The sequence below is a fragment of the Bordetella bronchiseptica genome (assembly GCF_900636925.1).
In the GTDB taxonomy this organism is placed as follows: Bacteria; Pseudomonadota; Gammaproteobacteria; order Burkholderiales; family Burkholderiaceae_B; genus Bordetella; species Bordetella pertussis.
In genome coordinates this window covers 4,859,424-4,914,444 of record NZ_LR134326.1, presented here as the reverse complement: position 1 = coordinate 4,914,444, position 55,021 = coordinate 4,859,424, and the positions used below count along the sequence as shown (strand labels likewise).

At 68.6% G+C, this 55,021-nt stretch carries 54 protein-coding genes (2 of these 54 only partly in view); 36 read left to right on the top strand and 18 right to left on the bottom strand.

What is annotated here, in order from left to right:
* A protein-coding gene (locus EL288_RS22940) for a hypothetical protein (RefSeq protein WP_003807307.1) crosses the window boundary here: on the bottom strand, positions 1-460 show its 5' portion. Its footprint begins 143 nt before the window's first position; 460 of the gene's 603 nt are visible here — the first part of the coding sequence; the start codon lies at positions 458-460; the stop codon falls past the left edge of the window.
* A gap of 6 nt (positions 461-466) precedes the next feature.
* The gene (locus tag EL288_RS22935) at positions 467-1,054 is read right to left on the bottom strand and encodes an LOG family protein (protein ID WP_010929870.1); all 588 of its coding nucleotides are present in this window, start codon (positions 1,052-1,054) and stop codon (positions 467-469) included.
* A gap of 180 nt (positions 1,055-1,234) precedes the next feature.
* Here EL288_RS22935 and EL288_RS22930 point away from each other — a divergent pair, with 180 nt between their 5' ends.
* Positions 1,235-1,804 (top strand): ferritin-like domain-containing protein, encoded by a 570-nt coding sequence (locus EL288_RS22930; RefSeq protein WP_003807311.1) that lies wholly within the window; start codon positions 1,235-1,237, stop codon positions 1,802-1,804.
* Positions 1,805-1,874: 70 nt separating this feature from the next.
* On the opposite strand, the gene rimO is transcribed toward EL288_RS22930, so the two are convergent.
* Together rimO and EL288_RS22920 are read right to left on the bottom strand one after the other, a co-directional pair.
* Complete coding sequence (gene rimO, locus EL288_RS22925; protein WP_003807313.1) at positions 1,875-3,194, bottom strand: 30S ribosomal protein S12 methylthiotransferase RimO; 1,320 nt, start codon at positions 3,192-3,194, stop codon at positions 1,875-1,877.
* 106 nt (positions 3,195-3,300) lie between these two features.
* Positions 3,301-3,492 (bottom strand): 4-oxalocrotonate tautomerase, encoded by a 192-nt coding sequence (locus tag EL288_RS22920; RefSeq protein ID WP_003807315.1) that lies wholly within the window; start codon positions 3,490-3,492, stop codon positions 3,301-3,303.
* A gap of 320 nt (positions 3,493-3,812) precedes the next feature.
* Between EL288_RS22920 and EL288_RS22915 the strand changes: the two genes are divergently transcribed.
* The 3 genes from EL288_RS22915 (at position 3,813) to EL288_RS22905 (ending at position 6,942) form a co-directional block, all read left to right on the top strand.
* Positions 3,813-5,117 carry an NAD(P)/FAD-dependent oxidoreductase gene (locus EL288_RS22915; protein WP_456298094.1) on the top strand — a complete coding sequence of 435 codons (1,305 nt, stop codon included), beginning with the start codon at positions 3,813-3,815 and terminating at the stop codon, positions 5,115-5,117.
* Positions 5,118-5,187: 70 nt separating this feature from the next.
* Entirely contained in the window at positions 5,188-6,183 is a 996-nt protein-coding gene (locus EL288_RS22910) for a tripartite tricarboxylate transporter substrate binding protein (RefSeq protein WP_003807319.1), read from the top strand.
* Positions 6,184-6,267: 84 nt separating this feature from the next.
* The gene (locus tag EL288_RS22905; protein WP_003807322.1) at positions 6,268-6,942 is read left to right on the top strand and encodes a GntR family transcriptional regulator; all 675 of its coding nucleotides are present in this window, start codon (positions 6,268-6,270) and stop codon (positions 6,940-6,942) included.
* A 32-nt stretch (positions 6,943-6,974) separates the two neighbouring features.
* Here EL288_RS22905 and EL288_RS22900 read toward each other — a convergent pair whose 3' ends face one another.
* Positions 6,975-7,823 carry a VOC family protein gene (locus EL288_RS22900; RefSeq protein WP_003807324.1) on the bottom strand — a complete coding sequence of 283 codons (849 nt, stop codon included), beginning with the start codon at positions 7,821-7,823 and terminating at the stop codon, positions 6,975-6,977.
* Positions 7,824-7,956: 133 nt separating this feature from the next.
* On the opposite strand from EL288_RS22900, the gene EL288_RS22895 reads away from it, so the two are divergent.
* The gene (locus EL288_RS22895; protein ID WP_003807325.1) at positions 7,957-8,733 is read left to right on the top strand and encodes an aspartate dehydrogenase; all 777 of its coding nucleotides are present in this window, start codon (positions 7,957-7,959) and stop codon (positions 8,731-8,733) included.
* 45 nt (positions 8,734-8,778) lie between these two features.
* Here EL288_RS22895 and EL288_RS22890 read toward each other — a convergent pair whose 3' ends face one another.
* The gene (locus EL288_RS22890) at positions 8,779-9,408 is read right to left on the bottom strand and encodes a LysE family translocator (protein ID WP_003807327.1); all 630 of its coding nucleotides are present in this window, start codon (positions 9,406-9,408) and stop codon (positions 8,779-8,781) included.
* 107 nt (positions 9,409-9,515) lie between these two features.
* On the opposite strand from EL288_RS22890, the gene rsmB reads away from it, so the two are divergent.
* From rsmB to EL288_RS22855, 7 genes are all read left to right on the top strand, one after another.
* Positions 9,516-10,850: a 16S rRNA (cytosine(967)-C(5))-methyltransferase RsmB gene (gene rsmB, locus EL288_RS22885; RefSeq protein ID WP_033450629.1), complete on the top strand. Its 1,335-nt coding sequence runs from the start codon at positions 9,516-9,518 to the stop codon at positions 10,848-10,850.
* Positions 10,851-10,868: 18 nt separating this feature from the next.
* Positions 10,869-11,480: a DUF4390 domain-containing protein gene (locus EL288_RS22880; protein WP_003807331.1), complete on the top strand. Its 612-nt coding sequence runs from the start codon at positions 10,869-10,871 to the stop codon at positions 11,478-11,480.
* Positions 11,477-13,786: a two-component system sensor histidine kinase PlrS gene (plrS, locus tag EL288_RS22875; RefSeq protein ID WP_003807333.1), complete on the top strand. Its 2,310-nt coding sequence runs from the start codon at positions 11,477-11,479 to the stop codon at positions 13,784-13,786. Before EL288_RS22880 ends, plrS begins: the two co-directional genes overlap by 4 nt.
* Positions 13,787-13,796: 10 nt before the next feature.
* The gene (plrR, locus tag EL288_RS22870; RefSeq protein WP_003807335.1) at positions 13,797-14,486 is read left to right on the top strand and encodes a two-component system response regulator PlrR; all 690 of its coding nucleotides are present in this window, start codon (positions 13,797-13,799) and stop codon (positions 14,484-14,486) included.
* Positions 14,483-15,862: a Trk system potassium transporter TrkA gene (gene trkA, locus EL288_RS22865; protein ID WP_003807336.1), complete on the top strand. Its 1,380-nt coding sequence runs from the start codon at positions 14,483-14,485 to the stop codon at positions 15,860-15,862. The genes plrR and trkA overlap by 4 nt, the downstream gene beginning before the upstream one ends.
* Before the next feature lie 48 nt (positions 15,863-15,910).
* Complete coding sequence (locus EL288_RS22860) at positions 15,911-17,380, top strand: TrkH family potassium uptake protein (RefSeq protein WP_003818499.1); 1,470 nt, start codon at positions 15,911-15,913, stop codon at positions 17,378-17,380.
* Between the two features lie 145 nt (positions 17,381-17,525).
* Entirely contained in the window at positions 17,526-17,993 is a 468-nt protein-coding gene (locus EL288_RS22855) for a MarR family winged helix-turn-helix transcriptional regulator (protein ID WP_370448380.1), read from the top strand.
* 7 nt (positions 17,994-18,000) lie between these two features.
* Here the strand turns inward: EL288_RS22855 and EL288_RS22850 are convergent, their stop codons facing one another.
* Positions 18,001-18,996, bottom strand: a complete 996-nt coding sequence (locus EL288_RS22850; RefSeq protein ID WP_033451536.1) for an XdhC family protein — start codon at positions 18,994-18,996, stop codon at positions 18,001-18,003.
* Between the two features lie 82 nt (positions 18,997-19,078).
* On the opposite strand from EL288_RS22850, the gene EL288_RS22845 reads away from it, so the two are divergent.
* The 6 genes from EL288_RS22845 to EL288_RS22820 all read left to right on the top strand — a co-directional run bounded on the left by EL288_RS22845 (position 19,079) and on the right by EL288_RS22820 (position 24,326).
* Complete coding sequence (locus EL288_RS22845) at positions 19,079-19,729, top strand: nucleotidyltransferase family protein (protein WP_050486128.1); 651 nt, start codon at positions 19,079-19,081, stop codon at positions 19,727-19,729.
* A 323-nt stretch (positions 19,730-20,052) separates the two neighbouring features.
* Positions 20,053-21,015, top strand: a complete 963-nt coding sequence (locus EL288_RS22840) for an amidohydrolase family protein (RefSeq protein WP_003807348.1) — start codon at positions 20,053-20,055, stop codon at positions 21,013-21,015.
* A 25-nt stretch (positions 21,016-21,040) separates the two neighbouring features.
* Positions 21,041-21,793: a maleate cis-trans isomerase family protein gene (locus tag EL288_RS22835; RefSeq protein WP_003807356.1), complete on the top strand. Its 753-nt coding sequence runs from the start codon at positions 21,041-21,043 to the stop codon at positions 21,791-21,793.
* A 19-nt stretch (positions 21,794-21,812) separates the two neighbouring features.
* Positions 21,813-22,634 carry an alpha/beta fold hydrolase gene (locus EL288_RS22830; protein WP_003807374.1) on the top strand — a complete coding sequence of 274 codons (822 nt, stop codon included), beginning with the start codon at positions 21,813-21,815 and terminating at the stop codon, positions 22,632-22,634.
* Between the two features lie 27 nt (positions 22,635-22,661).
* On the top strand, positions 22,662-23,693 hold the full coding sequence (locus tag EL288_RS22825) for a M29 family metallopeptidase (protein ID WP_033459516.1): 1,032 nt from the start codon (positions 22,662-22,664) through the stop codon (positions 23,691-23,693).
* A 15-nt stretch (positions 23,694-23,708) separates the two neighbouring features.
* On the top strand, positions 23,709-24,326 hold the full coding sequence (locus tag EL288_RS22820) for an isochorismatase family protein (protein ID WP_003807378.1): 618 nt from the start codon (positions 23,709-23,711) through the stop codon (positions 24,324-24,326).
* Between the two features lie 120 nt (positions 24,327-24,446).
* On the opposite strand, the gene EL288_RS22815 is transcribed toward EL288_RS22820, so the two are convergent.
* The 4 genes from EL288_RS22815 to EL288_RS22800 are packed head-to-tail and all read right to left on the bottom strand — an operon-like array spanning position 24,447 to position 27,878.
* Positions 24,447-24,962, bottom strand: a complete 516-nt coding sequence (locus EL288_RS22815) for an aromatic-ring-hydroxylating dioxygenase subunit beta (protein ID WP_003807379.1) — start codon at positions 24,960-24,962, stop codon at positions 24,447-24,449.
* 14 nt (positions 24,963-24,976) lie between these two features.
* The gene (locus EL288_RS22810) at positions 24,977-26,266 is read right to left on the bottom strand and encodes an aromatic ring-hydroxylating dioxygenase subunit alpha (RefSeq protein ID WP_003807385.1); all 1,290 of its coding nucleotides are present in this window, start codon (positions 26,264-26,266) and stop codon (positions 24,977-24,979) included.
* A 35-nt stretch (positions 26,267-26,301) separates the two neighbouring features.
* The gene (locus tag EL288_RS22805; RefSeq protein ID WP_010925751.1) at positions 26,302-27,564 is read right to left on the bottom strand and encodes an NAD(P)/FAD-dependent oxidoreductase; all 1,263 of its coding nucleotides are present in this window, start codon (positions 27,562-27,564) and stop codon (positions 26,302-26,304) included.
* Between the two features lie 2 nt (positions 27,565-27,566).
* Complete coding sequence (locus tag EL288_RS22800; RefSeq protein ID WP_003807389.1) at positions 27,567-27,878, bottom strand: non-heme iron oxygenase ferredoxin subunit; 312 nt, start codon at positions 27,876-27,878, stop codon at positions 27,567-27,569.
* Between the two features lie 469 nt (positions 27,879-28,347).
* On the opposite strand from EL288_RS22800, the gene EL288_RS22795 reads away from it, so the two are divergent.
* The 10 genes from EL288_RS22795 (at position 28,348) to EL288_RS22750 (ending at position 40,414) form a co-directional block, all read left to right on the top strand.
* A complete protein-coding gene (locus EL288_RS22795; RefSeq protein ID WP_003807390.1) occupies positions 28,348-29,451 on the top strand; it encodes a TRAP transporter substrate-binding protein in 1,104 nt (367 codons plus the stop codon).
* Between the two features lie 29 nt (positions 29,452-29,480).
* Positions 29,481-31,859, top strand: coding sequence for a xanthine dehydrogenase family protein molybdopterin-binding subunit (locus tag EL288_RS22790; protein WP_015064687.1), 2,379 nt, complete (start codon positions 29,481-29,483; stop codon positions 31,857-31,859).
* Entirely contained in the window at positions 31,856-32,692 is an 837-nt protein-coding gene (locus EL288_RS22785; protein WP_010925753.1) for an FAD binding domain-containing protein, read from the top strand. Before EL288_RS22790 ends, EL288_RS22785 begins: the two co-directional genes overlap by 4 nt.
* Positions 32,689-33,876 (top strand): xanthine dehydrogenase family Fe-S subunit, encoded by a 1,188-nt coding sequence (locus EL288_RS22780; RefSeq protein WP_003807395.1) that lies wholly within the window; start codon positions 32,689-32,691, stop codon positions 33,874-33,876. Before EL288_RS22785 ends, EL288_RS22780 begins: the two co-directional genes overlap by 4 nt.
* A gap of 34 nt (positions 33,877-33,910) precedes the next feature.
* A complete protein-coding gene (locus tag EL288_RS22775) occupies positions 33,911-34,939 on the top strand; it encodes an ABC transporter substrate-binding protein (RefSeq protein ID WP_033459513.1) in 1,029 nt (342 codons plus the stop codon).
* Positions 34,936-35,724, top strand: a complete 789-nt coding sequence (locus EL288_RS22770) for an ABC transporter ATP-binding protein (RefSeq protein ID WP_003807399.1) — start codon at positions 34,936-34,938, stop codon at positions 35,722-35,724. The genes EL288_RS22775 and EL288_RS22770 overlap by 4 nt, the downstream gene beginning before the upstream one ends.
* Positions 35,721-36,494, top strand: a complete 774-nt coding sequence (locus EL288_RS22765; protein ID WP_003807400.1) for an ABC transporter permease — start codon at positions 35,721-35,723, stop codon at positions 36,492-36,494. Before EL288_RS22770 ends, EL288_RS22765 begins: the two co-directional genes overlap by 4 nt.
* Positions 36,495-36,533: 39 nt before the next feature.
* Positions 36,534-37,163, top strand: coding sequence for a TRAP transporter small permease subunit (locus EL288_RS22760; RefSeq protein ID WP_033458136.1), 630 nt, complete (start codon positions 36,534-36,536; stop codon positions 37,161-37,163).
* Positions 37,164-37,165: 2 nt separating this feature from the next.
* Positions 37,166-38,824, top strand: a complete 1,659-nt coding sequence (locus EL288_RS22755) for a TRAP transporter large permease (RefSeq protein WP_003807404.1) — start codon at positions 37,166-37,168, stop codon at positions 38,822-38,824.
* A gap of 348 nt (positions 38,825-39,172) precedes the next feature.
* Positions 39,173-40,414, top strand: a complete 1,242-nt coding sequence (locus EL288_RS22750) for a YbdK family carboxylate-amine ligase (RefSeq protein ID WP_003807407.1) — start codon at positions 39,173-39,175, stop codon at positions 40,412-40,414.
* A 15-nt stretch (positions 40,415-40,429) separates the two neighbouring features.
* Here the strand turns inward: EL288_RS22750 and EL288_RS22745 are convergent, their stop codons facing one another.
* The gene (locus EL288_RS22745) at positions 40,430-41,407 is read right to left on the bottom strand and encodes a methyltransferase domain-containing protein (protein WP_049788683.1); all 978 of its coding nucleotides are present in this window, start codon (positions 41,405-41,407) and stop codon (positions 40,430-40,432) included.
* A 36-nt stretch (positions 41,408-41,443) separates the two neighbouring features.
* Between EL288_RS22745 and EL288_RS22740 the strand changes: the two genes are divergently transcribed.
* Both EL288_RS22740 and EL288_RS22735 read left to right on the top strand, forming a co-directional pair.
* Positions 41,444-42,175 (top strand): phosphoribosyltransferase family protein, encoded by a 732-nt coding sequence (locus EL288_RS22740; protein WP_362917185.1) that lies wholly within the window; start codon positions 41,444-41,446, stop codon positions 42,173-42,175.
* 74 nt (positions 42,176-42,249) lie between these two features.
* Complete coding sequence (locus tag EL288_RS22735) at positions 42,250-42,720, top strand: tRNA (cytidine(34)-2'-O)-methyltransferase (protein ID WP_033447644.1); 471 nt, start codon at positions 42,250-42,252, stop codon at positions 42,718-42,720.
* Between the two features lie 18 nt (positions 42,721-42,738).
* On the opposite strand, the gene EL288_RS22730 is transcribed toward EL288_RS22735, so the two are convergent.
* From EL288_RS22730 to EL288_RS22710, 5 genes are read right to left on the bottom strand one after another with little or no spacing between them, the layout of a single operon-like run.
* Positions 42,739-43,734 (bottom strand): Bug family tripartite tricarboxylate transporter substrate binding protein, encoded by a 996-nt coding sequence (locus tag EL288_RS22730; RefSeq protein WP_003807415.1) that lies wholly within the window; start codon positions 43,732-43,734, stop codon positions 42,739-42,741.
* Positions 43,735-43,788: 54 nt separating this feature from the next.
* Positions 43,789-44,844: an NAD(P)H-dependent glycerol-3-phosphate dehydrogenase gene (locus EL288_RS22725; RefSeq protein WP_003807417.1), complete on the bottom strand. Its 1,056-nt coding sequence runs from the start codon at positions 44,842-44,844 to the stop codon at positions 43,789-43,791.
* A gap of 15 nt (positions 44,845-44,859) precedes the next feature.
* A complete protein-coding gene (gene secB / locus EL288_RS22720) occupies positions 44,860-45,387 on the bottom strand; it encodes a protein-export chaperone SecB (protein WP_003807422.1) in 528 nt (175 codons plus the stop codon).
* A 53-nt stretch (positions 45,388-45,440) separates the two neighbouring features.
* Complete coding sequence (gene grxC / locus EL288_RS22715) at positions 45,441-45,701, bottom strand: glutaredoxin 3 (protein WP_010929908.1); 261 nt, start codon at positions 45,699-45,701, stop codon at positions 45,441-45,443.
* A gap of 33 nt (positions 45,702-45,734) precedes the next feature.
* Complete coding sequence (locus EL288_RS22710; protein WP_010929909.1) at positions 45,735-46,157, bottom strand: rhodanese-like domain-containing protein; 423 nt, start codon at positions 46,155-46,157, stop codon at positions 45,735-45,737.
* Positions 46,158-46,310: 153 nt separating this feature from the next.
* Here EL288_RS22710 and gpmA point away from each other — a divergent pair, with 153 nt between their 5' ends.
* The 6 genes from gpmA (at position 46,311) to EL288_RS22680 (ending at position 53,156) form a co-directional block, all read left to right on the top strand.
* Entirely contained in the window at positions 46,311-47,063 is a 753-nt protein-coding gene (gene gpmA, locus EL288_RS22705) for a 2,3-diphosphoglycerate-dependent phosphoglycerate mutase (RefSeq protein WP_003807430.1), read from the top strand.
* Between the two features lie 3 nt (positions 47,064-47,066).
* Positions 47,067-48,632, top strand: a complete 1,566-nt coding sequence (locus EL288_RS22700) for a murein hydrolase activator EnvC family protein (RefSeq protein WP_033460250.1) — start codon at positions 47,067-47,069, stop codon at positions 48,630-48,632.
* Between the two features lie 26 nt (positions 48,633-48,658).
* Positions 48,659-50,104 carry a protease CptA gene (gene cptA / locus EL288_RS22695; RefSeq protein WP_033446625.1) on the top strand — a complete coding sequence of 482 codons (1,446 nt, stop codon included), beginning with the start codon at positions 48,659-48,661 and terminating at the stop codon, positions 50,102-50,104.
* On the top strand, positions 50,101-50,895 hold the full coding sequence (locus tag EL288_RS22690; RefSeq protein ID WP_003807436.1) for a HesA/MoeB/ThiF family protein: 795 nt from the start codon (positions 50,101-50,103) through the stop codon (positions 50,893-50,895). The genes cptA and EL288_RS22690 overlap by 4 nt, the downstream gene beginning before the upstream one ends.
* A gap of 136 nt (positions 50,896-51,031) precedes the next feature.
* Positions 51,032-51,727 carry a FadR/GntR family transcriptional regulator gene (locus EL288_RS22685; protein WP_003818947.1) on the top strand — a complete coding sequence of 232 codons (696 nt, stop codon included), beginning with the start codon at positions 51,032-51,034 and terminating at the stop codon, positions 51,725-51,727.
* Between the two features lie 16 nt (positions 51,728-51,743).
* A complete protein-coding gene (locus EL288_RS22680) occupies positions 51,744-53,156 on the top strand; it encodes an FAD-binding oxidoreductase (RefSeq protein WP_003807440.1) in 1,413 nt (470 codons plus the stop codon).
* A gap of 66 nt (positions 53,157-53,222) precedes the next feature.
* Here the strand turns inward: EL288_RS22680 and thiC are convergent, their stop codons facing one another.
* Positions 53,223-55,021 carry the 3' portion of a phosphomethylpyrimidine synthase ThiC gene (gene thiC / locus EL288_RS22675; RefSeq protein ID WP_003807441.1) on the bottom strand. It continues 115 nt past the right edge of the window, so the window shows 1,799 of its 1,914 coding nt (coding positions 116-1,914); its start codon lies beyond the right edge, outside the window; it ends in the stop codon at positions 53,223-53,225.

Genomic DNA, 55,021 nt, shown 5'->3' with positions numbered 1-55,021 from the left:
CGAACACGGGGCCGGCCGTATCGGCGGGCAGCGTCAGCATCGATTCGATGGTGATGGTCAGCCGCTTGACCAGGTGCGGCTCGGCCTGGAACACCCAGTCATAGCTGCCGCACCCGACGCGGACCTCGCCGCTGGCCTTGTCCGTCATGCCCACCATCCAGTCGCACGAGAACTCGGGCAGCACGGCGTGCTCGCCCGGATGCGCCAGGTAGAAGGTGTAGACGTTGTCGTAGGTCTGGCCGAACTTGCGCGACAGCGTGTCGGCGATGGCCGCCAATCCGTGCGACTCGGGCGGAAAGGCGATGGCCTGTGTGCGCAGCGCCATTTTCAGCACGGCGTCGGGCGCGAAGGCGCGGGCCATGTACAACGGCCGGTTTTCGTCCTTGGCGCGGAAGTAGTCGCGCAGCAGGCAGGCCGTGGTGCGTGGAGCGGCGGGTTGGGTCGGCATGGCGTGGGTCATCGCGGGTCAGTGTTCGCCCGGCGCGATCCACTTGGAAACCGTGGGCGCGACGTAGCTGGCGAAGTGGTCCAACAGGGCTGCCGGGTCGTGGTCGATGGCGAGCATGGCGCGATGTTGCGGGCGCATGAAGGCTTCATCCACCGTGTGATTCAGGAACTGACCCAGCAGGTCGTAATAGCCGGCGATATTGAGCAGGCCGCATGGCTTCTGGTGCATGCCCAATTGCGCCCAGGTCCAGATTTCGAAGATCTCTTCCAGCGTGCCCGCGCCGCCGGGCAGGGCGACGAAACCGTCGGCCTTCTGCGCCATCAGCGTCTTGCGCTCGTGCATCGACTGCACCACATGCAGTTCGGTCAGGCCGCGGTGCGCCAGCTCCTTCTTCATCAGCGCCTCGGGAATGATGCCGATGACCCGGCCGCCTTCGGCCATCACGGTATCGGCCACCGCGCCCATGATGCCGACGCTGGCGCCGCCGTACACCAGTCCCAGGCCGCGCTTGACCAGCTCGCGTGCGAAGCCTTGCGCGTGCTCGATGTACTCGGGTTGGCGGCCGCTGTTCGAGCCGCAGTACACACAGATGTTCTGAATTTTCATAACTCGTTCAAGAGTCCATGCGCTCGTTACCAGTTGCATCGCGAGCGCGGGCCAGGCCCTAGTTTACGCAAACTGGGACGAGGTCTGCCGCGGACGGCCATGGGCAATGTCTTGACACAGCGCGGCGCGCCCAGGTCTGTACACTGGATCGAGAGGGGCGCTTGAACATACAGCGTCGTTTTGTCTTCTATTTTGGGAGTCAGCGATATGGAACAGTCAGCCACCCAGCCACACCGCGCGTTCGCCGTCGATGTGAAGGCCATCCGGGCCAAGGCCCGCCGCGACATCGAGTCCGGCGCCGTGACCGAGGGATACCGCGCCGACCGCGCGACCGTGCTGCGCCTGCTCAACGAAGCCCTGGCCACCGAAGTGGTCTGTTGGCTGCGCTACAAGCGCCACGCCTTCATGGCGCGCGGCTTGAGCGCCGAGCCGGTCGCCGCCGAATTCGCCGAGCATGCCGCCGAGGAACAGGGGCACGCCGACCGTCTGGCCGAACGCATCGTGCAGCTCGGCGGCGAGCCCGATCTCTCGCCGGTCGGCCTGCTCGAACGCAGCCACGCCGAATATGTGGAAGGCAAGGATCTCAAGGACATGATCAAGGAGAACCTCATCGCCGAACGCATCGCCATCGACAGCTATCGCCAGATGGTCGACTATGTCGGCGAGGCCGATCCGACCACGCGCCGGCTGCTGGAGGACATCCTCGCCATGGAAGAGGAGCACGCCGACGACCTGTCGGACCTTCTGTGATCCCGCCATGAAGGAGGCACCGTGTTGATTCGGTGCCTGTCCCGACAGGGACAGGCACCTGTGCTTTCGATCAGGCGATCCGCTCGCCCCAGAGGTCGTACTCGTCGGAGTCGGTGACGCGCACCCGCACCATGTCGCCGGCCTTCAGCGGCTGCTCGCTGTCGACGTAGACGCAGCCGTCGATCTCCGGCGCGTCGGCGCTGGAGCGGCCGACCGCGCCTTCTTCGTCCACGCTGTCGATCAGCACGTCGATCTCCCGGCCTACCCGCGTGCTCAGGCGCGCGGTGGAGATGGCTTGCTGGTGTTCCATGAAGCGCTCCCAGCGCTCCTGCTTGACCTCGTCCGGCACGGGATTGTCGAGCGTGTTGGCCGGCGCGCCTTCGACCGGCGAGTACTGGAAACAGCCGACGCGGTCGAGCTGGGCTTCGCTCATCCAGTCCAGCAGGTACTGGAAGTCTTCCTCGGTCTCGCCCGGAAAGCCCACGATGAAGGTCGAGCGCAGCGTCAGGTCGGGGCACTCTTCGCGCCAGCGCTTGATGCGCGCCAGCGTCTTGTCCTCGAACGCCGGGCGCTTCATGGCGCGCAGAATGCGCGGGCTGGCATGCTGGAACGGGATGTCCAGATAGGGCAGCACCTTGCCGTCGGCCATCAGGCCGATCACTTCGTCCACGTGCGGATACGGATAGACGTAATGCAGGCGGGTCCACACGCCGAGCTCGGACAGCGCGGCGCACAGCTCGGTCATGCGCGTCTTGACCGGCCGCCCATTCCAGAAGCCGCTGCGGTACTTGATGTCCACGCCATAGGCGCTGGTGTCCTGCGAGATGACCAGCAGTTCCTTGACGCCGGCCCGCACCAGCCGCTCGGCCTCGCTGAGCACGTCGCCCACCGGCCGGCTCACCAGGTCGCCGCGCATGGACGGAATGATGCAGAAGCTGCAGCGATGGTTGCAGCCTTCGGAAATCTTCAGGTAGGCATAATGGCGCGGCGTCAGCTTGACGCCTTGCGGCGGGACCAGGTCCAGGTATGGGTTGTGGTCCTGGCGGGGCGGCGCCACGCCGTGCACCGCGCGCACCACTTCCTCGTACTGCTGCGGTCCGGTCACGGCCAGCACGCTGGGGTGCACCTGCCGGATGACGGATTCTTCCACGCCCATGCAGCCGGTCACGATGACCTTGCCGTTCTCGGCGATGGCCTCGCCGATCGCTTCGAGCGATTCGGCCTTGGCGCTGTCGATGAAGCCACAGGTGTTGACCACCACGACATCGGCGTCGTTGTATTCGGGCGTGACCTCGTAGCCTTCGGTGCGAAGCTGGGTCAGGATGCGTTCGGAATCGACCAGGGCCTTGGGACAGCCGAGGCTGACGAAGCCGACTTTGGGGGAAGACATGGGAAAACCTCGATGGGCGCGTCTGCGCCACGGTCGAAAACCGTCGATTTTACCGTGGCGCGGCGCGGCCGCGGCCGCGGCATCCCGGGGCGGGCCGCGCCGATGCTCAAGCCGGGGGCTGGGCGTAGAACTTTCCGCCGTGGGCCCATTCGGTCGGCGGGATTTCGATGAAGATGACATCCACGCTTTCGACCGGGCACTTGAGGATCTCCACCGTCAGGCGCGTGACTTCCTGCATATAGCGGGTTTTCTGTTCGGCGCTGCGGCCGGGGGAGAGTTCGACGCGTACGGTGGGCATGTGCAGGATCCATGAAGGGCCGCCGGGCAAGGCCGCCCGGCCGCTATATTCGTATACGATTATATTAAATGATATACATATCATGATATCGTACCGGCCTAGGGATTTCACCAGCAGCGCCGATATTCGTATACGATATAAGATTCACGTATACGTATGTATAGAGATACGGATACAGGGCGCTGCGCGTTGCGTAAGGCGCTGCGCACGGACCACTCGGGCATCATGGCTGACAGCAAGACGAAATACGGATGGACCGCCCGGCGCACCGCGCCACGGCAAACCCGCCCTTGCGGCGCGGTGGCGGGGGCGCAGGCGCGATGAATCCCGACCGACTGCTGGGCGAACCCTTGCGGTTGCCCGATTCATTGTGGGCGGCTACCGCGCCGGCGGCGCCGGCGCTCCCGTCCCTGGACGGGCGCCATGTTGCCGACGTGCTGATCATCGGCGCCGGGTTCACCGGCCTGTCGGCCGCCATACGCCTGTGCCGCGAAGGCAGGCGGGTGATCGTGCTGGATGCGGCCGAGCCCGGCTGGGGGGCGTCCGGGCGCAACAACGGGCAGGTGATCGCCGGCCTGAAGCAGGACCCCGAGGTAATCGAGACGCTCTACCCGGGCGAGGCCGGCCGCCGGCTGGTGCGCTTCGGCAGCGAGGCGCCGGGCGTCGTATTCAGGCTGATCGACGAATTCGGCATCGATTGCGCCGCCGGCAACAAGGGCTGGATCCAGCCCGCGTTCACCGGCAGCGGCCTGCGCGCGGTCGAGCGCCGTTGCCAGGCCTGGGGCGAACGTGGCGTGGCCACGCGCCTGTTGCAGGCCGGCGAACTGGCGCGCCTGCTGGGCACGCCGCGCTATCGGCTGGGCTGGCTGGATCCGCGTGGCGGCCATGTGCAGCCCCTGGCCTACGCGCGTGGCCTGGCGCGCGTGGCCCTGTCGCTGGGCGCGACGATCTTCGGCGGCGCGCGTGCCGAGGCGTTGCGCCGCGAAGCCGGGCAATGGCTGGCGCGCTGCCAGGCCGGCGAGGCCAGGGCGCCCAGCGTGATCGTGGCCACCGGCGGCTATGCCGACCGGCTGGTGCCCGGCCTGCGCACGTCCATCGTGCCGGTACGCACGGCGCAGGTCGCCACGCGCGTGCTGCCCGAGGCGATGCGCCGCGAGATCCTGCCGCAGGGGCACGTATCCAGCGATACGCGCCAGCTGCTGACCTCCTTCCGGCTGTCTCCGGACGGCCGCCTGGTGATGGGGGGCGCTGGCGCGACCGCGGGCCTGGAGCACGCACGCATCGTGCCGTTCCTGCATCGCGCGGGCGCGGAGCTGTTCGCGCACCTGGGCAAGCTGGATTGGGAGTACCACTGGAGCGGCTACTTCGCGGTCACCACCGATCACCTGCCGCACGTGCACGAGCCCGCCGCGGGCATGCACGTTTCGCTGGGGTGCAACGGCCGCGGCATCGCCATTTCGACCGCGCTGGGCATCGAGCTGGCCGAGCGGGTACTGGGCGCGCCGGTCGAATCGCTGTCGGTGCCGGTGAGCGATCTGCGGTCGGTGCGCCTGCACGGGTTCCGTCATCTGGGGGTCGCCGCCGCGACCCGCTACAAGCGCCTGCAGGACAGGCTGGCGATGTAGTCGGGGCAGCCGCGCGCACGCGCGGCCCTGCGCATGACACTTCTTCAACGCAGTACCGGGGGTAATAAAAATGAAAGGATATGCAAGGGAAAACAGGCGCCGCACGCTGCTGGCGGCGGCGCTGGCCGGCTGCCTGCTGGCCGGCGGAACGGTGCATGCCGACGAATCCGGCGCGGACAAGCGGCCGATCCGGCTGATCGTGGGCTTTTCCGCGGGCGGCTACACCGACGTGATCGCGCGGATCCTGGCCGAGCAACTGGGACAGTCGCTCAATCGATCGGTCATCGTCGAGAACCGGGCCGGCGCCAACGGCGCGATCGGCGCCACCGCGGTGGCGCGCTCGGCCAAGGACGGCGCCACGGTGCTGCTGTCGCCGCCCGGCCTGATCACCAACACGCTGATCTCGCCCGAGCTCTCGTATTCCATCCAGGATTTCGCGCCGGTGGCGCGCGTGACCAGCCTGCCCAACGTGCTGGTGGTCTCGGCCAACAGCAAGTACCGTTCGCTGGCCGAGCTGCTCGACGGCGCGCGCAAGGCCGACGGCAAGCTGACCTATGGCTCGGGTGGCGTCGGATCGAGCAACCATCTGTCCATGGCGTTGCTGATGCGCCAGGCCCAGGTGCAGATGCTGCACGTGCCGTACAAGGGCAGCAGCCTGGCCGAAACCGATGTCATGGCCGGACACGTGGAGTCGATGTTCTCCGGCGCGGCGTCTGCCATTCCGCATGTCAACGGCGGCCGTTTCCATGCCCTGGCGGTGTCGGGCGACAAGCGTATCGGCGCCCTGCCGGACGTGCCTACGGTGGCGCAGGCCGGCGTGCCGGGCTATTCGCACGGCACCTGGCTGGGGTTGTTCGTCGCGGCGGGCACGCCCGCGCAGGCGGTGGCCGGGCTGAACCAGGCGGTCAACAAGGTGATGGCCGATGCGCGCGTCCAGGCCCGCATGACGGACCTGGGCGCCGATGCGTTCCAGGCCAATACGGTGGACGAGTTCACGGCTTTCGTGCAGTCCGACCTGGCTGCCCAGAAGACGTTGATCGGCAATGCCAGCCTGAGCGGGAATTGAGCGATCGACAGGGCGGCGGCGCCTGGTCGATGGCGGCCGGCGCCGCCGCCGGCCAGGCGGGCTGTTGTTAGAATCCCTTTCGTCATGAACCTGGTTGCCCCCATGCCCGAAACCGCTCAGAGAAAAGTCGCCGGTACAGCCACCGAGCGCGCGTATGGCGAGCTGCGCAAGCGCATTCTCGAAGGCAGCCTGGCCGAGGGCGCGCCGATCCGCCAGGACGAGGTGGCGGCCGATCTGGGCATCAGCAAGATTCCGGTCCGCGAAGCCCTGGTGCGCCTGCAGTCGGAGGGCCTGGTGGTCTTCACGCCCAACGCCGGGGCGACGGTGGCGGTACTGACCGCGGCCGATTATGTCGAGATGCTGGACCTGCGCCTGGCCATCGAATGCCGGGCGCTGGAGCTGGCGGTGCCCAACATGGCGCCGTCCGATCTGGCGCAGGCGCGCCGCCTGCTCGATGCCTACAGCAGGCACGAGAACGCGTCCGAATGGAGCGAGCTGAACGCGCAATTCCACGATTGCCTGTATGCGCCGGCCAACCGGCCGCGCCTGCTGGCCATGATCCGGTCGGTGCGCGACCACATGGGCAAGCTGATGCGGCTGCGCGTGACCGAGGCCGCGGGCCATGACCGCTCGCACCAGGAGCACCTGAAGATCCTCGCGGCCTGCGAGGAAGGCAATGCCGCGCGCGCCGTGGCGCTGCTGCGCAAGCACATCGAGCACACCCAGCGCGAAGTCCAGGCGTATTTCCGCAAGGCCTAGCGCCCGGCCTGGACCGGGCGCCGGATGCGGTTTCAGGCCTGCTTGAAATACAGGTGCGCGCCGCTGGCGTCGGCGGGGTCGACCTTCAGCTCGCCGCCGGGCTGGCGGGTAAAGCGCACGCCGCCGGCTTCGAACAGCGCGGCCGTGGCGGCCGCATCCTTGACCAGCAAGGTGGCCGAGGCCAGATAGGCGTCGCCGAGCTGGGGCTGGGCATCGCCGCGGCGTTGCGCCTCGGCCGGGCCGATCAGCTCGATGTCGGCGCCTGCGCCGAAGTCGAGCAGGATATGGTCGTCCCCGCGCGTGACGTTCTCGGCCCCGATCAGCCGGGTGTAGGCGGCCGCGGCCGCGTCGAAATCGGACACCACGCCCACCAGGCGCCCGAACGCCACCACGCCGTTGGGGTGATCGGTCCAGCCGGGCTGGCGCAGCGTGTCGGCCGTGAGGTGCTGGCACAGATTGGCGTGCGTCAGGCCGGGATACAGGTCGTGCCCCAGCATGACCGTCTCGAAGTGCAGGTCCAGCGTACGGTCTTCCAGCACCAGCTTGCGGTTCAGGTGGCGCGGCGGTTCGATCTCCAGGCCGGCCGCGAGACCGGCCTGGTAGCTTTCCTGGGCCGATGCCGCGTTGAACGCCACGCTGTAGAGGCCTTCGCCCTTGGCGAGGAATTTGTCCACGCCCGCCAGGAATCTGTTCGGGTCGCCGATGCCGCGGATTTCGAGGTAGTCGCCGGGGAACATGATGCACAGGTTCTCGGTGCCCCATTCCTGGTGCTTGCCGCTGGGCGGCACGACGAACCCCAGCTTCCTGTATTGCTGGCTGGTCCGGTCCAGGTCGTGCACGGCTACGACCGGATGATCAACTCTACCGACTCTGGCGGTCATTTCCACTCCTGTTCATGCGCGGGCGGCTGCCCGTCTGTGTGGCTAAGATTATACTATTGAATAGTATCGTATACTAATTTTGCGTATGGGCCGCGGCGCGGCGCCGGCGGCCATCCAGCGAGGGGAATCGACTATGAATACACCGTTGCGCGTGGGCATCGTGGGATGCGGCGTGCTGGCCAATGCGATGGCCGGCCATCTGGCCCGCCAGCCCCGGCCAGTGGAGATCGTGGGCTGCCTGGTGCGCGACCCGGGACGCGCACGCGGCGCGCTGCCCTGCCACGGCAGCTGGGAGGCGTTGCTGGCGCAACGGCCGGAGGTGGTGGTCGAATGCGCGGGCCAGGCCGCGCTGGCGCAATACGCCCAGGTCATCCTGGCCGCCGGGGTGGACCTGGTGCCGGCCTCGGTCGGCGCCCTGGCCGATGACGCGCTGCGCGGCGCGTTGCTCGAGGCCGCGGCCGCTGCCGGCGCGCGCATCCGCATCCCCAGCGGCGCCATGGTGGGCATCGACGGCCTGGCCGCCGCCCGGCACGTGGGCGTGGCGGAAGTCCTGTACCGGGGCACCATGCCGCCGGTGGCGCTGCAGCGCTATGTGAGCGGGCCCCTGCCCGAGCGCGGGCTGGCGTTTGCCGGCTCGGCGCGCGAGGCCGTGGCCCGGTTTCCCAAGAACGCCAACCTGACGGGCACGATCGCGCTGGCCGGCATCGGCTTTGACCGTACGCGGGTCGAGATGCTGATCGATCCCGATGCGACGGCCAACGTCCACGAATTGCTCGCGCGGGGCGAGTTCGGCGATTTCCACGCGCGCGTCAGCGGCCTGCGGATTTCCGAATCGTCGCCGTCGTCGCGCATCGTGGCCGGCAGCCTGGCCCAGGCGGCGCTGGGCTCGGGTTTTCTCGCCCTGTCCTGACGGGACGGGCGCGGCCCAAGCGCGCGCCGCGCCGGGCGTTGCGGCTCAGCCGGCGCGCCGGTACAGCGCCACCGTGCCCGCCAGCAGCACCAGCATGCCGCCGCACAGGCGGTTGATCCAGCGCAGGCCGCCGGTGCGCAATACCCTGACCAGGCGCGCGCCCAGCGCGGCATAGCCCAGCATGGCGGCCAGGTTCAGCACGGCCAGCACCAGCGCCAGCGCGCCGTACTGCGGCGCCAGCGCCGCGGCCGGGTCGATGAACTGCGGCAGGAAAGCCGACATGAACAGCAGCGCCTTGGGGTTGGTCAGGGCGACCAGGAAACTGCGCGAGAACAGCGCGCCGGCGCCGCTGTCGCCGCCGCCCGCCGCCAGCGCGGGAAGCACCAGGGCGGCGTCGCTGCGCAGCAGCCGCCAGCCCAGATAGGCCAGATAGCCGGCGCCGATCCATTTGAGGGCCTGGAAGGCCGGTTCGGACGCCGCCAGCAGCATGCCCAGGCCGCCGGCGACGGCGGCCACCAGCACCAGGTCGGCCAGCACCGCGCCGGCCATGCCCCAGCAGGCCCGCCGCACCCCGTGGCGCGAGCCGTTGCTGAGCGCCAGCAGCACGGTCGGGCCGGGCGTGACGATGATCAGGCCGGAGGCGAGGACAAACAGGGCGAGGGTGGCAAGCGTCATGGCGGACTCCGCGCGGCATGGCCGGGCAAGCGTGCAGTGTGACGCCGGCCGCCGGTCGCGTCCAGTGTCCGGCTACCATATCGGTCCTGCCGTCAGAAACGTTTCATATGCCTTCCCCTGTCGATTCCTCCGTCCTGGCCCCGCCCCTGTCGGCCGTGCTGCTGGGCGCCGCCGCCGCCGTGCAGGCGGTGCGCAAGGGACGCTCGCTGACCGATGCGCTGGCCGAGACGCCGCCGGCGCTGCGGCCGGCCGTGCAGGCGATCAGTTTCCACGCCATGCGGCAGCTGGGCTGGGCCGACGCCGTGGCCGAAACGCTGGTGCGGCGCTCGCCCGGACCCTTGTTCGACGCGCTCCTGCGGGTGGCGCTGAGCCTGCTGCGCGCCGCGCCCGGCGCCGCGGCGCAGCCCGGCGCGCCGCAGTATGCGCCGCATACGGTGGTCGACCAGGCGGTGACGGCGGCGGCCGGCCAGCGCAAGCTGGCCGCCTACAAGGGCCTGCTCAACGCCAGCCTGCGGCGCTTCCTGCGCGAGCGGGAAGCCTTGCAGGACAGCGTGGCCGAGCGTCCCGCGGCGCGCTGGAACCACCCGAGCTGGTGGGTGGAGCTGCTGGAGCGCGCCTATCCGGACCAATGGCGCGACATCCTGGCCGGGGCCAATGTGCCCGCGCCGCTGACCCTGCGGGTCAACCGCCGCCGCGCCACGGTGGAGCAGGCGCGCCAGGCGCTGGCGCAGGCCGGCGTGGCCGCCGCGCCGGTGGGCGATGCCGGCCTGGTGCTGGCCGAGCCGCGCCCGGTGCCGCAGTTGCCGGGCTATGACGCGGGCTGGTGGTCGGTACAGGATGCCGGCGCGCAACTGGCCGCGCCGCTGCTGGCGCCGGCCGACGGCATGCGGGTGCTGGACGCCTGCGCCGCGCCGGGCGGCAAGACCGCCCACCTGCTGGAACTGGCCGATATCGACCTGCTGGCCCTGGACGCGGACGCGCAACGCCTGGAGCGGGTGGACCAGAACCTGGAACGCCTGGGCCTGCGCACGCCGCGGGTGCGGCTGGCGGCCGCCGACGCCAGCGACCTGGACGCCTGGTGGGACGGCCGGCCCTTCGATGCGGTGCTGGCCGACGTGCCGTGCACTGCGTCGGGCATCGTGCGCCGCCACCCGGACATCCGCTGGCTGCGCCGCGCCGAGGACGTGCCGCGCACCGCCGCCCTGCAGGCGCGCATCGCCGACGCCCTGTGGCGCACGGTCGCCCCGGGCGGGCGCCTGCTTTACGTGACCTGCTCGGTGTTTCCAGCCGAAGGGCGCGAGCAGGCCGAGGCCTTCGCGCGCCGCCATGCCGACGCCGCGCCCCTGGACGCGCCCGGGCAACTGCTGCCTGTTGCCATCGATGCAACACCGCAGGCGCAACACGACGGTTTTTTCTATGCCTTGTTTGCCAAGCGGACCTGAATCGCCAAGAATAGGGTCATGCTGCTGCGCATTTGCCGTATGTCGATGATTCTTCGCCTATTTGTCGCGTTGTTGCTGGTATTTGGCTCGTTCTCGCCGATTACGAGCGGGCTTGCCCATGCCGCCGATCCGCACGTCCAGCGCATCGAGCCGCTGGTGCGCGACGGCAAGCTGGAGCTGAGCGCCGACATCCATTTCGAGCTCAACGACCAGCTGCGTGACGCGGCGCAGCGTGGCGTGCCGCTCTATTTCACCGCCGACCTGCAGATCACCCGGTCGCGCTGGTGGTGGTTCGATCACACGCTGGTCGACAAAAGCATTACCTGGCGCATTGCCTACAACGCGCTGACCCGCCAGTGGCGGGCCGGCGCGGGCGAACTCTCGCTGCCGGTCGCCTCGCTGGACGACGCCATGGACCTGGTGCGCCATATCCGCAACTGGGAAGTGGCCGATGCGTCCGAGTTCGACCCCGGCGTGCGTTATGGCGGCCAGCTGCGCGTGCGCCTGGATACCTCCCAACTGGCGCGGCCGTTCCAGGTCAACGCCCTCAACAGCAGCTCGTGGTCGCCGGCCACGCCGTGGGCGGAGTTCTCCTTCGCCCTGGCCGAGCCCGCGCGGGACCCCTCATGAGAATGTTTCTACGCCTTGCCCTGGTGGTCGGCGGCGTCAGCGGCCTGGCCCTGCTGGGCCTGCTGGCCTGGTCCACCGGCAATGCGTCACGCTTTGCGCGCTATTACGACACCCTGCTGATTCTCAACGGTATTTTCGCCTTCGCGCTGTTCGTCTGGGTGGTGGCGCTGACCGTGCGGCTGGCGCGCCAGATCCGCCGGCGCCAGTTCGGCGCCCGCCTGACGGCCCGTTTTGCGCTGGCCTTCGCCCTGATCGGGGTGGTGCCGGGCGCGCTGATCTACACCCTGTCGGTGCAGTTCATGTCGCGCTCGATCGAGTCGTGGTTCAACGTCCGCGTCGACAGCGCGCTGGAGTCGGGCCTGAATCTGGGCCGCGCCGCGCTCGACTCGCAGCTGGCCGACATGGATGTGCGCGCCCGCGCCATGGCGGCCGAGTTGAACAACATGTCCGATAACGACATTCCGCTGGCGCTGACGCGGCTGCGCGAGGCCAACGGGGCGCAGGAGGCCACCGTATTCACCGGTAGCGGGCGGATACTGGCCTTCTCCACCAATACCTATGGGCAGCTGCTGCCGCCCAGCCTGCCCGCCACCTTGCTGAACCAGCTGCGGCTGGCGCGCGGCTACTCGGCCGCCGAGGCCGACGACCCGGCGATTCCGGGCGCCGAGGGCGGCCTGCACCTGCGCGTGGTGATCCCGCTGTCGGCGCCGGCGCGCTTCGACGGCATCCTGGGCGGCTCGGCCGAGCCGCGCTGGCTGCAATTGATGCATGCCGTGCCAGACCAGATCGCCCATAACGCCAACCGGGTGCAGCAGGGCTTTCGCGACTACCAGGAGCTGGCGCTGTCGCGGCTGGGCCTGCGCAAGCTGTACGGCATCACCCTGACCCTGGCCCTGCTGCTGGCGGTGTTCGCCGCCATCGCGGTGGCGCTGTCGCTGTCCAAGCGGCTGGTGCGGCCCCTGCTGCGGCTGGCCGGCGGTACCCAGGCGGTGGGCGTGGGCGATTTCCGGCCGCTGCCCGAGCCGCCCGAACGCGACGAAGTCGGGCAACTGACCCGCTCGTTCAACGCCATGACGCGCCAGCTCGAGGAGGCGCGCCAGATGGTGGAAAGCAACCGGCGCCAGCTGGAGCGCTCCAACGTCTACCTGGAAAGCGTGCTGTCCAACCTGTCGTCCGGGGTGATCGCCTTCGACGAAGGGTTCCGCGTCACCACGGTCAACCAGGGCGCCCAGACCATTCTGCAGGCCGACCTGCGCTCGGTCATCGGCCGGCCGCTGGAAACCGTGGATGGCATGCTGGAGTTCGCCCAGGTGGTGCGCCAGGCCTTCGCGGCCCACGCGGCGGTGGGCTCGGAACGCCTGCACTGGCAGCAGCAGTTCGAGATCACCCCGGGGCTGGACGAAACCGGCGGGCAGCCGGTGACGCTGCTGGCGCGCGGCACCCACTTGCGCGTGGACGGCCGCGGCAACGGCTACCTGGTGGTGTTCGACGACATCACCGAGGTCATTTCGGCCAACCGTACCGTGGCCTGGGGCGAGGTGGCGCGCCGGCTGGCCCACGAAATCAAGAACCCGCTCACGCCGATCCAGCTGTCGGCCGAGCGCCTGGCCATGAAGCTGGCCGACCGGCTGCAGCCGGCCGACGCGCAGATGCTGATCCGCTCCACCAACACCATCGTCAACCAGGTGGGCTCGCTCAAGCAGATGGTCGACGACTTCCGCGAGTACGCCCGCACGCCGCCGGCTGTCATGCAGCGTATCGACCTCAATGCGCTGGTGGCCGACGTGCTGTCGCTGTATGGGTGGGATCCGGGCGACGGCGGCGGCCGCGGCGCGGCGCGCGTGCTCAACCTGGACGTCGAGCTGGCGCCTGGCCTGCCGGACATCGAGGGCGACCCGACCCAGCTGCGCCAGGTCATCCACAACCTGCTGTCCAACGCCCGCGACGCGGTCGCCGAGCAGGGCGGCGAGGGGCGCGTGAAGGTCACCACGCAGATCGTGCAAAGCGAGCAGCCCGACGGCGCGCAGCAGCGCGCGGTGCGTTTCACCGTGGCCGATACCGGGCCGGGCTTTCCGCCGCAGGTCATGCAGCGCGCCTTCGAGCCCTACGTGACGACCAAGGCGCACGGGACTGGGTTAGGATTAGCCATTGTGCGCAAGATCATTGAAGAACATGGCGGCCGCATCGATCTCGCCAATCGCAAGGAAGGGGGCGCGCGGATCTCCATATTGTTGACCCGCCTGGCTTTGCCGTCCGATACTATGGACGCGACCGCGCAAGAAAAGGATAATGCGGCTACGCAATAGGTGAGAGGTTATGGCCAGAATTCTGGTGGTCGACGACGAAGTTGGCATTCGCGAGCTGCTGTCCGAGATCCTATACGACGAGGGGCACACGGTCGAACTGGCCGAGAACGCGGCGCAGGCTCGCGCCGCGCGCTTGCGCATGCGCCCGGACCTGGTCCTGCTCGACATCTGGATGCCAGATACCGACGGCGTCAGTCTGCTCAAGGAGTGGGCGTCGCAGGGCTTGCTGGACATGCCGGTCATCATGATGAGCGGCCACGCCACCATCGACACGGCCGTCGAGGCGACCCGCATCGGCGCCATGGACTTTCTCGAAAAGCCCATTACGCTGCAGCGCCTGCTCAAGACCATCGAGGCCGGCCTGGCGCGCGGACGCGCGCCGCGCGCCGCGCCGCCGCTGGCGCATGCCGCCGCGACGCCGGTGGCCGTCGCGCTCGAGGACGAGCTCGACCCGCCGCAGCCATTCCAGGCTCCGGTCGAGGCGCCGGCCGCCTCCAACGGCCAGCTAGGCAGCATCTCGCTCGACCAGCCGCTGCGCGAGGCGCGCGACGAATTCGAGCGCATCTACTTCGAATACCACCTGGTGCGCGAGAATCACAGCATGACGCGCGTCTCCGAACGCACCGGCCTGGAGCGCACCCACCTGTACCGCAAGCTCAAGCAGTTGGGCATCGAATCCGCGCGCAAGCGAGGCACATGAAGATCCTCATCATGGGGGCGGGGCGCGTTGGCACCAGCGTGGCCGAAAACCTGGTGTCCGAGCAGAACGACATCACGGTCATCGACACCGACGTCGGCCAGTTGCGCTACCTGCAGGATCGCTTCGACCTGCGCGTGGTGCAGGGCGACGGCATCCAGGTATCGGTGCTGGAGTCGGCCGGCGCCGACGACACCGACCTGTTCATCGCCTGTGCGGCTTCCGACGCGGCCAACCTGGTGGCGTGCAAGATCGCGCGCGAAGTCTTCAACGTGCCGCGCCGCATCGCCCGCATCCGCATGCCCGAGTTCGCCGACCATCCCGAGCTGATGAGCGACGAGGGTTTCGCCATCGACGCGCTCATCAGCCCCGAGCGCAGCGTCACCACCTACCTGCACAGCCTGATCGAGTTTCCCGAGGCGCTGCAGGTGGTCGAATTCGCCGGCGGGCGCGTCAGCGTCATCACGGTCCGGGTGGGCCACGGCAGCCCCATGGCGCATCACCCGGTCGACGAACTGCGCGAGGTCTGGCCGGACGTCACGGCCCGCATCGTCGACGTGCTGCGCGACGGACGCCCGCTGCATGCCGGGACGGGCACGGTGGTGGCGCCGGGCGACGAGGTCGTGCTGGCCGTCGACACCCGGCACGCGCGGCGCGCCGTGCGCCAGCTGCGCGAGGCCGAGAAGACCGTGCACCGGGTCATGATCGCGGGCGGCGGCAACATCGGCCTGCGGCTGGCGCGCCAGCTGGCCGAGGAAGGCTACAGCGTGCGCATCATCGAGCACGATGCCAAGCGCTGCGAATACCTGGCCGCCGAACTGCCCGACAACGTACTGGTGCTGCATGGCAATGGCACCGACGAAGCGCTGCTCGAGCGCGAGAATATCGAGGACATGGACACCTGGCTGGCCCTGACCAGCGACGACGAGGACAACATCATGTCCTCGCTGCTGGCCAAGCGGCTGGGCGCGCGCAAGGTCATCGCCCTGATCAACCGGCAGGCGTATGGCGAACTCATGCAGGGCAGCCATATCGACGTGGCGGTTTCGCCGTCGCAGGCCACCATGAGCGAGCTGCTGCGGCATGTGCGGCGCGGCGACGTGGTGGCGGTGCACCGGCTGCGCCAGGGCGTGGCCGAGGCCCTGGAGGCTGTCGCCCATGGCGATCGGTCCACCTCGCGGGTGGTCGGCCGCGCGGTGGGCAAGATCGGGCTGCCCAAGGGCGCCAGCATCGGCGTGCTGGTGCGTGGCGACGAGATCATCGTTCCCGACGCCGACACCGAAATCCAGTCGGACGACCATGTCATCGTTTTCGTGCCCTCGCGCCGGCAGATGCCGCGCGTCGAGAAACTGTTCCAGGTGTCGGCCTCCTTTTTCTGAACCACGCGGCCGCGCTCGGGCGCCGGGCCATGACGTCGAGCGGTATTCATGAAGCGTTTGCTGGCGACCTTTTACGTGCTGGGCCTGACCATGGTGGTGTTCGCGCTCACCATGGTGATTCCGCTGGCGGTCGCCTACATCGGCCAGGACGCCGGCTTCACCGCCTTTCTCGAAGGTTTCCTGCTGGCGCTGGGCATCGGCGCGGGCACCTGGCTGGCGACCCGCCGCGGCCGCAGCGAACTGCACGCGCGCGACGGTTTCCTGCTGGTGTCCACCGTATGGGCCGCGCTGCCCGCGCTGGCGGCCATCCCGCTGCTGCTCTACTACGACGACGTGGGCATACCGCTGTCGTTCACCGATGCCTATTTCGAGGCCATGTCCGGCCTGACCACCACCGGCGCCACGGTGCTCAGCGGGCTCGACGCCCTGCCGGCCTCGATCAACCTGTGGCGCGCCACGCTGATCTGGATCGGCGGCATGGGCATCCTGGTGCTGGCGGTGGCCATCCTGCCCTTGCTGGGCGTGGGCGGACACCAGGTGGTGCGGGCCGAGACGCCCGGGCCCATGAAGGACGAGCGGCTCACGCCGCGCATCGCCAGCACCGCCAAGGCGCTGTACGCCGTGTATTTCGGTTTCTCCATGGTATGCCTGCTGGCCTATCGGGCCGTCGGCCTGTCGTGGTTCGACGCCTGGTGCCATATGGCCACGACCATGGGGCTGGGGGGGTTCTCGACTTATGACGATGGCTTCGCGCATTTCGACTCGCTGTCGGTCGAGCTGGTGGCCATCGTATTCATGACCATCTCGGGCATCAATTTCGCCACCCACTTCAACGCGCTGCGCCAGCGCAACTGGCGCGCCTACGTGGTGTGCCCGCAGACCATTCCGTACCTCACGGTCATGCTGGGCGCGGGCCTGGTGATCTCCGTATTCCTCTATATCAAGGGCGTATACGGAGACCCCTGGGAGGCGTTGCGCTATGGCATGTTCAACACCATTTCGGTGGCCACCACGACCGGCTACGCCAATGTGGACTACGCGTCCTGGCCGCTGTTCGCGCCGCTGACCATGCTGTTGCTGTCGGCGTTCGTGACCTCGGCCGGCTCGACCGGCGGCGGCATCAAGATGATCCGCATCATCCTGCTGGTCAAGCAGGCGCGCAACGAGCTGGTCACCATGCTGCATCCCCACGCGGTCAGCCCGGTGCGCATCGGCTCGCGCGTGGTGGACCAGCGCGTCATGGCGTCGGTGCTCGCCTTCATGCTGGTGTACGGCCTGTCGGTGGGCGTGCTGAGCAGCCTGTTGCTGCTGTCAGGGCTGGACCTGATCACGGCCTTTTCTGCCGTCATGGCCATGATTAACAATACCGGACCGGGGCTGGGGCCGCTGGGGCCGATGGGCAATTTCTCGGTACTGAATGATTTCCAGACCTGGGTATGCACGTTCGCGATGCTGATCGGGCGTCTCGAATTGCTGACGGTGCTGGTGCTGTTCACGCCGCTGTTCTGGCGCAAATAGCGGCGCGCGCGGCCGCTGCCGGCGCGGTGGTGTACTATTCAGTGTACTCACTAAATTTGGCGTAAGGCCTTTCTCTCCCATGCCAGAACCAGACAAGCAAGCAACGAGAAAGAAGCGCACAACGTCCTCCCTGACGGACAGTACCGTGTTCGATCCTGCCAAGCAGGTGCTGTGGTCGCGTCCCGGGTACCTCGTGCGGCGCCTGAACCAGATCCACTACGCGCTGTTCTACGAAGAGTGCAAGACGCAGAACGTCACGCCGGTGCAGTATGGCGTGCTGACGGCCCTGTCGCTGAGCCCCTGGCTGGACCAGACCGCGATCGGCATGGAGCTGGGGCTGGACCGCACCACCACCGCCGACGTCATCAAGCGGCTGCAGGAGCGCGGGCTGGTCGAGCGCCGCGTCAACCCCAACGACAAGCGTTCGCGCCAGGCCGTGATCACGCAGGAAGGCCTGCGCATCATGGGGCTGCTGCAAGGCGGCATGGCGCGCGCGCAGCAACGGCTGCTCGAGCCCCTGTCGCCGCGCAACCGCGAAATCTTCATGAAGCTGCTGTCGACGCTGGTCGACGCCAACAATCAGTACAGCCGCACGGCGCTCAAGGCCATGTAGCCGGGCTTCAGCGCGCCGGCGCCAACGCCGCCGGCAATGGCGCGCCGGACGGTTCGCGATCGCCCAGGGTATTGCGCACCCAGACCAGTTCGGCGGCCACCGCCACGGCGATCTCGGCCGGCGTACGGCTGGCGATGGGCAGCCCGACCGGCCCGCGCAGCCGGGTGATGTCCTCGTCGCCCAGGTCGAACAGGCGCAGCCTTTCCCGCCGCTTTTCCTGGTTGGCGCGTGATCCCAGCGCGCCCACATAGAACGCGCGCGACTTCAACGCCTCGAGCAGCACCATGTCGTCCAGCTTGGGATCGTGGGTCAGCGCCACGATGGCGGTGCGTTCGTCGGTGCCGATCTCCAGCACGGTGTCATCCGGCATGGTGGTGACCAGCGTGGCGTGCGGCGCATGCCACGCTGCATGGAATTCCTCGCGCGGGTCGCACACGATCACCTGGAAATCCAGGGTGGCGGCAATGTCGGCCAGCACCTGCGCGGTCTGGTTGGCGCCGATGATGAGCAGGCGCCAGTGCGGGCCGTACACGGCACGGAACATGCGGCCGTCGAAATCCGGCCCTTCGGCCGGCGCGGCGGCTTCCAGCGCGGCCGCGCCGGTGTGCAGGTCGATCGTGCGGCGCACCAGGCGGTGTTCGGCAATCGCCTGCAGCACTTCGTCCAGCCAGGCATCGCGCTGCGCCAGCGGCTCGGCCACCAGGCGCAGCGTGCCGCCGCAGGGCAGGCCGAAGCGGGTGGCTTCGTCGCGCGTGACGCCGTAGGTCAGGCGTTCGGCGCGCTCGGGCAGGGTGCCGGCGCGCGCCCGCGCGATCAGGTCGTCTTCGATGCAGCCGCCCGACACCGAACCCACGACCTGGCCGTCGTCGCGCACCGCCAGCATGGCGCCCGCCTGGCGCGGCGCCGACCCCCAGGTCTGCACGACGGTGACAAGGTGCACGCGCCGGCCGCTGGCAAGCCAGTCGCGGGCGTGCTGCAATACATCCAGATCCAGGGCGTTCATGGGGCTACTCTACTCGCGGACGGGCGGCGCGGCCAGCAACGCGCCGGCCTGCGCCTGGAATTTACTCACTATACTGAATACTATGCCACGCGTCGATCATGGTTCTCCCCAGGCTGGTCCGCCCGCGCCCTGCGTGGGCATTTTGCTCGCGGGCGGCCAGGGCCGACGGTTCGCCGCCGCCTCCGGAGGGCAGGACAAACTCCTGGCCAGGCTGGCCGATGGCACGGCCGTGGCGGTGCGCGCCGCGGCGGCCTTGCGCGAGGCGACCGACGCCGTGGTGGCGGTGGTCAGGCCGGAAAGCGCCGTCCTGGCCGCATTGCTGCGCGGGCAGGGCTGCCATGTGCTGGAGAGCGAGCAGGCCCGCGAGGGCATGGGCGCCAGCCTGGCGGCGGCGGCCCGCTTCCTGCTGGCCGGGCAGGTTCCGGATATGCCGGAGCGGGCCGATGTCTGCCTGGTGGCGCTGGCCGATATGCCATGGGTGCGGCGCGATACGCTGTCGGCCGTGCGCGCGGCGGCGTGTGTCGATGGCATAACGGTGCCGGTTCACCAGCGGCGGCGCGGCCATCCGGTGGCGTTCGGGCGGTCGCTGTGGGGCGAGCTGGCGGCGCTGCGCGGCGACGTCGGCGCGCGGGAGTTGCTGCGGCGCCACCGCGTCGCCGCGGTCGAGGTGGATGACCCGGGCGTGGCGGCGGACGTGGATACGCCAGGGGACCTGGCGGTCGATCGCGCCTGAGCGGCGCTGGCCCGGGTGTTGCGGGGCCGGCTCAGGGTTGCCCCTAGGAGGCGTAGATTTTTCTTTTAATTGTCAGTATGCTGACTATAAAATCAGTGTACTGATATAAGTGCCGCCGTGGGCGGCCGGATTGCCGCGGGCCGCTGGCCGGGCGCGTAAAGTCCCGCATGGCAAGGGTTTCGGCGCGTCCCGCGAGACGGCGCGCATGCCTCGATCGCAAAGCCTGGCGGTGCGGACTTGATTCCATATAGTCAGTATGCTGATTAAAAAGGACGGCCTGGAAACCGCGCCTTCACCCGACTCACCATCCAGGGAGCAGACGTATGACAAAAGTGCGCAAGATCGCCTTCGAGGAGCATTTCACGGCGGTCGGCTTTGGCGATTACTCCAAGGCATTCGTACAGCATCTCGATCCGGGCTTTGCCGCCGAACTGGGCGCGCGCCTGACCGACTTCGGCGCGGGGCGCCTGGCCGAAATGGACGCCGCCGGCATCGACTATGCGATCCTGTCGCAGACAGGCCCGGGCGTGCAGGGCGAGCCCGACGCCGCCGTGGCCTTGCGCCGCGCGCGCGAGAACAACGATTTCCTGGCCGAACGCATTGCCCGGCATCCGGACCGCTTCGGCGGATTCGCGGCCCTGCCCATGCACGATCCCAAGACCGCCGCCGCCGAACTGACGCGCGCGGTGCGCGAGCTGGGCTTCAAGGGCTCGCTGGTCAATGGCCACACCAACGGCGTGTATTACGACGACCCCGCCTACGATGCATTCTGGGAGCAGATGCAGGAGCTGGACGTGCCGCTGTACCTGCATCCGTTCGACGCCTACGTGCTGCCGCATGCCTACAAGGGCCATCCGGAACTGGCCGGCGCGACCTGGGGCTGGGGCGTGGAAACCGGCACGCACGCGCTGCGGCTGCTGTTCGGCGGCGTGTTCGACCGTTTCCCGAAGCTGAAGATCATCCTGGGACACATGGGCGAAGGCCTGCCGTTCCAGCGCTGGCGCTTCGACAGTCGTTTCGCCGCCTACCCGTATGGCGTCAAGCTGCAGCGCGCGCCGTCCGAGTACATCGGCTCCAATATCCTGATCACGACTTCGGGCGTCTGTTCCCACCCGACGCTGGTCGGCGCGATCGCCGAGATGGGCGCCGAGGCCGTGATGTTCTCGATCGATTATCCGTACGAGTCGACCGCGCTGGCGGTCGAGTTCATCGAATCCGCGCCGTTGGATGCGGCGACGCGCGAGCTGGTCTGCTACGGCAACGCCGCGCGCCTGTTCAAACTGTGACGCCCCTGTCTTGGAGAAACGAGTGATGCAGAAGACCTACCGCATTGGCCAGATCGTGCCGAGTTCGAATACGACGATGGAGACGGAGATTCCGGCGATGCTGCTGGCGCGCCAGCAGATTCGTGGTGAGCGTTTCACCTTTCATTCGAGCCGGATGCGGATGAAGAAGGTGGTCAAGGAGGAGCTGGCGGCGATGGACGCGGAGTCGGATCGGTGCGCGGTGGAGCTGAGCGATGCGCGGGTGGACGTGCTGGGCTATGCGTGCCTGGTGGCGATCATGGCGATGGGCCGGGGGTATCACCGCCAGTCGCAGGCGCGGCTGACGGCGCACACGGCGGCCAATGGGGGCGAGGCGCCGGTGATCACCAGCGCGGGGGCGCTGGTCGATGGGTTGAAGGTGATGGGGGCGAAGAAGATCGCGGTGGTGGCGCCGTACATGAAGCCGCTGACCGAGTTGGTGGTGGACTACATCGGGAACGAGGGCTACGAGGTGGTGGATTACCGGGCGCTGGAGATTGCGGACAACCTGGAGGTGGGGCGCCATGATGCGGGGCGGCTGCCGGAGATCGTGGCGGGGCTGGACTATCGCGAGGCGGATGTGATCGTGCTGTCGGCGTGCGTGCAGATGCCGTCGTTGGGGGCGATTGCGAAGGTGGAGGCGCAGACGGGCAAGCCGGTGGTGACGGCGGCGGTGGCCACGACGTACGCGATGCTCAAGGCGCTGGGTCTGGAGGCGGTGGTGCCCGGTGCGGGCGCGCTGCTGTCGGGCGCGTACTGAGCCGGGGGAGGAGCGAGCGATGAGCAATTTTCGGTATGGCGGCAACGTGCAGGCCAACGGGATCCGGCAGCACTACCTGCGCTATGGGGGCGAGCGGGCCGGTCGCGATCCGGTGATCATCGTGCCGGGGATCACCAGCCCGGCGGTGACCTGGGGGTTCGTGGGCGAGCGTTTTGGCGAGCAGTTCGACACCTACATCCTGGATGTGCGCGGGCGGGGGCTGTCGCAGTCGGGGCCGCAGCTGGACTATGGCCTGGATGCGCAGGCCGAGGATCTGCTGGCGTTTGCGCGCGCGCTGGGGCTGTCGCGCTACAGCGTGGTGGGCCATTCGATGGGCGCGCGCATCGGGATCCGTGCGGCGCGCACGGGTGAGGCGGGGCTGGCGCGGCTGGCGATGGTGGATCCGCCGGTGTCGGGGCCGGGCCGGCGGGCGTACCCGTCGAAGCTGCCGTGGTACGTGGACTCGATGGCGCAGGCGCGCCAGGGGATGACGGGCGAGCAGATGAAGGCGTACTGCCCGAGCTGGACGGCCGAGCAGCTGCAGCTGCGCGCCGAGTGGCTGCACACGTGCGAGGAGCGGGCGGTGATCGCCAGCTTCGAGGGGTTTCACGAGGACGACGTGCACGCGGACCTGCCGCGGGTGCGGGCGGCGCGGCTGCTGATGACGGCCGAGCGCGGCGAGGTGGTGCTCGATGCGGACGTGGCCGAGATCGAGGCGCTGGCGCCGGGCACGGCGCACGTGCGGGTGGCGGGCGCGGGGCACATGATTCCGTGGGACAACGAGGAAGGTTTTTACGCGGCGTTCGGGGATTTTCTGGGCGCGCGCCTGCGGGCGGGCTGAGGCCGCGATGACACAAGGAGAGTGGCGATGCCGGTGAGCGATTACGAGATGATCCGGGCCTGGACGCAGGTGCTGAGCCTGTCCAGGCTGCAGGCGGGGCAGACGGTGACGGTGCTGACCAGCGCGGCCACGCACCCGCAGACGCTGGGCACGGCGCTGGTGGCGGCGCAGTCGCTGGGGGCGGTGGTCAATCGGCTGGACCTGCCGCCGGTCAATGGGGAGAAGGCGCTCAGCCGCGACGCGCTGGCGTACCTGGGGACCACGCCGCTGACGGGCAACAAGGCGGCGATCGCGATGCTCAAGGCCAGCGACCTGGTGCTGGACCTGATGACGCTGCTGTTCTCGCCCGAGCAGCACGAGATCCTGCAGGGGGGCACGAAGATTTTGCTGGCGGTCGAGCCGCCGGAGGTGCTGGCGCGGCTGGTGCCCACCGAGGGGGACCGGCAGCGGGTCAAGGCGGCGGCGGCGCGGATCGCGGGGGCGCGCGAGATGACGGTGGAGTCGGAGGCGGGCACGCGGCTGCGCTGCGGGCTGGGGGAGTTTCCGGCGATCAGCGAGTACGGCTACGTGGACGAGCCGGGGCGGTGGGACCACTGGCCCAGCGGGTTTGCGCTGACCTGGCCCGACGAGGGCTCGGCCAACGGCACGATCGTGATCGACCGGGGCGACATTTTGCTGCCGCAGAAGTCGTACGTGAGCGAGCCGATCGTGCTGACGGTGGAAAACGGCTACGCGACGCGCATCGAAGGGGGGCTGGATGCGGAGATGCTGCGCGAGTACGTGGCCACGTTCAAGGACCCGCAGGCGTACGCGATCTCGCACATCGGCTGGGGCCTGCAGCCGCGGGCGAGCTGGACCACGCTGGGGTTGTACGACCGGGAGGCGACCATCGGCATGGATGCGCGGGCCTACGAGGGCAATTTCCTGTTCTCGCTGGGGCCGAACAACGAGGCGGGGGGCAGCCGCACGACGGCCTGCCATATCGACATTCCGCTGCGCCGCTGCACGGTGCGCCTGGACGGGCGCGAAGTGGTGCGCGAGGGCAAGGTACTGGACTGAGGAAGGGGCAGGGACATGGGCAATGATCTGGGCAGCTACGAGCGCCAGGGGTTCGGGGCGGCGCTGCCGTTGAAGGCGCCGTACGGGCTGCTGATCGTGGACTTCGTCAACGGGTTCGCGGACCCGGCGCAGTTTGGCGGGGGCAACATCGCGGCGGCGATCGAGACCACGCGCACGGTGCTGGCGGCCGCGCGCGAGCGGGGCTGGGCGGTGGCGCACAGCCGCATCGTGTATGCCGATGACGATGCCGACGGCAACATTTTCAGCATCAAGGTGCCGGGGATGCTCACGCTCAAGGAGCACGCGCCGGCCAGCGCGATCGTGCCGCAGCTCGCGCCGCAGGCCGGCGAGTACGTGGTGCGCAAGAGCACGCCGTCGGCGTTCTACGGGACGATGCTGGCGGCGTGGCTGGCGCAGCGCGGGGTGCAGACGCTGCTGGTGGCCGGGGCGACCACCAGCGGGTGCGTGCGCGCCAGCGTGGTCGACGCGATGTCGGCGGGTTTTCGGCCGCTGGTGCTGTCCGATTGCGTGGGCGATCGCGCGCTGGGCCCGCACGAGGCCAACCTGTTCGACATGCGCCAGAAATACGCCGCCGTGATGACGCATGACGAGGCGCTGGCAAAGACAAAGTGACACACACACACCCAGGTGCCTGTCCCCGCACGGGGGACAGGCACCTGCCGAATCCTGGGTGCCTGCCCTTCCCGTGGGGACAGGCACCTGCCAACGGGGAGGAGCCCTCCCCCCCGCCGCCTACACCGGATAAACCAGGTCGTTGGCCAGGATGGCGGTGTCGTAGATGACCTGGCGTTCCTGCAGCTTGAGGGCGCCGTTTTCGCGCACGAAGCGGTCGTGGTAGCTGCCGGCCAGGTGCAGGGTGGTGGGGCCCTCGACCAGGGTCTGCATCAGCAGGAAAGTGCTGGATGCGGCGATCTCGCCGTCTGGCGTTTCGCTGGTGACGCGGGTGTTGCTCACCATATGCAGCATATAGCGCGGCGCGAACATCTGCGTGCGCGAAATCGCCACGGCGCGGTCGTGCATCATGTCGCGGCCTTCGGCATAAACCAGGCCCACCGGCAGGTTCAGCTCGGCATTCTCGCGCGCCGTCACGCGGTACAGCGCGGTTTCGGTGAAGAAATCCGGCCATGATTCGACCTGGCCGCCATCCAGCGCGGCGCAGTAGTCGGCGTTGAACTCTTCGACCTCCAGCTTCAGCGCGATGGCGCGGGCGGGGTCGATCGTACGGGGAGGGAAGAACGTCTGGCTCATTGTGCTGTCCTGATTCAGAAGCCCATGACTTCGCGGTAGTAGCTGTACATCGAACGGATGGCCGCTTCGGAAATCAGCGTGTTCGAGGTGCCCTGCTTGCCCGACTCCAGCTTGATCACGTTGACGTCGGTGCTGGCGCGGCGCACGCCCTCCTGCACGAATTTCATGGCTTCGTTGTCCTCCAGGCCGAGGAAGCCCGCCGGGCCCATCAGGTTGCCCTGGCGCAGGCGGTGGCGCTGCATCTCCTCGGTGTCGTCCTCGTACCCGAACATGGTCCATTGCATGATCATGCTGTCGGGGCCGTTGGGGATGATGTGGCGCACGCCCAGGGTGTTCATTTCGCGCTGCACGATCAGGTTGGGCCAGATGGTCTGCATCGTCACCGACCAGGGCGAGTCGAATTCCTTGATGAATTCCAGGAAGCGGTCGTCGCGCAGGCGCAGGCCATCGTGGAACGACCGCATTTCCTTCTTGTTCTCTTCGCTGACGGTGGCGTACTTGTCCTCGCTCTTGGCCGAGGCCATGGTGCCGTGGCGCCCATGGACCGAGTCGACCAGCATGGCGGACTTGTTGCCGGCCACCAGCAGGCCGAACACCACCAGGAAGGAGTGCAGCAGCGTGGCGTGGTACGGGTCCTTCAGGTTCTCGTGGTACATCTTCCAGTTGCAGGGCAACTCGTTGCGGTAGTAGCCGAGGATCTTCAGCTTCTTGCCGGGGAAGACGGCGTCGAAATCGGCCAGGATCTCGGGCGTGAGGTATTCCGCGATCGGTTCGACTTCACTGCTGTAGGAGGCGAATACCACGCCGTTGCGCGTGGTCACGTGCAGGCGGCGCAGGCCGTGCTCGTCGTTCTTGAAATCCTTGGGCATGCCGCCTTCGCGGTTGACGCCACGCTTGAACGGGATGCCTTGCAGGTTGCCCTTCAGATCGTACGACCACTGGTGGTAGGGGCAGACGAATTCCTTGGCGTTGCCCTGGTTGTGGCGACAGAACTCGGCGCCACGGTGCGCGCAGCGGTTCTCGAACACGTTGATCGAGCCGTCCTCGGCGCGCGACACCACGACGGGCGTGGCGCCCACGTACGAGCGCTTGTAGTCGCCGGCATTGGGGAGCTCGGCTTCCAGGGCGACGAAATTCCACGTCTTGCCGCGGAAGATCTTTTCCAGCTCCTGCTCGTAGACCGCGTTGTTCGTGTAGACCCAGTCGGGGATGAAGTGCAGGGCGTCCTGCGGCCACGCGCATTCCGACAGCGGGGCGTCCTTGGCCGCCAGAGTACGGCCGATGACGGTTTGGGATTGGTACATGGAGACAGCTCCTGTGTGGGCGTTATCGAGTGCGGTCAGGCCACGGCGACGGCGGCCTGCCAGGCCTTGACCAGGGGTTTGAGCGCTTCGGCCGGATCGGCCAGGCGGTGCGGATCGACGGGGATGCCGCGTTCGAACAGCACCCGCAGCTGGCGCAGGTCGCCGCCCGCGTTGACGGCGATGCCATGGCAGGGCACGCCATCGCGCAAGCCGATCCACAGCACACGCGGCGCGGCCTGCGGGTCCGTTTGCGGGCGGCATACATAGCGCAGGCCGGGTTGCGGCAAGCCCAGGATCTGGATGTTGCAGCCGTACTGGTCGGTCCAGAACCACGGATAGGGTTCGGCGGCGGGCGCCAGGCCCAGCATGGCCGCGGCCGCCGCGCGCGCCTGTTCGTTGGCGTTCTGCCACGATTCGAAGCGCGCGGCCGTGCCCAGGCAGGCGCGCGGCTGGCTGGCGCAGTCTCCGGCCGCATAGACATGGGGGTCGGCCGTGCGCGCCTGCGCGTCGACGCAAATCCCGCCGTTGTCGTCCAGCGGCAGGCCGGCCTGCCGCGCCAGCGTGACCTCGGGCGCCAGGCCGATACTGACCACGATCAGGTCGGCGTTCACCTGCGTGCCGTCGGCCAGGGTGATGGCATAGGGCGGGCCGTCGCCGATGGCGGCGATCGCGCCGCCCAGGCGCAGGTCGACGCCGCTGGCGCGCACGCGTTCGGCCAGCCAGTCCGACACGATGGCCGGCAGGGCGCGCTCGAGCAGGCGGGACCCGTTTTCGATTACCGTGACCTCGGCGCCCAGCTCGCGGGCGGTGGAGGCCACTTCCAAGCCCAGAAAGCCACCGCCGATGACGGCCGCGCGCACGCCCGGGCGCAGCGCCGCGCGCAGGTCCAGGGCGTCATTCAGCGTGCGGATATAGTGCACGCCGGCGCGTCCGCGCGGCAGGGCCGGCAATTCGCGCGCATGGCCGCCGGTGGCCAGCAGGCAGCGGTCGTATGGCAGCGTGCGCCCGTCGGCCAGCCGCACCGTGCGCGCGATCGGATCGAGTGCGGCGACCGCCGTCTCGGTAAGCAGCGCGATGTCGTTCTCGGCATAGAAGCCGGCGGGGTGCACGGCGGCCTCGGCATGCGTGGCCGTGCCCTGCAAGACCGCCTTGGACAGCGGCGGGCGTTCGTAGGGCGGGTGGGCCTCCTGGCCGATCAGGGTCAGTCCGCCGCGATAGCCCAGCTGCCGCAGGCTGGCCGCGGCGACCGCGCCGGCCTGGCCCGCGCCCACGATCACGATGGATTGGATCTCGTCCATGATCAGGCTTGCAGATCGACGTAGATGTCGTCGTTCTCGATCTTGAGCGGATAGATGCGGATGTCGGCCGTCGCCGGCGCGCACATGGCCTTGCCGGTCTTGATGTCGAACCTGGCCTGGTGCAGCGGGCATTCGATGCAGCCATCCTCCAGATAGCCGTCGGACAGCAGGGCATAGGCGTGGGTACAGACATTGTCCGAAGCGAAGTATTCGCCTTCGCTGCGATACAGGGCCAATTTCGCCTCGCCGGCGGTAACAGGCATGACCTCGTCGTCCTCGAGTTGGTCGGTAGTCGCGATCTTGATCCAGTTCATGGCTAAATGTTCAGTGTGCTGAGTAAGTATGCGCAGTGTACTTCCTATAAAACGGAAATTTATCCTAGGGATTTCCCTGGTCGCGCCACCCGGCCGCGGGGCTGGCCGGCCCGCCCCGGCGGGCGCGCGCCGATCGCGCGCCAAGCCGCGCCATTGCTGGACTTGCCGCTCGGCGCACCGGCCCGCGAAAACGCGGACGCGAGCCTGGCAGGAACACCGGGGAAAACCTCGTTGACACTCAAAAACACTATCAGTATGCTGAATAAAACGTCAGCATACTTACTTTTTTTCGGTGCGTTTCAGGCGGCCGAAGCGGGCATGCGGGCAAGTCGTTCCAAACCGGGCTTCAGCTCCCGGATGCAGTTGGCGGTACCACCCGGCGCGCCGGCGGCCGGGATTCCCCGGACACGGCCGGCCGTGTCCAGACAAGCAGATATTCGCATTCGATTCGACAGCTCAGGAGCAAGTCATGCAACGACGCCGTTTTCTCGCACAAGCCGCCGGCGCTGCCGGCGCCGGCCTGGCCGCGGTGGGCATGCCCGCCATGGCGCAGGCCAACCCGACCGTCCGCTGGCGCATGTCGACCAGCTGGCCCAAGAGCCTGGACACGATCTACGGCTCGGCCGACGAGCTGTGCAAGCGCGTCGGCCAGCTGACCGACGGCAAGTTCGAGATCCGCGCATTTCCCGGCGGTGAACTGGTTCCTTCCGCGCAGAACATGGACGCGGTCAGCAACGGCACCGTGGAATGCAACCATGTGCTGAGCACGATGTACATCGGCAAGAACACGGCGCTGACGTTCGATACCGGCCTGTCGTTCGGCCTGAACGCGCGCCAGCACAACGCCTGGATCCACTACGGCGGGGGGTTGCAGCAGCTGCGCGAGCTGTATAAGAAATACAACATCGTCAACCACGTCTGTGGCAACGTGGGTGTGCAGATGGGCGGCTGGTATCGCAAGGAAATCAAGTCCACCGCCGATCTCAATGGCCTGAACATGCGTATCGGCGGCATCGGCGGCATGGTGCTGTCCAAGCTGGGCGTGGTGCCGCAACAGATTCCGCCGGGCGACATCTACCCCGCGCTGGAGAAGGGCACCATCGACGCGGCCGAGTGGATCGGGCCGTACGACGATGAAAAGCTGGGCTTCAACAAGGTGGCGCCCTACTACTACTCGCCGGGCTGGTTCGAAGGCAGCGCCTCGATCACCTCCATGGTCAACGACAAGGCCTGGGAAGCGCTGCCGCCGGCCTACCAGGCGGCGTTCGAGGCCGCCTGTGGCGAGCAGAGCATGAGAATGCTGGCGAACTACGACGCCCGCAATCCCCTGGCGCTGCGCAAGCTGATCGCCGGCGGCGCCAAGGTCAGTTTCTTCCCCAAGGAAGTCATGGACGCGGTATACAAGGCATCACAGCAACTGTGGACCGAGCTGTCGGAAAAGAATCCCGACTTCAAGGCCATTTATCCCGGCTGGAAGAAATTCCAGGAAGACGAGGCGGGCTGGTTCCGCGTCGCCGAGAACGCGTTGGACAACTACACCTTCGCGGCCGTGGCGCGGGCGCAGGCCAAGTAATCGACGTCATTCAGTTTCAAAGGGCAGTCATGACGACAGAACATACCGGCGCCGAGGTTGGCGCCGGTTCACGGCAAGGAGTCGGGGCGCGCGTTCCCCGCAAGGAGGACGCGCGCCATTTGCATGGCAAGGGCAACTTCGTGGCCGACATGGCCATGCCCGGGCTGTGCGAGGTGGCATTCCTGCGCAGTCCGCTGGCGCATGCGCGCATTACCGATGTACGGGTGCCCGAGAGCGTGCGCGACAAGGTCGTGCTGCGCTCGATGATGGGCGATGCGCGCGATATCGCGGCCGATTCGACCCTGCCGACCTACCAGCCCTCGGTTCAGCCGCCGCTGGCCAGCGGCAAGGTGCGCTTCGTCGGCGAGCCGGTGGCCATGACGTTTGCGCCGACGCGCGCCGAGGCGGAAGACCATGCCGAGCTGGTGGAAGTCGATTATGACGACCTGCCGGTCTATGCCGACGTGGCCAGCGCGCAGCAGGCCACGTCGGACCTGGTGCACGAGCACTGGCGCGACAACGTGTTCGTCACCTTGAACGCCGACCGCGACTTCGACGAACATGCCGCGCGCGCCGAGGTGGTGGTCAAGCGCAAGATCGACCTGGCGCGGCAATGCATGGTTCCCATGGAAGGCAAGGCGGTGCTGGCCTACTGGGACCACCAGGCCGACCAGCTGGTGGTGATCAGCGCCACGCAAGTGCCGCACATGATACGCAGCGTGCTGGCCCAGTGCCTGGACCTCGAACAGGGCCGTGTGCGGGTGGTGTCGCCCGACGTGGGCGGCGCGTTCGGCTACAAGTGCGTGCTGCAGCAGGAAGAGCTCTGTGTGGCCTGGCTGGCCAAGACCTACAAGCGCCCGTTTCGCTTCATCGAGGACCGTCGTGAACACCTGACGGCCGGCGCCAATTCGCGCGAACACCATTACGAAATGACCGCCTATGCGGACAAGCGCGGCAAGCTGCTGGCGCTGGACGCCCGGATCACGATAGACGGCGGCGCCTATTCGGTGTGGCCCTTCACCATCGGGCTCGAGCCTGGCCAGGCGGTCGGCAACCTGCCCGGGCCCTATGGCTTTCGCGGCTACCGCTGCGAGACGCGCTGCGTGGCCACCAACAAGCCCGGCTTCGTGCCATATCGCGGCGTGGCGCGTACCGGCGTGTGCTTCGCCATCGAGCTGACGATGGACGCCGTGGCGCGCGAAGTGGGCCGCGAGCCTTGGGAAGTGCGCCTGGAGAACCTGGTGCAACCCGAGCAGATGCCTTACGTCAATGTGACCAACAAGCACTTCGACAGCGGCGACTACCCGGCCAGCCTGCGCAAGGCGCTGGAGATGATAGACATCGACGGCGTGCGGACCCGCCAGGCCCGCGGCGAGGCCGACGGCCGGCGCATCGGCGTGGGCGTGGCCACCTATACCGAGCAGGCCGCGCACGGCACCTCGGTATTCGCCGCCTGGGGCACGCCCGTGATTCCGGGCTTCGACCAGGCGACGGTGCGCGTGACGCCCGATGGCGGGCTGGAAGTGCGCGTGGGCGTGCATTCGCACGGCCAGGGCATGGAAACCACCTTCGCCCAGATCGCCCATGAGATTCTCGGCATCGACGTGGCGCGCATCAAGGTGCTGCATGGCGATACCGGCCAGACGCCGTTCTCCACCGGCACCTACGCATCGCGCTCGCTGGTCATGTCCGGCGGCGCGGTGTCGCAGGCATGCAAGCGCCTGCTGCCGCGCATGCGGCACATCGCCGCGCACATGCTGGGCGTGGCCGACGACGCGGTGACGCTGCAGGACGGCATCTACCGGGCCGGCGAGAAATCGGTCGCCACCGGCGACGTTGCCGACGCCTGGTACCTGCGGCCGCAATTGCTGCCGCCCGACGTGGACCCGGCGGGCCTGGAAGTGAACGTGGGCTACAAGCCCAAGGTCGACACCGGCTGCTTCACCTACGCCAGCCACGCCGCCGTGGTGGCGGTGGACCCGGACACCGGCGCGGTCGAGATACTGGATTACGTGGTCGTCGAGGATTGCGGCACCATGATCAACCCCATGGTCGTGGAAGGCCAGACCATAGGCGGCATCGCGCAGGGCATCGGCACCGCGTTCTACGAAGAGACGCCCTACGACGCCAATGGCCAGCCGCTGGCCTCGACGCTGGCCGACTATATGCTGCCCGGCCCGACCGAGGTGCCCAACATGCGCCTGTACCATTTCGAGACGCCGTCGCCGCATACGGAATTCGGCGCCAAGGGCATGGGCGAGGGCGGTGCGATCGCGCCGCCCGCGGTGCTGTTCAACGCAGTCAACGATGCGCTGCGCGGCCTGGGCGCCGCCGAGCTGTCGCGCACCCCGCTGACGCCGATCCGCGTGCTGCAGGCCATTGCGCAAGGCGCCGGGGAGGCAGCATGAAAGCGGCGCAGTTCGAATATTTCCGCGCCGAGTCGACGCAGCAGGCGCTGCAGTGGCTGCTGCAGCACGACGGCCGCGCCAAGCTGATGGCCGGCGGACAGTCGCTGGGCCCGATGCTGAATCTGCGCCTGGCGCGTCCACCGGTGGTGATCGACATCTCGGGGGTGCCGGCGCTGCGCGAGGTTGGCGAGCGCGGCGGCCGGGTGCGCGTGGGGGCCGCGGTCACCCACGCCGAGATCGAGGACGGCGTGCATGCGGCGCTGCGCGGCTCGGCCTTGCAGCAGGTGGCGACGGGCATCGCCTATCGCGCCATCCGCAACCGCGGCACGGTCGGCGGCAGCCTGGCGCACGCCGATCCGGCGGCCGACTGGGTGCTGACCATGGTGGCGCTGGGCGCCGACATCGAGATCGCCGGCGTGGACGGCGAGCGCATGGTGCCGGCCGAATCCTTCATGCAGGGCGCCTACACCACGGTGGTGGGCGAGGGCGAATTGATCGCCGCGGTGCACGTACCGGCCATGACCGATGGCGCGCGCTGGGGCTACTACAAGTTCTGCCGCAAGACCGGCGAGTTCGCCGAGGCCAGTTGCGCGGCCTGGTTCGAGCCCGCGCGGCGGGTGGCACGCATCGCGGTGGGCGCGCTCGACGGCGCGCCCTGCCTGCTGCCGGGGCTGGCCGACGCCGTGGCGCGCCAGGGCGCGGCCGCGCTGCAGGCCGAGCGGATCGATGAAGCGGTGGCGCAGGCCATGCCCGGCAAGGATGCCCTGCATCGCAAATTGCATGCAACCGCCGTGGCGCGCTGCCTGAAGCAGGCGCTGGGCGTACAGGAATGACGATGGTTCAAGTAACGTTGGAAGTCAACGGCAGGCAGGTGGCCCACGAGGCGCCGCCGCGCATGCACCTGGGCGATTTTCTGCGCGACCAGGCGCGCCTGACGGGCACCCACCTGGGCTGCGAGCATGGCGTATGCGGCGCCTGTACCGTGCTGGTCGACGGCCAGCCGGTCCGTTCGTGCATCACCTATGCGGTGGCGTGCGAAGGCCGCCAGGTGACCACCATCGAAGGCTATGACGGCGATCCGGTCATGGCGCGCCTGCGCGCCGCCTTCACCAAGTACCATGCGCTGCAATGCGGCTATTGCACCCCGGGCATGCTGACGACGTCGCGCGACATCGTGTTGCGCCTGCCCGATGCCGACGAAGCGCGCGTGCGCGTGGAACTGTCGGGCAACCTGTGCCGCTGTACCGGCTACATGGGCATCGTGGGCGCCGTGATGTCGGTGCTGCGCGACCTGCGCGAGCAACCCGACGCGGCCGTGCAGGCCTTGCGCGCGGCCGCGGCCGACGGGCGCCTGCCGGCGCCGCGCGGCGAGCAGCCCATCGCTTTCCAGCCTTTCACGCCCAGCGCGCCGGCGGCGGCCCAGGCGGCGCCACGGCCGGCCGCGGCCGCCAGTCCGGCCAGCGGCAAGGGCAACCAGATCGTCGACGCGTTCACCGTGCCGTTTCCCGCGGCCGAGGTGTGGGCCTTCATGGTGGACCTGCCGGCCGTGGCGGCCTGCCTGCCGGGCGCGGTCATCGAGGAGACCGACGGCCAGCGCGTCAAGGGCAAGATCGCCATCAAGTTCGGCCCCATGGCTGCCGCGTTCAACGGCGCCGCTCGCCTGGAGCGCGACGAAGCGGCCATGCGCGCGGTTTTTCGCGGCGCCGGCCAGGATTCGCTGAGCCAGTCGCGCGCCACCGGCGATATTGCCTACCAGGTCGAGGCGGTGTCCGAGAATGAGACGCGCGTCAAGGTGGATCTGCAGTACGCCCTGCAGGGGCCGCTGGCGCAGTTCTCGCGCTCGGGCCTGGTGCAGGATTTCGTGCGGCGCATGATCGCCGATTTCGGCAAGAACGTGACGGCGCGCCTGCGCCAGCCTGGCGGCGAGGCGTTGCCGCAGGCGCAGTTCAACCCGGTGGCGATGTTCTTCAGCGTGTTGTGGATGCGGGTCAAGCGCTGGTTCGGCCGCGGCGGCTGAACGGCGCGCCGGCGTCGCGCGCGATTCCAGGGGGATGGAGATGCAGAAGGCAATCGGGAAGTGGTGGCGCCGGGCCATGGGCGGTATCGCCCTGCTGGCGGCGGCGGGCACGGCCGGCGCGCAGGCGCCGGAGCCGTTGCGGGTGCGGCTGGACTGGACGCCCTGGGGCGTGCAGGCGGCTTTCCACCTGGCGCAGCAGAAGGGCTGGTACAAGCAGGCGGGCCTGGACGTCACGCTGGAGGACGGCAACGGTTCGGTCACGACGGTGCAGATCGTGGGCGGCAGCGACCGCTTCGACCTGGGGCACGCCGCCCTGGCGTCCATGATGATCGCGCGCGACAAGGGCCTGCCGGTCAAGGCGGTGGCCGTGTTCGCGCGCCACAGCGACATCGGCCTGCTGGTGCCGGCCGATTCCGGCATCGCCGGGCCGGAGCAGCTCAAGGGACGCAAGGTGGCCTACACCGCAGGCTCGCTCGAAGCGCCGTTCATCGACGCGTTCCTGGCGCGCGGCAAGCTGAAGAAAAGCGATCTGGAGCTGATCAACGTCGATGCCGCCAGCAAGGCCTCCACCTATGCGGTGGGCCGTGCCGACGCGGCATTCTCGACCATTCCGTTCTTCCTGCCCGTGGTATCGCAGAACCGCCCGTCGCGGGCCGTGCGCTTTGCCGACTTCGGCCTGGACATGCCCAGCTTCGGGCTGTTCGCCAGCGAAGACAAGCTGCGCGAGCGCGGCGAGGCCATCGGGCGCTTTGCCAGCGTCAGCGCGCGCGCCTGGGAATACATCTACGCCGGCCACGAGGACGAGGCCGTGTCAGCCATCCTGGCGCAGCGGCCGCAGGCGCGTCTGGACCGCGCGGTGTTGCGCGGCCAGATCGATGCCTTGCGCGGCTACTTCGGCCTGGCGGCCGGCCAGCGCGTGGGCGCGCCGTTGCCGGCCGACTGGGAGCAGGCGGTCAGGACGCTGTCCTCGGTGGGCCTGGTGCGAGCCGACGCCAAGGCGGCCGATTTCTACGTGCCGGACCTGGTCCGGCCGCAACGCTACGACGCGCTGGTGAAACCGTGAGCGTGGCGGCTGTCAGCGCGGCCGGGGTGCGCAAGAAGTACCCCGGCGAACGCGGCGTGCAGGCGCTGGAAACCATTTCGGTCGATGTGCCGGCCGGCCGTTTCGTGAGCATTCTTGGCCCCAGCGGTTGCGGCAAAAGTACCTTCCTGCGCTGCGTGGCCGGCCTGGAGACGATCAGCGAGGGCGAACTGCGCGTGGCCGGCCAGCCCGTCAAGGGGCCGCCGGACGGCATAGGCATGGTGTTCCAGCGCGACGCCCTGCTTGAATGGCGCAACATTCGCCGCAACATCCTGCTGCCGGTGGAATTCGCCGGCAAGCCGGTGGCGCGCTACCGCGACAAGGTCGACGCGCTGCTGCGGCTGACGGGCCTGGCGGCGTTCGCCGACAACTATCCACGCGAGCTGTCCGGCGGCATGCGCCAGCGCGCCGCCATCTGCCGCGCGCTGGTCGACGACCCGGCGCTGCTGCTGATGGACGAGCCGTTCGGCGCGCTGGACGCCCTGACGCGCGACCAGATGAATGTGGAACTGCAGCGCATCTGGATGGAAACGCGCAACACCGTGATGTTCGTCACGCACGGCATCGCCGAGGCGGTGTTCCTGGGCGACGAAGTGATGGTGTTCTCGCCGCGTCCCGGACGGGTGCTCGAGACCATCCGCATCGACCTGCCGCGCCCGCGGCCGCTGGCGGTGCGCGAGACGGCCGAGTTCGGCCGCTATGTGCGCCATATACGCGGCCTGTTCGAGCAGATGGGCCTGATCGACGAGGGAGGGCGTGCGCCATGACAGCCACGGGTCGCAAATGCCTGCATGCGGCAGCGGGCGCCGTATCGCTGGCGGTGTTCCTGCTGTTGTGGGAAGGGCTGGGGCGGGCGCTGGAGGTGCGCCCCATCATGCTGCCGCTGCCTTCGCAGATAGCGCTGGAGCTGGCCGCGGAATGGCGCTGGTACGCCGACCAGGCCTGGTACACGCTGATGACCACCGTGGCCGGCTTCGCGGTCGCGGTGGTGGGCGGCGTGCTGATCGCCGTGATGCTGGTCAGTTCGCGCTGGTGCGAGAGCTTCCTGTATCCGCTGATCGTGGCGCTCAACAGCGTGCCCAAGGTGGCGATCGCGCCGCTCTTTGTCATCTGGCTGGGCACCGGCGCCGAGCCCAAGATCGCCATCGCCTTCCTGATCGCCGTGTTCGCCGTCATCGTCGACACCGTGCACGGCCTGAAGTCGGTGCCGCAGGACGTGCTGGACCTGGGCCGCGTGCTCAAGGGGTCGCGGCGCGATTTCTTCTTCAAGGTACGCCTGCCTGGCGCCCTGCCGTCCATCGTGACCGGCATGAAGGTCGCCGTGTCGCTGGCGCTGGTGGGCGCCATCGTCGGCGAGTTCGTTTCCTCGCAGCGCGGGCTGGGCTACGTGATCATGAGCGCGCAAGGCACCTTCGACACCGTGCGCGTGTTCGCGGCCCTGACGGTGCTGGCGGTCATGGGCATGGCCCTGTTCGCGCTGCTGGTGTGGTTCGAGCGCAAGGCCACGCCGTGGCGCACGCCCGTCGAAGGCCATTGAGCCGGCTTTCCATACCTACATATTCATATCGGGGAATACATGCGGGCATTACTCGCCTTATCGCGCGGCATAGACGCGCTGAACCTGCGGGTCGGCCGGGCCGTGACATGGATCACCTTGCTGGTGGTGCTGGTCAGCGCCGGCAACGCCGTGGTGCGCAAGGTGTTTCATAGCAGTTCGAACGCCTGGCTGGAACTGCAGTGGTACATGTTCGGCGCGATGTTCCTGCTGACCGCGGGCTACACGCTGCTGAAGAACGAGCACGTGCGGGTGGACATTCTGTCCTCGCGGCTGCCGCGCCACAAGCAGATCTGGATCGAGATCTTCGGGGTGGTGTTTTTTCTGCTGCCGGCGTGCATCCTGATCATGGTTCTGTCGTGGCCGGTGTTCATGGATTCGTACCTGAGCGGCGAGCAGTCGTCGAACTCTGGTGGGCTGATCCGCTGGCCGGTCAAGCTGTTGATTCCGGTGGGGTTTGCGCTGCTGGTGCTGGCGGGGCTGTCGCACCTGATCAAGTGCATCGGGTTCTTGCGCGGGCAGTGTCCGGACCCGACCGCGCGCGAGGGCAGCAAGAGCGCCGAGGAGCTGTTGGCCGAGGAGATTGCCCGCGAAGCGCTGGAGCGCGAGGCGAGCGTGCAAGAACAACGTAATAACCACGAAGGCCGCTGATCATGGAGTTTCTGATAGCCAATCTGGCGCCGATCATGTTCGCGACGCTGGTGCTGTTTTTGCTGCTGGGTTTTCCGGTGGCGTTCGCGCTGGCGGCCAACGGGATTCTGTATGGTCTGGTGGGCATCGAGCTGGACCTGCTCAGCCCGGCGCTGTTCCAGGCCCTGCCGCAGCGGGTGTTCGGCATTATTTCCAACGACACGCTGCTGGCGGTGCCGTTTTTTACCCTGATGGGGCTGGTGCTGGAGCGATCGGGCATGGCCGAGGACCTGCTCGAGACGATCGGCCAGGTGTTCGGTCCGTTGCGCGGGGGGCTGGCGATCGCGGTGGTGTTCGTGGGCGCGATGCTGGCGGCGACCACCGGGGTGGTGTCGGCCTCGGTGATTTCGATGGGGTTGATTTCGCTGCCGATCATGCTGCGCTACGGGTATGACAGGCGGCTGGCCAGCGGGGTGATCGCGGCCTCGGGCACGCTGTCGCAGATCATTCCGCCCTCGCTGGTGCTGATCATCCTGGCCGACCAGCTGGGGCGCTCGATCGGGGACATGTACCGTGCGGCGATGGTGCCGGGGTTCGTGCTGGCGGGGCTGTACATCGCCTATGTGGTGGTCGTCTCGCTGGTCAAGCCCTCGGCGGCGCCGGCGCTGCCCGAGGAGGCGCGCAGGTTTCGCGAGCCCAACGGCTCGCGCGGGGGGCGTTCGCTGCTGGTGCTGATGCTGATTTCCTCGCTGTCGGCCTATGTGCTGGGGCAGTGGCTGGAGAACGACACGGCGCCGGTCGACGAGCAGGTGGTGGTGAGCCTGCTGCTGTGGGGGCTGACGGCGTTCGTGATCGCGATCGCCAACAAGGTGTTTCGCCTGAAGATGCTCTCGGCGCTGGCCGAGCGGGTGACCTTCGTGATGATCCCGCCGCTGTTCCTGATTTTCCTGGTGCTGGGCACGATCTTCATCGGCGTGGCCACGCCCACCGAGGGCGGGGCGATGGGGGCGGTGGGGGCGATCATCATGGCGCTGATCCGCCGGCGCCTGACGCTGGAGCTGCTCAAGCAGGCGATGGACACGACCACCAAGCTGTCGTGCTTCGTGGTGTTCATCCTGGTGGGCTCGACGGTGTTCGGGCTGACCTTCCGCGGGGTCAACGGCGATCTGTGGGTCGAGCACCTGCTGATCGGGCTGCCGGGCGGGGAGTGGGGGTTCCTGATCGTGGTCAGCGTGCTGACCTTCGTGCTGGCGTTCTTCCTGGACTTCTTCGAGCTGGCGTTCATCATCGTGCCGCTGCTCGGCCCGGTGGCCGACAAGATGGGCATCGACCTGATCTGGTTCGGGATCATCCTGGCGGTGAACATGCAGACCTCGTTCATGCACCCGCCGTTCGGCTTCGCGCTGTTCTACCTGCGCTCGGTCGCGCCCAAGGACGCCTACAAGGACAAGATCACCGGCAAGGTCATCCAGCCGGTGACCACCGGCCAGATCTACTGGGGCTCGGTGCCGTTCATCGTGATCCAGCTGTTCATGGTGGCCGCCGTCATGCTGTTTCCCGGCATGGTCATGCACTACAAGGGCGGACAGTCCACCGTCGACCCGGCCAGCGTGAAGATCGAAGTGGAGGGGGGCTACGGCGGCAGCGTATACGGGGGAGGCGACGCCACGCCATTCAAATAGTGGTTACCTGCCGGGCGTTTGGTAACGCCCGTTTTATCTAAGGGAAAACCCTTGATCCGGGTTTCCCCTGACCCCCCGAGGGCCGCGCTACGCGGCCCTTTGCGTACCTCGCTGCCCGCTCATCCGCGCCAATACTTGAGTGTGAGTGGTTGCTCACATCATTGTCACAGGTAAAAAATCTCCGATTCATGATGTTGCGCATAAATGTCACGAATTTCAATCTTCTTGCCACAAAGTTGCGGCTATCATGCCTTCATAAGACGCCGTCGAGTGCTCCCCGGGCAGTTTCCGGGCTTCAAAGCCGAATGGCGCGTTCCCTCAATCGAAAGAACACGCAAGGAGTCGGAGATGGAACAGATCCCCTTCGTTTCGTCAGCCCCCAACACCTTGGGTATCGAGCTCGAATTGCAGTTGGTCGATCCCCGCAGCTTTGACTTGGCTGCCGCGTCTGACGAGTTGTTGGCCCAGTTGGCCAACCATCCCATCGCCGATCGGGTCAAACCCGAAATCACCCGATCGATGATCGAGCTGAATTCCTCGGTGCACGAGCACCCGGCCGGCTTGCTGGCCGAAATGCGCGAAATGCGCGATGTCCTTTGCGAAGCCGCCGACGCGGTCGGCGTTGGCGTCACGGGCGGTGGCGCCCACCCCTTCATGCGTTGGCAGGACCGCGCCATTTCCGATACGCCGCGCTTCCAGTACCTGGCCGAGATGTACGGCTACCTGGCGCGCCAGTTCACGGTGTTCGGCCAGCATATCCACCTGGGCGTGCCCTCCGGCGACGCGGCGGTGCGCATGGTGCGCGGGCTGTCGCCGTATGTTCCGCATTTCATCGCCCTGTCGGCCGCCTCGCCCTATTGCGAAGGCGTGGACACCCTGTTTTCGTGCTGCCGCCTCAATGCGGTCAACAGCTTCCCGCTGGCCGGCCACATGCCCGCCGACGTGACCGACTGGTACCGCTTCGAGGCCCACCTGGCCCAGCTGCGCGCCAGCGGCCTGGCCGAGAGCATCAAGGACCTGTACTGGGACATCCGGCCCAAGCCCGAGTACGGCACGGTCGAGATCCGGGTCTGCGACACCCCGCTGACCGTCGAGCGGGCCTGCCAGCTGGCTGCCTTCGCGCAGGCGCTGGCGGTGCAGGTGGCGCGCGACCCCGAACCCAGCCAGCAGGCCTGGCTGGCCTATCGCAGCAACCATTTCCAGGCCTGCCGTTTCGGCCTGCACGGCAGCTACGTCACGCCGGACGGGCAGCGCGTGCGGCTGGTGGACCACCTGCGCGCGCTGTTCGACCGCTTGGCGCCGGTGGCCGAAGAACTGGGCACCGGCGACATGCTGCAAACCCTGCGCGACGAGATCCTGCGCAATGGCAACGACGCGCGCTGGCTGCGCGGCCAATTCCTCAAGGTGCGCGAACTGCCCCTGGTGGTCGAGTCCATGGCGCAAAACTGGCGCGGCCAGGGCGTCCAGGACACCCCTCCGTCGGCGGTGCGGCGCCGCATCCGCGCGACCTCCGAGCCAGTGGGAGGCGTGTGCGCCCTGAGCACGCCGCAGGGCGATCCGCTGCCCGGCTGGGCCGAGCGCCTGCACTGACGCAGGCCGGCGGCGTCAGCCTGCCCGGCGTCCGCCGATGGCGCTGACCGAGAGATGGGTTTCGCCGGGCGCGGTGCGCCGCGCCGGCGCCCGCCAGGCGTGGCCGTATGCCACTTCGATGCTCAGGCTGATGCGACCTTGCGGGCCGCGCCGGGCCTCCAGCGCCGCATGCAGGCGATCCAGCCAGGCGCGCCCGGCCAGGCCGGCGCGCCGGCCGCGCGCCGGGTTGCCGCCCAGGGCGCGCACATCCTCCAGCAGGCGCTGGGGGGTCTCGTAGGTCAGTGTCAGGGTTTCCTGGTCCATTACCGGATCGGCAAAACCGTTCTCGACCAGCAGGTCGCCAAAATCGTGCATGTCCACGAAGGCCGGCGTGGCCGTGCGCAGGCCGGCATCGGCCAGCGCCTCGCGCAGCTCGCGTAGCGTTCCGGGACCCAGGCAGGAAAACATCGCCAGCCCGCCCACCTTGAGGATGCGGCGCCATTCGGCCAGGACCGCGTGCGGCTCGGGATGCCAGTGCAGGGCCAGGTTGGACCACACCAGGTCCAGCTGCTCGGGCGGCAGCCCGCTGGCGGCCAGGTCGGCGCGCACGAAAGAGACGGCGGGCTTGCCGCGCTGGGCCAGGCGTCCCAGCCAGGCGGCCACGCCGCCCGGCGTCCAGGCCTGGCGCGCGTGTGCCAGCAGCGGCTCGGCGGCGTCCAGCCCGGTATAGGCGGCGTTCGGAAAGCGGTCGCGCAGCAGCGGCAGGCTGGCGCCCGCGCCGCAGCCGGCGTCCAGCAGGGCCGCCGGTTGCAGCCTGATATAGCGCAGCCGGCCCATCATGCGCTGCGCGACTTCACCATACAGGAACTGGGCCTGCGCGAGATCGCCGCGGCGGGAGAACTGGCGCACCACGTCGGCGGCCACGATGGGAAGCGAAGGCAGGGAAGGAGGCAAGGACATTTGTATCGCGGTGCCGCCCACGGGCGCGGGCAGGCATGATGTGATCAGGGCCATCGGGCGCACGCCCGCATCGAGGGAGCCAGGCGGCCCATGACCCACATTATCGCGCATTCGCGGCGCTGGCTTGCCCGGTTGCCGTCGGACTGCCCGTTGTGCGGCCTGCGCGCCGCCGGCGGCCGCCTGTGCGAGCCCTGCGCCGCCGAGGCCATGGCGGCCCTGGGACCGGCCACGCCGCGCTGCCGCTGCTGCGCGGTGCGCCTGGCGCCGCGGGCGCGCCATTGCGCCGATTGCCTGCGCCTGCGGCCCGCCTACCAGCGCGTGGTGGCGGCGCTCGATTACGCCGGGCCCTACCGCGGGCTGATCTCCCGCTACAAGACCGCGTGCCGGCATGAGCTGGCCCTGGCGCTGGCCGACCTGATGCTGCGCGCCATCCGGCAGGCCGATCCGCCGCTGCGCGGCCCCTGCCTGCTGGTGCCGGTGCCGGCCAGCGCGGCGTCGCTGCGCCGGCGGGGCTTCAATCCGGCGGCGGAATTGGCGGCCGCGCTGGCCGCGCGCCTGGGCTGGCCGCTGGCGCGTACCCAGCTGCGCCCGGCCCGGGTGCCTGCCGGCCGCCAGACGCTGCGCGGCCGCCGCGACCGGCTCCGGGGCGCCACGGGCCGGTGGCGCGCCCTGCCGGTGCCGGCCGGCGCCACCGTGGCCCTGGTCGACGATGTGGTCACCACGGGCGCCACGGCGCATTGCGCCGCGCGCGCCCTGCTGGCCGCCGGCGCCGGCCGCGTCATCGTGCTGGCCGCGGCGCGCACGCCGGCCAGCCATGGCTGAAGTCCGCCCAGGCCAAGGCTGGCAAAATGGCGGTCTTTCCGTCATGCACGCGGCGCCCGCGCGCCCATCCCGCCATGTTCCACGTCGTCCTGGTCTCTCCGGAAATCCCGCCCAACACGGGCAATGCCATACGCCTGTGCGCCAATACCGGCGCGCAGCTGCATCTGGTGCGCCCGCTGGGGTTCGAGCTGGACGATGCGCGCCTGCGTCGCGCCGGGCTGGATTATCACGAGTGGCAGCCGGTGCAGGTGCACGACACGCTGCCGCAGGCGCTGGCGGCCACCGGCGCGGCTGCGGCGCGCGTCTTCGCGCTGACCACGCGCGCGCCCGCCAGCCTGGCCGACATGGCGTTCCAGGCGGGCGATGTGTTCGTGTTCGGGCGGGAAACCGCCGGGCTGTCCGAGGCGCACATGGCGCTGTTCGGACCAGCCCAGCAACTGCGGCTGCCCATGCGGCCGGGCCAGCGCAGCCTCAATCTGTCCAACGCGGTGGCGGTGACGGTGTTCGAGGCCTGGCGCCAGTCGGGGTACGCCGGCAGTATCTGAGGCGGGACAGGCGCCCGCTCAGTCCAGCGACAGGTTCAAACGGCCGATCACCTGGTCCCAGCGCGCTTTCTCCGCCTGGATGCGTTCGGTCAGCGCCTGCGGACTGGAGGGGGCGGGCGTGAAGTACTGCACGGCCAGTTGCTTGCGCACCGCGTCGCTGTCGATGATGGTGGCCAGTTCGCGGTTCAGGCGCTCGACGATGGGCGCGGGCGTGCCGGCCGGGGCCAGGATGGCGTTCCAGGAAATGGCCTCGAAGCCGGGATAGCCTTGCGAGGCCATGGTCGGGATGCCGGGCAGCGCGTCGCTGGGCTCCAGGCTGGTGACGGCCAGCGTCTTGACCTTGCCGTCGCGTGCGTGCGGCATGGCGATGGCGGGCACCATGAAACCGGCGTGCACGTCGCCGCCGATGATGGCGGTGATCACCTGCGGAAAGCCCGGATACGGGATCTGCGTGAGGTCGATGCCGGCTTCGTGCTTGAACATTTCCATGGCCAGGTGGGCCGAGCTGCCGGGGCCGACCGAGCCATAATTCAGCGCGCCGGCGCGCTCGCGCGCCAGCTTGACGAAATCCTGCACGTTGTCGACGGGCAGGCTGGCCGGCACCGTCAGCACATTGGGGCTGGTGGCCACCAGCGTGACCGGCGCGAGGTCCTTCAGCGGGTCGTAGCCCAGCGTGCGCTTGTACAGGGTCGGGGCGGTGACCAGCGGCCCGTTGATGGTGTAGAGCAGGGTGTAGCCGTCAGGCTTTGCCTGCGCCACCATGCGGGTGCCGATATTGCCGCCGGCGCCCGGCTTGTTGTCGATCACGATGGATTGCTGCAGCGCCTGCGACAGCGGCTCGGCGATGGTGCGCGCCAGCAGGTCGGGCGAGGAGCCCGGCGGGAACGGCACCACCAGATGGATGGGCCGTTCGGGCCAGGCGGCGTGGGCGGCGGCGGGCAGCAGGGCGGCGACGGCCAGCGGGGCGCACAGACGGCGCAGCAGGCGGCCAGCCCGGGCAAGGCGTTCAAGCATGAAGGGACTCCTTGGTTTTCAGGGCGATACGAGCGGTTTTCGGGAGTGCGGGCGTTATGGCGTCGGGCTTTCGGGGCGCGCCTCGCGTGCCAGCAGGGCCGATACCGCCGTCATGGGCGACAGTCCCTCGAACAGCACGGCGCAGACGGCCTCGGTGATCGGCAATTCGATGTTCAGTGCGCGGGCGCGGTCGCGCGCGGCCCGCGCGCAGCGTACGCCCTCGGCGGTCATGCCGCTGGCCAGGATGTCGGCCAGCTTGCGGCCGGCGCCGATCTCCAGCCCGACCCGCCGGTTGCGCGACAGTTCGCCGGTGGCGGTCAGCACCAGGTCGCCCAGGCCGGTAAGGCCGGCGAAGGTTTCCTGTTGCGCGCCCAGCGCGGCGCCAAAGCGCGCCATCTCCGCCAGGCCGCGGGTGATCAGCGCGGCGCGGGCGTTGGTGCCCAGCGCCAGGCCGTCGCAGATGCCGCAGGCCACGGCGATGACGTTCTTGAGCGCGCCGCCGACTTCGACGCCGACCACGTCGGTGCTGGCGTAGATGCGCACCGCCGCGCCGTGCAGGGCGGTCGTGACGGCGTCGCGCACGGCGGACGATTCGCTGGCGACGGTCAGGGCCACGGGCAGCCCCTGCGCGACCTCGCGCGCGAACGACGGGCCGGAAAGAACGCCGGCGGCCAGGCCGGGCATGGCGCCCAGCGCGGCCTGCACGGTTTCATGGGGCAGGCGGGCTGTCTGTTCCTCGAATCCCTTGCAGGTCCATACCAGCGGCACGGCCTGCAGGCCCAGGGCCGGCAGGCGGGCGGCCAGTTCGGTGCACAGCGGCGTCATGCCGGCGACCGGCACGCCCAGGATGATGAGGGCGTGGGCGGGATCGTGCGCCAGGTGCGTGAGCGCCTGCGCCAGGTCGGCGCTGACCTGCAGGGCGGGCGGCAGCGCCACGCCAGGCAGGTAGCGGGTGTTTTCGTGCCGGGCCGCCATGGCCTGCGCCTGGGCGCCGTCGCGCGCCCACAGAACAGTGGGGTGGCGCCGGCTGGCCGCGGCCGCCAGGGCGGTGCCCCAGCTGCCGGCGCCCAGCACGGCGACGCGCAGCGTGGCGGGGCGTGCTTGGCTCATGGCTTGGCCGCGGACTTACTGGCGCGTGGCGCCCGGGGGCAGGATGATGCCCGAGTCGTTGCCGTTGGCGGCGTCCGGTTGCTGCTGGGCCATTTCGGCCAGGCGTTGCTCGTACAGGGCCTGGAAGTTGACTTCGGCCAGGTGCAGGGCCGGCAGCGAGGTGCGCGTGATGGCGTCGGCCACGTTGGCGCGCAGGTACGGATACAGCATGGTGGGGCACACGATGCCCAGCAGGGGGTCCATCTGCTCGGCCGGGATGTTGGCCAGTTCGAAGATGCCGGCCTGGGTGCCTTCGACCAGGTACAGCACCTTGTCGTTGACGCGGGTGGTGACGGTCACGGTCACGGTCGACTCGAACACGGTCTCGGCCAGGCGCTGGCCGCCCACGTTGATGCTGACCTCGACTTGCGGCGCTTCCTGTTCCAGGAACACGTGCGGCGCATTGGGCATTTCCAGCGACAAGTCCTTCAGGTAGACGCGCTGCAGATTGAACGAGGGCGCGTCCGAGCCCGCTTGCTGGTTGGTTTGGTCCTGATCAGCCATGAGAATTTCCGGGTGAATGAAAAACGAGTGGAATGGCGGCGCGGCGAGCGCCTTCAGCCGCCGTTGAGCAGCGGGAGCAGGCCGCCTGAGCGGTCCAGCGCCTGCAGGTCGTCGCTCCCGCCGACATGGGTCTCGCCGATGAAAATCTGCGGGACCGTGCGCCGGCCGGTGCGCTCGATCATGATGTCGCGTTGCGACGGATCCTGGTCGATACGGATGATTTCGAGATCGGCGACGCCGCGCTGCTTGAGCAGCGCCTGGGCGCGCGCACAGTAGGGACAATAGTCCTTGCTGTACATCACTACTTTCTGCATGGTCGCTCCGGGTGGGGATGGGATGGCGGGCACTCAGCCTTTCTGGGTGACCGGCAGGCCGGCGGCAAACCAGGCGCGCATGCCGCCCTCGAGCACCGACACTTCGGCAAAGCCCTGCGAACGCAGGCGCGCGGCGATGCGCGCGGCGTCGCGGCCCTGCTCGCACACGACGATCAGGGGCTTGTTCTTGGGCAGCGCGCCGGCCTTCTTCTCGAGGTCGGCGGCGGGCAGGCTGCGGGCCTGCGCGATGTGGCCGGCCTGGAACTGCTCGGTCGGGCGCACGTCGACCCAGACGGCCTGGCGCTGGTTGACCATCTGGATGGCTTCGGACGTACCCACCGCGGCGCCGGCGCGGCCCTTGCGCAGGGCCGGCAGCATCAGCATGATGCCCGACACCACGGCCACGGCGACGATGAAGACGTTGTTTTTATCGATCAAGAATTGCAGTAAATCCACAGGGCATCCTAGGGGGGGCGGCGCGAGCCTGGAAACAACGGCCCGGCCGCGCCGCGAAACAGGGCGGGCCAGGGGGAAAAGCAGAGAAAAACCAGTCAATTATAAAATGACCGCATTGTTCAACTTTAACCCGCTCAGGTTGCGGCCTACACCATGTACAAACTTGTTCTGATGCGCCACGGCGAAAGCCAGTGGAACCTGGAAAACCGTTTCACGGGCTGGACCGATGTGGACCTGACCGAAACCGGCCGCGAGCAGGCCCGCAAGGCGGGCGAATTGCTCAAGCGCGAGGGCTACGCCTTCGACCTGGCCTATACCTCGGTGCTCAAGCGCGCTATCCGTACGCTCTGGATCGCCCTGGACGCCATGGACGCCATGTATACCCCGGTGGGCATCAACTGGCGCCTGAACGAGCGCCACTACGGCCAGCTGCAAGGCCTGAACAAGGCCGAGACCGCCGCCAAGTACGGCGACGAGCAGGTGCTGATCTGGCGCCGCGCCTACGCGATCGCCCCGGAGCCGCTGGACCTGGAAGATCCGCGCCACCCGCGTTTCGATGGCCGCTACGCCAAGATTCCGGCCGACCAGCTGCCGGCCACCGAATGCCTGAAGGATACGGTGGCGCGCGTGCTGCCGTTCTGGAACGAATCGATCGCCCCGGCCATCCGCGCCGGCCGCCGCGTCCTGGTGGCCGCGCATGGCAACAGCCTGCGCGCGCTGATCAAGCACCTCGACAATGTTTCCGATGATGACATCGTGGGCGTGAATATTCCGACCGGCCAGCCTCTGGTGTATGAATTGGATGAGGACCTGAAGCCGATTCGCCACTATTATCTGGGCGATGCCGCCGAGATCGAGGCGGCGATGGCTGCCGTGGCGGCGCAGGGCAAGGCGAAAAAGGACTGATTCATGCGGGTCGCGGCGGGTTTGCTGGTGTGGGCGGCGGTGGCGGTGGCGCCACCGGCGGCCTGGGCGGTTTCGGACCTGGCGGGCCGTCAGTCCGAAGCCGAACGACAGCAGGCCGCGCTGCGCGACCGCATCGACGCGCTGCAGAAAGAGATCGACACGCGCGAGGCCGCCCGCAAGGAGGCCGCCGACGCGTTGAAGGAATCCGAATCAGCCATTTCGCGCATCAATCTCCGGCTGCGTGAATTGGGCGAGACCAGCCGCAAGGCCGAAGCCGAACTCGCCGGCCTGGAAAAGCAGGTGGTGGCGCAGCAGGCGGTGCTGCAAAAGCGCCGCGCCGAGCTGGCCGACCAGCTGCGCACCCAGTACACCAGCGGCCTGTCGCCCTGGACGGCCCTGCTGTCGGGCGACGACCCGCAGCAGCTGGGCCGCAACCTGGGCTACCTGGACTATGTATCGCGCGCCCGCGCGCAGGCGGTGCATGCGTTGCGCGAGGATATCGCCCGGCTCGCGGCGCTGCAGGGGCAGGCCGATGCCCGCCGCGACGACATCCAGACGCTGGTGGCCGAGACGTCCAGCCAGAAGGCCGCGCTGGTCGAACAGCAGAAAACCCGCGCCACCCTGTTGGCGAAATTAGAGGGACAGATTGCGGCGCAACGCGCCGAGGCCGGCAAGCTGGGCCGTGACGACCAGCGGCTGTCGCACCTGATCGACGACCTGGGAAGCGCCATCGCGCGCCAGGCGGAGGAAGATGCCCGCCTGCGCGCCGCCGAGGAGGCCCGCCGCAAGGAAGAGGAAGCCCGCCAGGCGGAGGCCGCGCGCCGCGCCGAGGCGGCGCGCCAGCAGGAGGCGGCTCGTCAGGCCGCCGCGGCCCGCGAGGCCGACGCCCGGCGCCAGGCCGAGACGGCCCGCCAGGCGCAGCAGGCGCGCGATGCCGAGGCGCGCGACGCCGCCGCCGCGCGCGAGCAGGCCGAGGCGGCCGCCCGCCAGGGGCGCGGCCCGGTGGCGCTGGCCGACCCTGACGCCGCTGGCCTGCGCCAGGTCGAGGGCGGCCGGCTGGTCGATCCGCAGGCCGCGCCGCCGCGCGAAACCCGCCCGGCGGCTCGCGCCGAACCGGCCGAGCCGGCGCCGCGCGAGGCCGCGCCCGCCCGCACGGCGTCCGCCGCCCCGGTGGGCGGCGGCAATGGCCTGCGGCGCGGGCTGCCGATGCCGGTGCGCGGGACGATCCAGGGCCGCTTCGGCGTCGACCGTCCCGATGGCGGCGTGTGGCGCGGGCTGGTGCTGCGCACCGCCGAGGGCACGCCGGTCAAGGTGGTGGCCCCCGGCACCGTGGTCTACGCCGAATGGCTGAGGGGTTTTGGCAATCTCATCATTGTCGACCATGGACAGCAGTACCTGACGGTATACGCTTACAACCAGAGCCTGCTCAAACGGGTGGGCGACCGGGTGGCGGCAGGCGATACTATTGCTACGGTAGGCGCGACCGGCGGCCAAGTGGAATCGGGCCTATACTTTGAAATTCGCCATCGTGGCGCACCGGTGGACCCGGCCCAGTGGCTGGCCCAATAATCCGGCATCAATATCGGGAAGTGTGCATGAGCACTCGCAAGTTTCGTGGTTTCGGTCTGGTAGCCATCGGCGCGGTGGCGGGCATCCTGCTGAGCGTGGGCGTGTCCGCGGTCGCGCAGCGCGGCAGTCCCCTGCCGCTCGATGAACTGCGGCAGCTCAGCAATGTGTTCGCGGCCATCAAGAACAACTATGTCGAGGCGGTCGACGACAAGACGCTGATCGGCAACGCGATCTCCGGCATGGTGTCCAACCTGGACCCGCACTCGGCCTATCTGGATGCCGACGCTTTCCGGGAAATGCAGACGGCCACGCAGGGCGAGTTCGGCGGGCTGGGCATCGAGGTCGGCGCCGAAGACGGCTTCGTGAAAGTGATCTCGCCCATCGAGGACACGCCGGCCGCGCGCGCCGGCATCCAGGCGGGCGACCTGATCATCAAGATCGACGACACGCCCACCAAGGGCATGTCGCTCAACGACGCGGTCAAGCTGATGCGCGGCGCGCCCAAGTCGCCCATCACGCTGACGATCATGCGCGCCGACCGGCCGCAGCCCATCGTGGTCAAGATCGTGCGCGACATCATCAAGGTGCGCAGCGTGCGCAGCAAGATGCTGGACAACAACGTGGCCTACCTGCGCATCGCGCAGTTCCAGGAGAAGACCGGCCCCGATCTGGCGCGTCATCTGAAGGAACTCGGCGCCAAGGGTGCGCCCAAGAGCCTGGTGCTGGACCTGCGTAACGATCCGGGCGGCCTGCTGACCAGCGCCATCGGCGTGGCCGGCGCCTTCCTGCCGCCCGACGCCCTGGTGGTGTCGACCGACGGCCGCACGCCCGATTCGCGCCACAAGTACCGCGCCACGCCCAGCGAATACGCGCGCGGCGAAGGCAATTACCTCAACGACCTGCCAGGCTGGGTCAAGACCGTGCCGATGGTGGTGCTGGTCAACGTGGGTTCGGCTTCCGCCTCCGAGATCGTGGCGGGGGCGCTGCAAGACCACAAGCGCGCCAAGGTGCTGGGCAACCGCACGTTCGGCAAGGGCTCGGTGCAGGTCATCCTGCCGCTGAGCGAAAGCACGGCGGTCAAGCTGACCACGTCGCGCTACTTCACGCCCAGCGGCCGCTCGATCCAGGCCACCGGCATCGAACCCGACTATGTCGTGGCCGATACCGCCGACGGCGATCTGTTCCGTCTGCCGCGCGAAGCCGACCTGCAGCGCCACCTGTCGAACCAGCAAAGCCCCGACGCCGAGGTCAAGTCGAACAACGACGACAACACCGAAGTGGCCGGCAAGGCGTTCGAGTTCGGCGGCAAGGACGACTTCCAGCTGCAACAGGCGCTGAACCTGCTGGCCGGCAAGCCGGTACAGAAAGGTTCGGCCCGCGCGCAGGCCAAGGCCGACATCAAACCCAGCGAAGGCAAGACCCAGCGCATGACGATCACGCCGACTGGTGTGGAGCCCGCCAAGAGCAAATGAACGACCAGCAGCTGCTGCGCTACGCCCGCCATATCCTGCTCGACGAACTCGGCATCGAGGGGCAGGAGCGGTTCCTGGCGGCGCGTGTGCTGATCATCGGCGCAGGCGGCCTGGGCTGCCCGGCCGCGCTTTACCTGGCCACGGCCGGCGTGGGGCATATCACCCTGGTCGACGACGACGTGGTCGAACTCAGCAACCTGCAGCGCCAGATCCTGCACGCCAGCGACAGCGTGGGCCGCGCCAAGGCCGAGTCGGGCCGCGACATGCTGGCCCGCTTCAATCCGGAAACGCAGGTCGAGGCGCGCGTCGAGCGCCTGGCCGGCGCCGCCCTGGATGCCGCCGTGGCGCAGGCTGACGTGGTGCTGGACTGTTCGGACAACTTCGCCACCCGCCACGCCATCAACCGCGCCTGTGTACGGCACCGCAAGCCGCTGGTGTCGGGCGCGGCCATTCGCTTCGATGGCCAGGTCAGCGTGTATGACCTGCGCGATGCGCAGGCGCCGTGCTATCACTGCCTGTTCCCCGAGGCCGACGATGTCGAGGAACTCAACTGCGCCACCACCGGCGTGTTCGCGCCGCTGGTGGGCATCATCGGCAGCGTGCAGGCCGCCGAGGCCTTGAAGCTGCTGGCTGGCATCGGCCAGAGCCTGGCCGGGCGCCTGCTGCAGCTGGACGTGCGCAGCATGCAATGGCATAGCGTCAACGTGCCGCGCGATCCGGACTGCGCGGTGTGCGGGCAGGGCGGGCAGGCCGCCGAGCACGCGCGCGGCGACGCGGCGCATTGCGCCTAGGCGGGGCGCATCCGGCGGCCGGGGCCGCCACTTCCTGATTCAAATGGCGGGCATACCGGCGCGGCGGCGCGCCGATCCGCGCATACTGGTCGAAGAAGTTTTCATATAACCTGATAAATCAGCCTATAATCCCCGCATGCTCCAGCCCACCCCCACGCTTACCGACCAGGTCGCCGGACAACTGGCCCGCGCCATCGCCGATGGCGCCTACGCCGTGGGCGCCAAGCTGCCGACCGGCCGTGCGCTGGCGCAGCAATACGGCGTGAGCGCCGCGGTCATCCGCGAGGCGACCGAGCGCCTGCGCGCCCAGGGCCTGGTGCAAAGCCGGCAGGGCTCGGGCTGTACGGTGGTGGCCCGCACGCCGGCTGGCGGCTTCCAGGTGCCCGCGGGCGGCCTGGACCGCGCGCATCTGGCGCGGGTGTACGAGCTGCGCATGGAGCTCGAAGGCGGGGCGGCCGCACTGGCGGCGCGCCGTCGCGGCGCCGCCGACCTCGACCGCATGCGGCAGGCCCTGCAGGCGCTGCAGCGCGAGCCCATCGAACCCGAGCAGGGCGTGGTCCACGACGTGGGTTTCCACGTGGCCATCGCCACGGCGACCGCCAATCCCTATTACCTGCAGTTGCTGCAATACCTCAACCTGCAATTGCGCCAGGCGGTGGAGACCGCGCGCGCCAATACGCGGCGCCAGGGCGACCCCGTGCACGCGGTGCACGAAGAGCACCTGGCGATCTACCGCGCCATCGAACGCGGCGAGCCCGAGGCGGCGCGCGCGGCGGCGCAACACCATCTGCTGGGCGCGGCGGCGCGCCTGCAGCTCGACATGAACCTTTGACCGTGCGGCCCCGACCATGAGTGCATCCGAATTTCCGCAACGATTGACGCAGGCGCTGGGCGCCGATGTGGTGGCGACCAGCCCGGCCGATATCGAACCCTGGCTGAGCGACTGGCGCGGCATCTACCGAGGCCAGGCCCAGGCGGTGGTGCGGCCGCGCACGACCGACGAAGTGGCGCGCTGCCTGGCGCTGTGCCAGCAGGCGGGCGTGCCGGTGGTGCCGCGCGGCGGCAATACCGGCCTGTGCGGCGGCGCCACGCCGGACGCCGCGCAGGCCAACGTGGTGCTCAGCCTGGAGCGCATGAACGCGATCCGCGCGCTGGATACCGTGGCCAACACCATGGTGGCCGAGGCCGGCTGCATCCTGGGCAACCTGCGTCGCGCCGCCCAGGACGCCAACCGCCTGCTGCCGTTGTCGCTGGCGGCCGAGGATTCGAGCCAGATCGGCGGCAACGTCGCCACCAACGCCGGCGGTGTCAACGTGGTGCGCTACGGGATGGCGCGCGAACTGGTGCTGGGCCTGGAGGCGGTGCTGCCCAACGGCGAAGTCCTGCACGGCCTGCGCACGCTGCGCAAGGACAACACCGGCTACGACCTCAAGCAGCTGCTGATCGGCTCCGAAGGCACGCTGGGCGTGATCACCGCAGTGGCGCTGCGGCTGTTTCCGCGCGCCGACACGCGCACGGTGGTGCTGGCGGCGGTCGAGTCGCCGCGCCAGGCGCTGCAGCTGTACGAGCTGCTGTTCGAGCAATGCGGCGCGCGCCTGCAGGCCTTCGAGTATTTCAGCGGCGATTGCCTGGACCTGGTGCTCACGCATGTCGACGGCTTGCACGAGCCGTTCGCGCAGCGCTATCCCGCCTACGTGCTGGTCGAGCTGGCCGACACGATTGACGAGGCCGCGCTCAACGCCCTGGTCGAGGAGGTGATCGGTGCGGCGCTGGAGCGCGAGCTGTGCCTGGATGCGGCCGTGTCGGCTTCGCTGGCGCAATTGCAGACGCTGTGGCGCCTGCGCGAGGAAATCTCGGAGGCGCAGCGCGCCGACGGGCCGCATCTCAAGCACGACGTGTCGCTGCCGATCGAGCGCATTCCCGAATTCATGGAAACGGCCGAGGCGCGCGTGCGCGAACGCTATCCCGATATTCGGCCGTTCATCTTCGGCCATTTCGGCGACGGCAATCTCCACTACAACCTGTCGCGTCCGGCGGGCGCGCCGCGCGAGTGGGCGGCCGAGCAGGGCGATGCCGTGACCGACCTGGTGCTCGACGAGGTGCTGCGCTATGGCGGCAGCATCAGCGCCGAGCATGGCATCGGCCAGCTAAAGCGCGACCACTTCCTGCACAGCAAGGATCCGCTGGAATTGCGTCTGATGCGCGAGATCAAGCGGGTGCTGGATCCGGCCGGCATCATGAATCCGGGCAAGCTGCTGTAGCCTCGCGCGCGCCGCCCGAGCGCGGGCGGCGGCCGTCGATTTGCCGTGCCGGGCCATGCCCGGCGCTCAGGTCCGGTGATAGACCTCGGCGCCCTTCTTGACGAACTCCACCGCCTTTTCCTGCATGCCCTGCTGCAGCGCGTCCTTTTCGCTGACGCCCTGCGCCGCGGCATAGTCGCGCACATCCTGCGTGATCTTCATGCTGCAGAAATGCGGCCCGCACATCGAGCAGAAGTGCGCCACTTTCATCGAGTCCTTGGGCAGGGTCTCGTCGTGGAACTCCTTGGCGGTGTCCGGATCCAGGCCCAGGTTGAACTGGTCGTCCCAGCGGAACTCGAAGCGCGCCTTCGACAGCGCGTTGTCGCGGATGGCCGCGCCCGGATGTCCCTTGGCCAGGTCGGCGGCATGGGCGGCGATCTTGTAGGTGATGATGCCGTCCTTGACGTCCTTCTTGTTGGGCAGGCCCAGGTGCTCCTTGGGCGTCACGTAGCACAGCATGGCCGTGCCGTACCAGCCGATCAGGGCCGCGCCGATGCCCGAGGTGATGTGGTCGTAGCCGGGCGCGATGTCGGTGGTCAGCGGGCCCAGGGTATAGAACGGCGCCTCGTCGCAATGCTTGAGCTGCAGTTCCATGTTTTCCTTGATCATCTGCATCGGCACGTGGCCGGGGCCTTCGATCATGACCTGCACGTCGTGCTTCCAGGCCACCTGGGTCAGCTCGCCCAGGGTCTTGAGCTCGGCGAACTGCGCCTCGTCGTTGGCGTCGTAGCCCGAGCCGGGGCGCAGGCCGTCGCCCAGCGAGAAGCTGACGTCGTAGGCCTTCATGATTTCACAGATTTCCTCGAAGCGCTCGTACAGGAAGCTCTCCTTGTGGTGCGCCAGGCACCACTTGGCCATGATCGAGCCGCCGCGCGAGACGATGCCGGTCATGCGGTCGGCCGTCATGGGGATGAAGGGCAGGCGCACGCCGGCATGGATCGTGAAGTAGTCCACGCCTTGCTCGGCCTGCTCGATCAGCGTGTCGCGGAAGATTTCCCAGGTCAGTTCCTCGGCCTTGCCGTCGACCTTCTCCAGCGCCTGGTAGATCGGCACCGTGCCGATCGGCACCGGCGAATTGCGGATGATCCATTCGCGCGTTTCGTGGATGTGCTTGCCGGTCGACAGGTCCATGACCGTATCGCCGCCCCAGCGGATCGCCCAGGTCATCTTCTCGACTTCCTCGCCGATGCCGGAGCTGACGGCCGAGTTGCCGATGTTGGCGTTGATCTTCACCAGGAAATTGCGGCCGATGATCATCGGTTCGATTTCCGGGTGGTTGATGTTGGCCGGGATGATGGCGCGGCCGCGCGCGACTTCCTCGCGGACGAATTCGGGCGTGATGGCCGACGGGAGGGCGGCGCCGAACGACTGGCCGGGGTGCTGGCGCAGCAGGCGCTTGGCCAGTTTCTCGCCATCCGGGCCGCTGGCGCGCAGCGTTTCCAGGTAGTGTTCGCGGCGCAGGTTTTCGCGCAGCGCGATGAATTCCATTTCGGGCGTGACGATGCCGCGGCGCGCATAGTGCATCTGCGTCACGTTGGCGCCGGCGCGCGCGCGGCGCGGGGGGCGCTGCAGGTCGAAGCGCATCGCCGTCAGCTTCGGATCGGTCAGGCGCTCCTTGCCGTAGTCGCTGGTCGGGCCATCCAGCACTTCGGTGTCGCCGCGTTCTTCGATCCAGGCCCGGCGCAGGGCCGGCAGGCCGCGGCGGATGTCGATGCTGGCCTGCGGGTCGGTGTACGGGCCGCTGGTATCGTAGACGGTCAGGGGCGGGTTCTTCTCGCCGCCGAACATGGTGGGCGTGTCGGCCTGCTCGATCTCGCGAAACGGCA

Excerpts from the sequence above, each read along its gene's own strand:
- EL288_RS22730 (WP_003807415.1), bottom strand. The coding sequence starts at position 43,734 with ATGCTTGAACGCCTTGCCCGGGCTGGCCGCCTGCTGCGCCGTCTGTGC.
- EL288_RS22765 (WP_003807400.1), top strand. The coding sequence starts at position 35,721 with ATGACAGCCACGGGTCGCAAATGCCTGCATGCGGCAGCGGGCGCCGTA.
- EL288_RS22815 (WP_003807379.1), bottom strand. The coding sequence starts at position 24,962 with ATGAGCCAGACGTTCTTCCCTCCCCGTACGATCGACCCCGCCCGCGCC.
- gpmA (WP_003807430.1), top strand. The coding sequence starts at position 46,311 with ATGTACAAACTTGTTCTGATGCGCCACGGCGAAAGCCAGTGGAACCTG.
- grxC (WP_010929908.1), bottom strand. The coding sequence starts at position 45,701 with ATGCAGAAAGTAGTGATGTACAGCAAGGACTATTGTCCCTACTGTGCG.
- EL288_RS22800 (WP_003807389.1), bottom strand. The coding sequence starts at position 27,878 with ATGAACTGGATCAAGATCGCGACTACCGACCAACTCGAGGACGACGAG.
- EL288_RS22905 (WP_003807322.1), top strand. The coding sequence starts at position 6,268 with ATGAACCTGGTTGCCCCCATGCCCGAAACCGCTCAGAGAAAAGTCGCC.
- EL288_RS22750 (WP_003807407.1), top strand. The coding sequence starts at position 39,173 with ATGGAACAGATCCCCTTCGTTTCGTCAGCCCCCAACACCTTGGGTATC.
- EL288_RS22900 (WP_003807324.1), bottom strand. The coding sequence starts at position 7,823 with ATGACCGCCAGAGTCGGTAGAGTTGATCATCCGGTCGTAGCCGTGCAC.
- EL288_RS22880 (WP_003807331.1), top strand. The coding sequence starts at position 10,869 with ATGCTGCTGCGCATTTGCCGTATGTCGATGATTCTTCGCCTATTTGTC.
- EL288_RS22935 (WP_010929870.1), bottom strand. The coding sequence starts at position 1,054 with ATGAAAATTCAGAACATCTGTGTGTACTGCGGCTCGAACAGCGGCCGC.
- EL288_RS22775 (WP_033459513.1), top strand. The coding sequence starts at position 33,911 with ATGGAGATGCAGAAGGCAATCGGGAAGTGGTGGCGCCGGGCCATGGGC.
- EL288_RS22840 (WP_003807348.1), top strand. The coding sequence starts at position 20,053 with ATGACAAAAGTGCGCAAGATCGCCTTCGAGGAGCATTTCACGGCGGTC.
- EL288_RS22850 (WP_033451536.1), bottom strand. The coding sequence starts at position 18,996 with ATGAACGCCCTGGATCTGGATGTATTGCAGCACGCCCGCGACTGGCTT.
- EL288_RS22910 (WP_003807319.1), top strand. The coding sequence starts at position 5,188 with ATGAAAGGATATGCAAGGGAAAACAGGCGCCGCACGCTGCTGGCGGCG.
- EL288_RS22725 (WP_003807417.1), bottom strand. The coding sequence starts at position 44,844 with ATGAGCCAAGCACGCCCCGCCACGCTGCGCGTCGCCGTGCTGGGCGCC.
- trkA (WP_003807336.1), top strand. The coding sequence starts at position 14,483 with ATGAAGATCCTCATCATGGGGGCGGGGCGCGTTGGCACCAGCGTGGCC.
- EL288_RS22740 (WP_362917185.1), top strand. The coding sequence starts at position 41,444 with ATGACCCACATTATCGCGCATTCGCGGCGCTGGCTTGCCCGGTTGCCG.
- EL288_RS22835 (WP_003807356.1), top strand. The coding sequence starts at position 21,041 with ATGCAGAAGACCTACCGCATTGGCCAGATCGTGCCGAGTTCGAATACG.
- EL288_RS22755 (WP_003807404.1), top strand. The coding sequence starts at position 37,166 with ATGGAGTTTCTGATAGCCAATCTGGCGCCGATCATGTTCGCGACGCTG.
- EL288_RS22860 (WP_003818499.1), top strand. The coding sequence starts at position 15,911 with ATGAAGCGTTTGCTGGCGACCTTTTACGTGCTGGGCCTGACCATGGTG.
- EL288_RS22790 (WP_015064687.1), top strand. The coding sequence starts at position 29,481 with ATGACGACAGAACATACCGGCGCCGAGGTTGGCGCCGGTTCACGGCAA.
- EL288_RS22895 (WP_003807325.1), top strand. The coding sequence starts at position 7,957 with ATGAATACACCGTTGCGCGTGGGCATCGTGGGATGCGGCGTGCTGGCC.
- EL288_RS22735 (WP_033447644.1), top strand. The coding sequence starts at position 42,250 with ATGTTCCACGTCGTCCTGGTCTCTCCGGAAATCCCGCCCAACACGGGC.
- EL288_RS22810 (WP_003807385.1), bottom strand. The coding sequence starts at position 26,266 with ATGTACCAATCCCAAACCGTCATCGGCCGTACTCTGGCGGCCAAGGAC.
- plrR (WP_003807335.1), top strand. The coding sequence starts at position 13,797 with ATGGCCAGAATTCTGGTGGTCGACGACGAAGTTGGCATTCGCGAGCTG.
- EL288_RS22915 (WP_456298094.1), top strand. The coding sequence starts at position 3,813 with ATGAATCCCGACCGACTGCTGGGCGAACCCTTGCGGTTGCCCGATTCA.
- EL288_RS22845 (WP_050486128.1), top strand. The coding sequence starts at position 19,079 with ATGCCACGCGTCGATCATGGTTCTCCCCAGGCTGGTCCGCCCGCGCCC.
- EL288_RS22680 (WP_003807440.1), top strand. The coding sequence starts at position 51,744 with ATGAGTGCATCCGAATTTCCGCAACGATTGACGCAGGCGCTGGGCGCC.
- EL288_RS22890 (WP_003807327.1), bottom strand. The coding sequence starts at position 9,408 with ATGACGCTTGCCACCCTCGCCCTGTTTGTCCTCGCCTCCGGCCTGATC.
- EL288_RS22920 (WP_003807315.1), bottom strand. The coding sequence starts at position 3,492 with ATGCCCACCGTACGCGTCGAACTCTCCCCCGGCCGCAGCGCCGAACAG.
- EL288_RS22785 (WP_010925753.1), top strand. The coding sequence starts at position 31,856 with ATGAAAGCGGCGCAGTTCGAATATTTCCGCGCCGAGTCGACGCAGCAG.
- rsmB (WP_033450629.1), top strand. The coding sequence starts at position 9,516 with ATGCCTTCCCCTGTCGATTCCTCCGTCCTGGCCCCGCCCCTGTCGGCC.
- EL288_RS22825 (WP_033459516.1), top strand. The coding sequence starts at position 22,662 with ATGCCGGTGAGCGATTACGAGATGATCCGGGCCTGGACGCAGGTGCTG.
- EL288_RS22830 (WP_003807374.1), top strand. The coding sequence starts at position 21,813 with ATGAGCAATTTTCGGTATGGCGGCAACGTGCAGGCCAACGGGATCCGG.
- cptA (WP_033446625.1), top strand. The coding sequence starts at position 48,659 with ATGAGCACTCGCAAGTTTCGTGGTTTCGGTCTGGTAGCCATCGGCGCG.
- rimO (WP_003807313.1), bottom strand. The coding sequence starts at position 3,194 with ATGTCTTCCCCCAAAGTCGGCTTCGTCAGCCTCGGCTGTCCCAAGGCC.
- EL288_RS22745 (WP_049788683.1), bottom strand. The coding sequence starts at position 41,407 with ATGGCCCTGATCACATCATGCCTGCCCGCGCCCGTGGGCGGCACCGCG.
- EL288_RS22685 (WP_003818947.1), top strand. The coding sequence starts at position 51,032 with ATGCTCCAGCCCACCCCCACGCTTACCGACCAGGTCGCCGGACAACTG.
- EL288_RS22690 (WP_003807436.1), top strand. The coding sequence starts at position 50,101 with ATGAACGACCAGCAGCTGCTGCGCTACGCCCGCCATATCCTGCTCGAC.
- EL288_RS22780 (WP_003807395.1), top strand. The coding sequence starts at position 32,689 with ATGACGATGGTTCAAGTAACGTTGGAAGTCAACGGCAGGCAGGTGGCC.
- EL288_RS22795 (WP_003807390.1), top strand. The coding sequence starts at position 28,348 with ATGCAACGACGCCGTTTTCTCGCACAAGCCGCCGGCGCTGCCGGCGCC.
- EL288_RS22805 (WP_010925751.1), bottom strand. The coding sequence starts at position 27,564 with ATGGACGAGATCCAATCCATCGTGATCGTGGGCGCGGGCCAGGCCGGC.
- EL288_RS22820 (WP_003807378.1), top strand. The coding sequence starts at position 23,709 with ATGGGCAATGATCTGGGCAGCTACGAGCGCCAGGGGTTCGGGGCGGCG.
- EL288_RS22760 (WP_033458136.1), top strand. The coding sequence starts at position 36,534 with ATGCGGGCATTACTCGCCTTATCGCGCGGCATAGACGCGCTGAACCTG.
- secB (WP_003807422.1), bottom strand. The coding sequence starts at position 45,387 with ATGGCTGATCAGGACCAAACCAACCAGCAAGCGGGCTCGGACGCGCCC.
- plrS (WP_003807333.1), top strand. The coding sequence starts at position 11,477 with ATGAGAATGTTTCTACGCCTTGCCCTGGTGGTCGGCGGCGTCAGCGGC.
- EL288_RS22700 (WP_033460250.1), top strand. The coding sequence starts at position 47,067 with ATGCGGGTCGCGGCGGGTTTGCTGGTGTGGGCGGCGGTGGCGGTGGCG.